At 49.1% G+C, this 57,671-nt stretch carries 51 protein-coding genes, 4 tRNA genes and 1 riboswitch (1 of these 56 running past the window's edge); of the genes, 27 read left to right on the forward strand and 28 right to left on the reverse strand.

The annotated features are described in order from the left end of the window. Positions 1-334 precede the first annotated feature (334 nt). Positions 335-1,171 (reverse strand): CDP-diacylglycerol--serine O-phosphatidyltransferase, encoded by an 837-nt coding sequence (gene pssA, locus KDN34_RS13090; RefSeq protein WP_212594169.1) that lies wholly within the window; start codon positions 1,169-1,171, stop codon positions 335-337. A 91-nt stretch (positions 1,172-1,262) separates the two neighbouring features. Here pssA and KDN34_RS13095 point away from each other — a divergent pair, with 91 nt between their 5' ends. Beyond that, positions 1,263-1,706, forward strand: a complete 444-nt coding sequence (locus KDN34_RS13095; protein WP_212594170.1) for a DUF4124 domain-containing protein — start codon at positions 1,263-1,265, stop codon at positions 1,704-1,706. Positions 1,707-1,763: 57 nt separating this feature from the next. Here KDN34_RS13095 and clpB read toward each other — a convergent pair whose 3' ends face one another. The 3 genes from clpB to rluD all read right to left on the reverse strand — a co-directional run bounded on the left by clpB (position 1,764) and on the right by rluD (position 6,127). Further along, positions 1,764-4,337, reverse strand: a complete 2,574-nt coding sequence (gene clpB, locus KDN34_RS13100; protein ID WP_212594171.1) for an ATP-dependent chaperone ClpB — start codon at positions 4,335-4,337, stop codon at positions 1,764-1,766. A 99-nt stretch (positions 4,338-4,436) separates the two neighbouring features. After that, positions 4,437-5,153 carry a peptidoglycan editing factor PgeF gene (pgeF, locus tag KDN34_RS13105; protein ID WP_212596657.1) on the reverse strand — a complete coding sequence of 239 codons (717 nt, stop codon included), beginning with the start codon at positions 5,151-5,153 and terminating at the stop codon, positions 4,437-4,439. Next, entirely contained in the window at positions 5,153-6,127 is a 975-nt protein-coding gene (gene rluD, locus KDN34_RS13110; RefSeq protein ID WP_212594172.1) for a 23S rRNA pseudouridine(1911/1915/1917) synthase RluD, read from the reverse strand. The genes pgeF and rluD overlap by 1 nt, the downstream gene beginning before the upstream one ends. A 123-nt stretch (positions 6,128-6,250) precedes the next feature. On the opposite strand from rluD, the gene KDN34_RS13115 reads away from it, so the two are divergent. The 8 genes from KDN34_RS13115 (at position 6,251) to KDN34_RS13150 (ending at position 10,573) form a co-directional block, all read left to right on the forward strand. Then, positions 6,251-7,015 carry an outer membrane protein assembly factor BamD gene (locus KDN34_RS13115; protein ID WP_212594173.1) on the forward strand — a complete coding sequence of 255 codons (765 nt, stop codon included), beginning with the start codon at positions 6,251-6,253 and terminating at the stop codon, positions 7,013-7,015. A 287-nt stretch (positions 7,016-7,302) separates the two neighbouring features. Beyond that, a tRNA-Phe gene (locus KDN34_RS13120) sits at positions 7,303-7,378 on the forward strand. A gap of 48 nt (positions 7,379-7,426) precedes the next feature. Continuing rightward, positions 7,427-7,513: transfer RNA gene (locus KDN34_RS13125), tRNA-Leu, on the forward strand. A 42-nt stretch (positions 7,514-7,555) separates the two neighbouring features. Beyond that, a tRNA-Leu gene (locus KDN34_RS13130) sits at positions 7,556-7,642 on the forward strand. 26 nt (positions 7,643-7,668) lie between these two features. Beyond that, positions 7,669-7,755, forward strand: a tRNA-Leu gene (locus KDN34_RS13135). 846 nt (positions 7,756-8,601) lie between these two features. Then, complete coding sequence (locus KDN34_RS13140; protein ID WP_212596658.1) at positions 8,602-9,108, forward strand: RNA polymerase sigma factor; 507 nt, start codon at positions 8,602-8,604, stop codon at positions 9,106-9,108. Next, on the forward strand, positions 9,105-9,629 hold the full coding sequence (locus KDN34_RS13145; RefSeq protein WP_212594174.1) for a hypothetical protein: 525 nt from the start codon (positions 9,105-9,107) through the stop codon (positions 9,627-9,629). Before KDN34_RS13140 ends, KDN34_RS13145 begins: the two co-directional genes overlap by 4 nt. Continuing rightward, complete coding sequence (locus tag KDN34_RS13150) at positions 9,626-10,573, forward strand: DUF4097 family beta strand repeat-containing protein (RefSeq protein WP_212594175.1); 948 nt, start codon at positions 9,626-9,628, stop codon at positions 10,571-10,573. Before KDN34_RS13145 ends, KDN34_RS13150 begins: the two co-directional genes overlap by 4 nt. Before the next feature lie 3 nt (positions 10,574-10,576). On the opposite strand, the gene rsuA is transcribed toward KDN34_RS13150, so the two are convergent. Further along, complete coding sequence (gene rsuA, locus KDN34_RS13155; protein ID WP_212594176.1) at positions 10,577-11,272, reverse strand: 16S rRNA pseudouridine(516) synthase RsuA; 696 nt, start codon at positions 11,270-11,272, stop codon at positions 10,577-10,579. 296 nt (positions 11,273-11,568) lie between these two features. On the opposite strand from rsuA, the gene KDN34_RS13160 reads away from it, so the two are divergent. The 5 genes from KDN34_RS13160 to KDN34_RS13180 all read left to right on the forward strand — a co-directional run bounded on the left by KDN34_RS13160 (position 11,569) and on the right by KDN34_RS13180 (position 19,514). Continuing rightward, a complete protein-coding gene (locus KDN34_RS13160) occupies positions 11,569-13,668 on the forward strand; it encodes a M13 family metallopeptidase (RefSeq protein ID WP_212594177.1) in 2,100 nt (699 codons plus the stop codon). 129 nt (positions 13,669-13,797) lie between these two features. Then, positions 13,798-14,202, forward strand: a complete 405-nt coding sequence (locus KDN34_RS13165; RefSeq protein ID WP_212594178.1) for an SMI1/KNR4 family protein — start codon at positions 13,798-13,800, stop codon at positions 14,200-14,202. A 46-nt stretch (positions 14,203-14,248) separates the two neighbouring features. Next, positions 14,249-14,749, forward strand: coding sequence for a DUF4447 family protein (locus KDN34_RS13170; RefSeq protein WP_212594179.1), 501 nt, complete (start codon positions 14,249-14,251; stop codon positions 14,747-14,749). Between the two features lie 241 nt (positions 14,750-14,990). Next, complete coding sequence (locus tag KDN34_RS13175; RefSeq protein ID WP_212594180.1) at positions 14,991-16,679, forward strand: NAD-dependent malic enzyme; 1,689 nt, start codon at positions 14,991-14,993, stop codon at positions 16,677-16,679. Positions 16,680-17,090: 411 nt separating this feature from the next. Further along, positions 17,091-19,514 carry an ExeM/NucH family extracellular endonuclease gene (locus KDN34_RS13180; RefSeq protein ID WP_212594181.1) on the forward strand — a complete coding sequence of 808 codons (2,424 nt, stop codon included), beginning with the start codon at positions 17,091-17,093 and terminating at the stop codon, positions 19,512-19,514. A gap of 71 nt (positions 19,515-19,585) precedes the next feature. On the opposite strand, the gene KDN34_RS13185 is transcribed toward KDN34_RS13180, so the two are convergent. Further along, on the reverse strand, positions 19,586-20,023 hold the full coding sequence (locus KDN34_RS13185; RefSeq protein WP_212594182.1) for a DUF3069 domain-containing protein: 438 nt from the start codon (positions 20,021-20,023) through the stop codon (positions 19,586-19,588). A 125-nt stretch (positions 20,024-20,148) separates the two neighbouring features. On the opposite strand from KDN34_RS13185, the gene queG reads away from it, so the two are divergent. After that, positions 20,149-21,321, forward strand: coding sequence for a tRNA epoxyqueuosine(34) reductase QueG (gene queG, locus KDN34_RS13190; protein WP_212594183.1), 1,173 nt, complete (start codon positions 20,149-20,151; stop codon positions 21,319-21,321). Positions 21,322-21,332: 11 nt separating this feature from the next. Here queG and KDN34_RS13195 read toward each other — a convergent pair whose 3' ends face one another. Beyond that, complete coding sequence (locus KDN34_RS13195) at positions 21,333-21,545, reverse strand: dodecin (RefSeq protein WP_212594184.1); 213 nt, start codon at positions 21,543-21,545, stop codon at positions 21,333-21,335. A 127-nt stretch (positions 21,546-21,672) separates the two neighbouring features. On the opposite strand from KDN34_RS13195, the gene KDN34_RS13200 reads away from it, so the two are divergent. Then, on the forward strand, positions 21,673-21,999 hold the full coding sequence (locus KDN34_RS13200; RefSeq protein ID WP_212594185.1) for a hypothetical protein: 327 nt from the start codon (positions 21,673-21,675) through the stop codon (positions 21,997-21,999). 25 nt (positions 22,000-22,024) lie between these two features. On the opposite strand, the gene metE is transcribed toward KDN34_RS13200, so the two are convergent. Continuing rightward, positions 22,025-24,292 (reverse strand): 5-methyltetrahydropteroyltriglutamate--homocysteine S-methyltransferase, encoded by a 2,268-nt coding sequence (gene metE / locus KDN34_RS13205; RefSeq protein WP_212594186.1) that lies wholly within the window; start codon positions 24,290-24,292, stop codon positions 22,025-22,027. A 153-nt stretch (positions 24,293-24,445) separates the two neighbouring features. Here metE and KDN34_RS13210 point away from each other — a divergent pair, with 153 nt between their 5' ends. Further along, entirely contained in the window at positions 24,446-25,348 is a 903-nt protein-coding gene (locus KDN34_RS13210; protein ID WP_212596659.1) for a LysR family transcriptional regulator, read from the forward strand. Positions 25,349-25,364: 16 nt separating this feature from the next. Here KDN34_RS13210 and KDN34_RS13215 read toward each other — a convergent pair whose 3' ends face one another. The 11 genes from KDN34_RS13215 to KDN34_RS13265 all read right to left on the reverse strand — a co-directional run bounded on the left by KDN34_RS13215 (position 25,365) and on the right by KDN34_RS13265 (position 38,377). After that, the gene (locus KDN34_RS13215) at positions 25,365-26,087 is read right to left on the reverse strand and encodes an HDOD domain-containing protein (protein WP_212594187.1); all 723 of its coding nucleotides are present in this window, start codon (positions 26,085-26,087) and stop codon (positions 25,365-25,367) included. Positions 26,088-26,204: 117 nt separating this feature from the next. After that, complete coding sequence (locus KDN34_RS13220) at positions 26,205-26,807, reverse strand: GDSL-type esterase/lipase family protein (RefSeq protein ID WP_212594188.1); 603 nt, start codon at positions 26,805-26,807, stop codon at positions 26,205-26,207. A 101-nt stretch (positions 26,808-26,908) separates the two neighbouring features. Further along, positions 26,909-28,855: a TonB-dependent receptor gene (locus KDN34_RS13225; protein WP_212594189.1), complete on the reverse strand. Its 1,947-nt coding sequence runs from the start codon at positions 28,853-28,855 to the stop codon at positions 26,909-26,911. 86 nt (positions 28,856-28,941) lie between these two features. After that, positions 28,942-29,142: riboswitch (cobalamin riboswitch) on the reverse strand. 121 nt (positions 29,143-29,263) lie between these two features. Then, on the reverse strand, positions 29,264-29,623 hold the full coding sequence (locus tag KDN34_RS13230; protein WP_212594190.1) for a DUF805 domain-containing protein: 360 nt from the start codon (positions 29,621-29,623) through the stop codon (positions 29,264-29,266). A gap of 214 nt (positions 29,624-29,837) precedes the next feature. Then, a complete protein-coding gene (locus KDN34_RS13235) occupies positions 29,838-30,350 on the reverse strand; it encodes a DUF2059 domain-containing protein (protein ID WP_212594191.1) in 513 nt (170 codons plus the stop codon). A 78-nt stretch (positions 30,351-30,428) separates the two neighbouring features. Continuing rightward, positions 30,429-32,408, reverse strand: coding sequence for an amylosucrase (locus tag KDN34_RS13240; RefSeq protein ID WP_212594192.1), 1,980 nt, complete (start codon positions 32,406-32,408; stop codon positions 30,429-30,431). A gap of 21 nt (positions 32,409-32,429) precedes the next feature. Beyond that, positions 32,430-33,341 (reverse strand): PfkB family carbohydrate kinase, encoded by a 912-nt coding sequence (locus tag KDN34_RS13245; protein WP_212594193.1) that lies wholly within the window; start codon positions 33,339-33,341, stop codon positions 32,430-32,432. Beyond that, a complete protein-coding gene (locus KDN34_RS13250; protein WP_212594194.1) occupies positions 33,334-34,185 on the reverse strand; it encodes an HAD-IIB family hydrolase in 852 nt (283 codons plus the stop codon). The genes KDN34_RS13245 and KDN34_RS13250 overlap by 8 nt, the downstream gene beginning before the upstream one ends. Continuing rightward, positions 34,186-36,381, reverse strand: coding sequence for an HAD family hydrolase (locus tag KDN34_RS13255; protein WP_212594195.1), 2,196 nt, complete (start codon positions 36,379-36,381; stop codon positions 34,186-34,188). A gap of 447 nt (positions 36,382-36,828) precedes the next feature. After that, positions 36,829-37,353 carry a DUF4405 domain-containing protein gene (locus tag KDN34_RS13260; RefSeq protein WP_212594196.1) on the reverse strand — a complete coding sequence of 175 codons (525 nt, stop codon included), beginning with the start codon at positions 37,351-37,353 and terminating at the stop codon, positions 36,829-36,831. A gap of 145 nt (positions 37,354-37,498) precedes the next feature. Continuing rightward, the gene (locus KDN34_RS13265) at positions 37,499-38,377 is read right to left on the reverse strand and encodes a prohibitin family protein (RefSeq protein ID WP_212594197.1); all 879 of its coding nucleotides are present in this window, start codon (positions 38,375-38,377) and stop codon (positions 37,499-37,501) included. A gap of 275 nt (positions 38,378-38,652) precedes the next feature. On the opposite strand from KDN34_RS13265, the gene KDN34_RS13270 reads away from it, so the two are divergent. Continuing rightward, a complete protein-coding gene (locus tag KDN34_RS13270) occupies positions 38,653-39,519 on the forward strand; it encodes an AraC family transcriptional regulator (RefSeq protein ID WP_212594198.1) in 867 nt (288 codons plus the stop codon). Positions 39,520-39,589: 70 nt separating this feature from the next. On the opposite strand, the gene KDN34_RS13275 is transcribed toward KDN34_RS13270, so the two are convergent. After that, entirely contained in the window at positions 39,590-39,829 is a 240-nt protein-coding gene (locus KDN34_RS13275) for a DUF3624 domain-containing protein (protein ID WP_212594199.1), read from the reverse strand. 326 nt (positions 39,830-40,155) lie between these two features. Here KDN34_RS13275 and KDN34_RS13280 point away from each other — a divergent pair, with 326 nt between their 5' ends. Then, positions 40,156-41,082, forward strand: a complete 927-nt coding sequence (locus KDN34_RS13280) for a ketopantoate reductase family protein (protein ID WP_212594200.1) — start codon at positions 40,156-40,158, stop codon at positions 41,080-41,082. A gap of 53 nt (positions 41,083-41,135) precedes the next feature. Here the strand turns inward: KDN34_RS13280 and KDN34_RS13285 are convergent, their stop codons facing one another. Both KDN34_RS13285 and KDN34_RS13290 read right to left on the reverse strand, forming a co-directional pair. Then, a complete protein-coding gene (locus KDN34_RS13285) occupies positions 41,136-41,888 on the reverse strand; it encodes an acyl-CoA dehydratase activase (RefSeq protein WP_212594201.1) in 753 nt (250 codons plus the stop codon). A gap of 11 nt (positions 41,889-41,899) precedes the next feature. Continuing rightward, positions 41,900-43,177, reverse strand: a complete 1,278-nt coding sequence (locus KDN34_RS13290; RefSeq protein WP_212594202.1) for a double-cubane-cluster-containing anaerobic reductase — start codon at positions 43,175-43,177, stop codon at positions 41,900-41,902. 693 nt (positions 43,178-43,870) lie between these two features. On the opposite strand from KDN34_RS13290, the gene KDN34_RS13295 reads away from it, so the two are divergent. Then, on the forward strand, positions 43,871-45,169 hold the full coding sequence (locus tag KDN34_RS13295; protein WP_212594203.1) for an L-cysteine desulfidase family protein: 1,299 nt from the start codon (positions 43,871-43,873) through the stop codon (positions 45,167-45,169). Positions 45,170-45,172: 3 nt separating this feature from the next. Here KDN34_RS13295 and KDN34_RS13300 read toward each other — a convergent pair whose 3' ends face one another. Continuing rightward, the gene (locus KDN34_RS13300; protein WP_212594204.1) at positions 45,173-45,631 is read right to left on the reverse strand and encodes an Lrp/AsnC family transcriptional regulator; all 459 of its coding nucleotides are present in this window, start codon (positions 45,629-45,631) and stop codon (positions 45,173-45,175) included. A 233-nt stretch (positions 45,632-45,864) separates the two neighbouring features. On the opposite strand from KDN34_RS13300, the gene trxC reads away from it, so the two are divergent. Further along, on the forward strand, positions 45,865-46,305 hold the full coding sequence (gene trxC / locus KDN34_RS13305; protein ID WP_212594205.1) for a thioredoxin TrxC: 441 nt from the start codon (positions 45,865-45,867) through the stop codon (positions 46,303-46,305). A 60-nt stretch (positions 46,306-46,365) separates the two neighbouring features. Further along, entirely contained in the window at positions 46,366-46,866 is a 501-nt protein-coding gene (locus KDN34_RS13310; RefSeq protein WP_212594206.1) for a YbaK/EbsC family protein, read from the forward strand. A gap of 20 nt (positions 46,867-46,886) precedes the next feature. Here the strand turns inward: KDN34_RS13310 and KDN34_RS13315 are convergent, their stop codons facing one another. Further along, a complete protein-coding gene (locus KDN34_RS13315; protein WP_212594207.1) occupies positions 46,887-47,792 on the reverse strand; it encodes a LysR family transcriptional regulator in 906 nt (301 codons plus the stop codon). A 106-nt stretch (positions 47,793-47,898) separates the two neighbouring features. Between KDN34_RS13315 and KDN34_RS13320 the strand changes: the two genes are divergently transcribed. Together KDN34_RS13320 and KDN34_RS13325 are read left to right on the forward strand one after the other, a co-directional pair. Continuing rightward, positions 47,899-48,297 carry a (R)-mandelonitrile lyase gene (locus KDN34_RS13320; protein WP_212594208.1) on the forward strand — a complete coding sequence of 133 codons (399 nt, stop codon included), beginning with the start codon at positions 47,899-47,901 and terminating at the stop codon, positions 48,295-48,297. A 65-nt stretch (positions 48,298-48,362) separates the two neighbouring features. Continuing rightward, positions 48,363-49,118, forward strand: coding sequence for a carboxymuconolactone decarboxylase family protein (locus tag KDN34_RS13325; RefSeq protein WP_212594209.1), 756 nt, complete (start codon positions 48,363-48,365; stop codon positions 49,116-49,118). Between the two features lie 19 nt (positions 49,119-49,137). Here KDN34_RS13325 and KDN34_RS13330 read toward each other — a convergent pair whose 3' ends face one another. Both KDN34_RS13330 and KDN34_RS13335 read right to left on the reverse strand, forming a co-directional pair. Next, positions 49,138-50,325, reverse strand: coding sequence for a pyridoxal phosphate-dependent aminotransferase (locus tag KDN34_RS13330; RefSeq protein ID WP_212594210.1), 1,188 nt, complete (start codon positions 50,323-50,325; stop codon positions 49,138-49,140). 255 nt (positions 50,326-50,580) lie between these two features. Continuing rightward, positions 50,581-52,689, reverse strand: a complete 2,109-nt coding sequence (locus KDN34_RS13335; protein WP_212594211.1) for a TonB-dependent siderophore receptor — start codon at positions 52,687-52,689, stop codon at positions 50,581-50,583. 374 nt (positions 52,690-53,063) lie between these two features. Here KDN34_RS13335 and KDN34_RS13340 point away from each other — a divergent pair, with 374 nt between their 5' ends. Beyond that, the gene (locus KDN34_RS13340) at positions 53,064-54,020 is read left to right on the forward strand and encodes a diguanylate cyclase domain-containing protein (RefSeq protein ID WP_212594212.1); all 957 of its coding nucleotides are present in this window, start codon (positions 53,064-53,066) and stop codon (positions 54,018-54,020) included. A gap of 45 nt (positions 54,021-54,065) precedes the next feature. Here the strand turns inward: KDN34_RS13340 and KDN34_RS13345 are convergent, their stop codons facing one another. Continuing rightward, positions 54,066-54,755 carry a VIT1/CCC1 transporter family protein gene (locus KDN34_RS13345; RefSeq protein WP_212594213.1) on the reverse strand — a complete coding sequence of 230 codons (690 nt, stop codon included), beginning with the start codon at positions 54,753-54,755 and terminating at the stop codon, positions 54,066-54,068. Positions 54,756-54,953: 198 nt separating this feature from the next. On the opposite strand from KDN34_RS13345, the gene KDN34_RS13350 reads away from it, so the two are divergent. Both KDN34_RS13350 and KDN34_RS13355 read left to right on the forward strand, forming a co-directional pair. Beyond that, positions 54,954-55,148, forward strand: a complete 195-nt coding sequence (locus tag KDN34_RS13350) for a hypothetical protein (protein WP_212594214.1) — start codon at positions 54,954-54,956, stop codon at positions 55,146-55,148. Between the two features lie 343 nt (positions 55,149-55,491). Then, the gene (locus tag KDN34_RS13355; protein WP_212594215.1) at positions 55,492-57,306 is read left to right on the forward strand and encodes a sensor domain-containing diguanylate cyclase; all 1,815 of its coding nucleotides are present in this window, start codon (positions 55,492-55,494) and stop codon (positions 57,304-57,306) included. 91 nt (positions 57,307-57,397) lie between these two features. Here the strand turns inward: KDN34_RS13355 and KDN34_RS13360 are convergent, their stop codons facing one another. Beyond that, a protein-coding gene (locus tag KDN34_RS13360; protein ID WP_212594216.1) for a zinc ribbon domain-containing protein YjdM crosses the window boundary here: on the reverse strand, positions 57,398-57,671 show its 3' portion. Its footprint extends 65 nt past the window's final position; only the last 274 of its 339 coding nucleotides appear in the window; its start codon lies off the right edge, out of view; its stop codon occupies positions 57,398-57,400.

Here is a 57,671-nt window from a genome sequence, read left to right on the forward strand (position 1 = left end):
GCGTTGTTCGGGCTTATCTCCGAACAGGGACGTGCATTCTACACCACCCCGTTTTGGCGTCAAGTGGCTTTCGCCAATCTTTTTTCGCCAGGACAATTCAGCCTTGCCGCCTTGTCCTCAACACCGCCAGCGTGTCGCTGTTGCCGTGTCAGTGGGTGCGCATTATAGGACGCAGAATCTTTTGTGCAAGAGGGAATTTCTATTTATTTTCTCAATAGTTGGTTTTACGAGCAAATCCCCATATATAGCAACGGTTAATATACAGATTGATTACATTTGATGGCAAAAAGGCCAATTAATCGACCTGTTTACCGAAAACGCCAAATTTTTTGAGTTAATTGTGCGGCGTTTTTTCGTCGATAACGGACGGCTTTTCTTCTAGCTCTGTTTGGCGGGTACCATCTTGAAAGAGTTCGACTTCCTTATCGCCTAAAACATCAGAGACTTTTAGCCGCTTTATATTGCGCATGGTCATCACCGGTCCGGAACAGGCATAGAGATAAAATAGACAGCATAAGATCAAAGCAGGATCCACTGACACCACAACAAATACCGCTACGACTAATAGCATGACCAGAAAATTGACCTTGCCGCTCCAGTCTACCTGTTTGAAGGAGTGGTAGCGGAAGTTACTGACCATCAACAATCCTGTACCCGCAGTAATCAGTGCAAACAGCCAGGAGACACTATTACCATCAACCCCATAATCCTGACCGAGCCAAACACTGCCAGCGATAATGGCGGCTGCTGCAGGGCTCGCCAGCCCCTGAAAATATCGTTTATCAGCCACGCCAACTTGCGTATTGAAGCGCGCCAAACGCAGCGCGGCACCAGCGCAATAGATAAAGGCTGCCAACCAGCCCAATTTACCGATATCGGCTAGCCCCCAGTTATAGGCGATTAATGCCGGAGCCATACCAAATGACACCATATCGGCCATAGAATCATATTCAGCACCAAAACTGCTTTGGGTATTGGTGAGTCTTGCTAACCGACCATCCAATCCATCAAAGATCATTGCGACAAACACAGCGATAGCCGAGGCTTCAAAGCGACCATTCATCGACGCAATCACGGCATAAAAGCCGGCAAATAATCCGGCAGTTGTCAGCAGATTAGGTAAAAGATAGATACCTTTCGATTTGACTGTTGGCTTAGTGATATTTTGCATACACTTAACGAATCCACATGTTTGCTTTATTGTGTTCAAAGATAACACAGTTGTGGTAACCCTGAACCTTTGGCGATGATGGAATTTGATTATGATAAGGATTGGCCTGATATCTGCGATATTAGCAGTGATTTTTAGCCCCATTTCGTCTGCGACGGACATCTATAAATGGGTCGACAAAAATGGTGTTACGCATTACAGCCAACAACCACCCGCAGATAAACCAGTAAATACATTAGACAGCTCAGCCATAGAACCTGGCAAAATTGGTACCGTAGCTCCCATAAAAAGAAACGATGAGCCCGTAAAAACCCAACAAGAATTGGATGCTGATGCCATCAATGCCAAAGACGCCGCCCAAGCGGAAAAATTGTGTGAAAGCGCACGATTTAATCTCGATGTGTTGCTGACTCACACGCGCTTGCAGCGCAGTGATGATAAAACTGGTGAGCCGGTTAAAATGACCGAAGAGGATAGACAAAAAGCTATTGCCGACCAGCAGGAACGCATCAGGTTGTTCTGTGTGAAAAAATAATCCCATAGAAAAGGAGCGCTTAAGCGCTCCTTTTCTCATCTAAGATGCACTCAACCGTTATTGGTGAAAAACCAGTGCATCGTTTTCCAGTTCAACATGAATTGGCTGACCTGGTAACAACTTACCTTGCAATAATTGCTGAGCCAGCGGATTTTCCACTTCCTGCTGTATGGTACGTTTCAAAGGACGTGCCCCATAAACCGGGTCAAAACCGGCTGTAGCAATATATTCCAAAGCTCCTTCACTCACCTGCAGGTCAAACTCTTTTTCAAGTAAGCGCTTACGCAACAGCTCAATCTGAATCCGAGCAATATTTTTAATATGTTCTGCGCCCAGCGGATGGAACACTACAGTCTCATCAATCCTGTTGAGGAACTCCGGCCGGAAGTGATGCTGTACCACGCCCAGAACCATGGCTTTCATCTCACTGTAGCTATGTTCAGCAAACCCTTCCTGAATAAGGTCTGATCCCAGGTTAGAGGTCATGATCACCACCGTATTGCGAAAATCCACAGTACGCCCCTGACCATCAGTCAGACGACCATCATCCAATACCTGCAACAGAATGTTGAACACATCCGGATGCGCCTTTTCCACTTCATCCAACAGGATGACTGAATAAGGTTTACGACGCACCGCTTCGGTCAGATAACCGCCTTCTTCATAGCCGACATATCCCGGAGGCGCACCAACCAAACGCGACACTGAGTGTTTCTCCATAAATTCTGACATATCGATACGCACCATCGCGCTCTCTGTGTCGAACAGGAATTTTGCCAGTGATTTACACAATTCGGTCTTACCAACCCCGGTTGGCCCCAGAAACAGGAAGGAACCTATTGGCCGGTTAGGGTCTGCCAGTCCGGCACGACTACGACGAATCGCATTGGCGACAGCATCGACGGCTTCATTCTGGCCAATGACCCGCGCATGCAGAGCTTGTTCCATATGCAGCAGTTTTTCACGTTCACCTTCCAGCATTTTAGAAACCGGAATCCCCGTTGCCTTAGATAACACTTCCGCGATTTCGACATCGGTGACTTTGTTACGCAGCAGTTTCATATCCTGCATTTCTGCCTGCGATGCCAGATCCAACTCTTTTTCCAGTTCGGGGATCCGTCCATATTGCAGTTCAGACATACGGGTCAAATCGCCGGCACGTCTGGCAACCTCCAGATCCATTCTGGCCTGTTCCAGATCTGCTTTTATGTGCTGAGTACCGGCTAATGCGGCTTTTTCGGTACGCCAAACTTCGTTAAGTTCCGCAGATTTTGCTTCCACTTCTTTCAGTTCAGCGCGCAGATGTTCCAACCGTTTACGACTGGCTTCATCGTTTTCTTTCGACAACGCCTGTTCTTCCAGCTTCAACTGGATGCCACGACGCTCCAGTTTATCCAGCGGCTCAGGTTTTGAGTCGATTTGCATACGAATGCTAGAAGCCGCTTCATCAATCAGATCGATGGCCTTATCAGGCAGTTTACGGTCGGAAATATAGCGATGCGACAAAGTCGCTGCCGCCACAATCGCCGGATCAGTAATTTCTACATGGTGATGTAATTCGTAACGCTCTTTCAAACCACGCAGAATAGCGATGGTGTCTTCAACGGTAGGTTCGTCCACCAGCACTTTCTGGAAACGCCGCTCCAATGCCGCATCTTTTTCAATGTACTGACGGTACTCATCCAGCGTAGTAGCCCCCACACAATGCAGCTCACCTCGCGCCAGCGCGGGTTTGAGCATGTTGCCAGCATCCATTGAACCTTCTGACTTACCGGCACCTACCATAGTATGCAGTTCATCGATGAACAGGATCACCTGCCCTTCTTCCTGTGCTAACTCATTAAGTACTGCTTTCAGACGTTCTTCGAATTCACCACGGTATTTTGCACCGGCAACCAGAGACCCCATATCCAGCGATAATACCCGTTTGTTTTTAATGCCTTCGGGAACTTCACCATTAACGATACGTTGTGCAAGACCTTCAACGATAGCGGTTTTACCAACACCTGGTTCACCAATTAACACCGGGTTGTTTTTACTGCGACGCTGCAATACCTGAATCGTACGACGGATTTCATCATCACGACCAATTACCGGATCGAGCTTGCCCTGCTCGGCACGTTCCGTCAGATCGACGGTGTATTTCTTCAACGCCTGACGCTGATCCTCAGCATTAGGGTCATCAACATTCTGACCACCGCGCATTTGCTCGATGGTACGTTCCATTAACTCTTTGGTTGCACCGGCTTGTTTCAGACAATTAGCGAGCGTGTCATTACCATCGAGCGCCGCCAAAATAAACAGCTCGCTGGAGATATATTTGTCTTTACGCTTTTGCGCCAGTTTGTCACACAGATTTAGCAAACGGACCAAAGCCTGAGATAACTGTACGTCACCACCGGTTCCTTCCACCTGTGGCAAACGTTCCAACTCTTTGGTCAGCAGTGAACGCAAATTACTGACCTGAATGCCAGCTTGGGTCAATAAGGGATGAATCGATCCCGAATCCTGATTCAACAAAGCCATCATCAGATGGATAGGTTCAATGAACTGATGATCACGTCCGAGCGCCAGTGATTGAGCATCTGAGATAGCAAGCTGAAATTTATTAGTCATACGATCAAGTCGCATACAGCCTCCTGAACATCTCAAAATAAAGGGGAATAACTTTGTTACCTTAAAGATGGGGATAGCTGGCGGCAATTCAAGTAAAAACCACAGAAAATGTGGTTAATTTTCGAGCCAGATCAGTGAAGCCATACGTCCAGTGTCGCGATCACGACGATAAGAGAAAAATTCCTTATCACGGGTATAAGTGCATGCTGAAGCCGCATAAATTTGCATGACACCCGCCGCCTTGAGACGCAGCCCAGCAAGCGCCTCTAGATTGGCCAGGTATTTGTCACCACTGACGGTGAAGCACTTTGCGGCGCCGGGGGTAGAATCGAGAAATGCACCTCGCACTTCCGCCCCCACTTCAAAAGCGCTCGGGCCAATGGCTGGCCCCAGGTATGCGAACAGTTCAGACCCGGGACGGAAATGGGCGATCCCCGCTTCCAGCACCCCGGCATTTAATCCACGCCACCCGGCATGCAAAGCCGCCACCTGGGTGCCAGCACTATCGCACAGCAATACCGGCAAACAGTCGGCAGTCATCACCACCGCTACTTGACCTTGGCGGTCGGCATAGCTGCCATCAGCAGTACGATTTTCATCCCGGCCCAGATGAATAACATCCGTACCGTGCACCTGTTCCAACCAGGCGGGCTCGGCAGGTAATTGCAACTGTTGTCGCAGTAACGCACGATTTTGCATTACCGCATTAACATCATCACCGACATGAGTTCCCAGATTTAAACTGTCAAAGGGCGGCAGACTAACACCGCCGTTGCGGTCAGTCATCGCGATTCTGACATTGCCAGGAACTGGCCAGTGATGATGCAATATCAAAGCATGTCCTCGGGATGTTCTTCGGTATCTTTACGTAATGCCTTAGTGAGTTGCACCATATCATCCGGTACCGGTGCCAGCCAACTCATTACTTCGCAAGTATAAGGGTGCGCAAGTTCCAAACGTACCGCGTGCAGTGCTTGCCGTTTGAAATTTTTGAGCGTTTCGATAAAGGCTTCACTGGCAGCTTTCGGCGGTTTTGGCCGACCACCATAAACGGGGTCGCCCACTAACACATGGCCGATATATGCCATATGCACACGAATCTGATGAGTACGACCAGTTTCCAAGCGTAAACGTAACCGTGTATGCGCACGGAATTTCTCGGCAACGCGATAATGGGTCACTGCCGGACGCCCAGAATGAGTCACAGCCATATGAGTGCGCTTAGTGGCATGACGACCAATCGGTTCATCAACCGTACCGCCTGCGGTCATGGTGCCAATCACAATCGCTTCATATTCACGGGTAATTTCGCGAGCTTGCAGCGCTGCTACCAGATGGGTCTGGGCTTCCACAGTTTTCGCTACCACCATCAAGCCGGTAGTGTCTTTGTCAAGACGATGAACAATGCCGGCGCGTGGCACATGCTCAATTTCCGGACAATGATGCAGCAACGCATTCATCAAGGTCCCATCGCTGTTGCCAGCTCCAGGATGCACCACCAACCCCGCCTGCTTGTTGATGACGATAATATGGTCATCTTCATAGACAATATCTAAGTCTATCTGTTGGGCTTCGGCCTGGGTTTCTTCTTCAATAGTGGCATTCACTTCCACTATCTGAGATTCCAGCACTTTCTCTCGGGGGCGGGTGATTGCAATTCCATCGATAAAAACATTTCCTGCCAGAATCCACTCTTTAATACGGGTTCTGGAGTAATCGGGGAATAATTCTGCAACCGCCTGATCCAATCTCTGACCAGTTTGGGTTGCTGTAATCTCGCTTTTTAGATTAATCTCTTGCGTCATAGGAACCGTCCCCAATTATTGGGGTCATAGAACTGTGTTATCAGTTAAACACGGAAATTTGCCATTTTATCGTGAATTGACAAATTTCTTAACTACAACTTTCAAAAAGAACCTGATTCAAGTATGCATAAATTTGTCAAAGGCGCTGCCATAGCCTTTTTTTCGCTGGCTATCGTGGCCTGCAGCAGCAAACCCGACGAAGAAGAGTTACTCGCTGGTAAGGAATCACCAGAAGATCTCTATTCTCAGGCACGAACTTCTATGGAGCTGGGTAATTTTTCTAAAGCGACCAAAACTCTTGAGGCTCTGGATTCAAAATATCCTTTTGGTCCGTATAAGACTCAGGTGCAGCTCGATCTGATTTACGCATACTACAAACAGGACGACACAGCGAATGCCATCGCTAATATTGATCGTTTTCTGAAACTTAATCCGACCCATCCTGACGCAGATTACGTGATCTATATGCGGGGTTTGGTCAATATGCAGGCAGATAGTTACATGCTGCATGAAATGCTGAATATTGATCGTACCGACCGAGATCCGCAAAACGCGAAAGATGCCTTTAAAGATTTCGCACGGTTGATCAAAACCTATCCCAACAGCAAATATGCGCCTGATGCACAAAAACGCATGCAGTTTCTGAAAAATCGTCTGGCGAGTTATTCCATCAGAGTTGCCGAATATTATATGAAGATGGATGCCTGGGCCGCTGCAGCTGTGAGAGCTCAAACGGTATTAGAAACCTATCCGGACACCCCGTTTGTCGAACGGGCGCTGGAAATTATGGCTGACGCCTACGGTGAATTAGGTCAGAAAGAGTTGAAACAACACGCACTCTCGGTCATGAAAGCCAATTTTCCCAACAATGAGATGTTAAAAAACTAACACTCATCTTCAGGAAGCCCCATTTGGGGCTTCCGTGTTTTTACCTTTAACGCATTTTTATCGCAAAGTGATCCAAATCTGCCGAAAGTTGCACTGTCGTTGTGCCACCACAGCCCTATTTCACTGTGAGTTAATTTCTACAGAAGCCAGTAGTAGTGCGGTTTTCGAGCGATTTTTAACGATTAAATCATGTTGAGGATAAAACTTGCACAAACGCGCGATGTTTTGAAATATTTCGTAGAAAACTGTTGACTCAAAACAGCAAAAGCCGTTTAATGCACGCCGTTGCCCGAATAGCTCAGTCGGTAGAGCAGCGGATTGAAAATCCGCGTGTCCCTGGTTCGATTCCGGGTTCGGGCACCACCTTAATTCTAAGGTGTTCAGGTAACTTAAATTGCGTAATCGTACAGTGCAGGTGTGGTGGAATTGGTAGACACGCCAGCTTCAGGTGCTGGTGCCCTTACGGGCGTGGAAGTTCAAGTCTTCTCACCTGTACCAACTACGCAAACTAAGTTATTCTGTTATTTCACTCTGTGATGTGCAGGTGTGGTGGAATTGGTAGACACGCCAGCTTCAGGTGCTGGTGCCCTTACGGGCGTGGAAGTTCAAGTCTTCTCACCTGTACCAATTCAGAGTGAAACAAAATATGTCGTGCAGGTGTGGTGGAATTGGTAGACACGCCAGCTTCAGGTGCTGGTGCCCTTACGGGCGTGGAAGTTCAAGTCTTCTCACCTGTACCAATATTTTATAAAGCCTCGTTTTTCGAGGTTTTTTTGTGCCTAAAATTCACCTTCTGCAAACATCGACTGCGATTGGCAGCGTAACACGCTGAAATTTCCCTCCAATTACTCACTGGCTTACTTTTCCAGACTATCGCGTTGGCACTTACCAACTAAATCATAGGGCGTGCCAAAGCGCGCAAGTAAGTGCAATAGGCAACACATTGGCATCGCCGTCTCCCAAATAGATGACATGCTCCCATAGGATCAAAGTGAAAATTTGAGACCCATTCATGCTGGTGAATTGCTTTTTTCCTGAGAAAGCCTTTCGCTACTCTGGATCCTATCTACTGCCAGAAGATGTTCCATAGCAATTTTTATCACCAACCGTCTGAAACCGCCCGTTTATGAGTGATACATTATCCCTCACAAACCAGACAATGACAGCATTTATCAGTTACCCAATAAGCCAATATTTCATGTCACAAACAAATACGGCTTGGTTATGAAGCGGATACCGCACAACACACACGTCCTTTTAGGTGTTAAGTCCGTTGGCCTTAAACGCCACGTTTACCAGCATCAGGTCGCGCCTTTCTTCACTCGCAAGTAATTCCACAACAATGATGTGGCTAATAGAAGGCAAATAATCTGCTTGGATAGCGATGTTTATTTAAAATTGACTACACTTTTGTTGTTTTGACTGTTTTTGATCTTTTACTCGAAAAATTCACACCAACATTCAAACCTTTTGCTCAGCTATCGCTGTCATATAGGTAACTTTTAACAATAACTCACCAAGGAAGTGCCGTGGAGGCGATAGGCGACGAGGAGCAGACACCAGTTTCCGGCACGGATGTGACAGAAATGCAGTTGATCCAGCGGGCCAGGCGAGGTGACAAAAACGCCTTTGCTGAGATCTACCGCCTGCATCACAAACGCGTTTATGCCCTGTGTCTGCGATTAGCGGGACAGACTTCGCTCGCTGAAGAAATGACTCAGGACTGCTTTATACGGGTATGGGAAAAACTTGACCAATTTCGCGGTGACAGCAAATTCAGCACTTGGCTTCATAGTCTGAGCGTCAATCAAGCGTTAACCAGCCTTAAGAAGCACCGCCGGTTCTGGGCCAGATTTCTACCGTTATCAGACCATGACGTAGACACCATTGGCAGTGTTTCAGATATTCAGGATTCGTCTTTATTGGATAAAAAAATCATGCAGTTACCTGAACGGGCTAGAATCGTCTTTGTATTGTTTGCTATCGAAGGGTACAGCCACACCGAAATTGCCTCAATGATGCATACCACCGAAGGCACCAGTAAGGCGCAGTACCATAGAGCGAAAACCTTACTTAAGGAGATGTTGTCATGAGCCAGCAGTCATTTGATGAACTGATTGAACAGCTCCCCAGAGAACTCACGCCAAAGAAAGATTTGTGGCCAGAGATAGCGCACCAACTAGAGCAAGCGCCTTCTCATCACGCCATGAGCACCAGCGCCTGGAAGCAATTTGCAATCGCTTGTGGCTTGCTGCTACTTGGTGGCTTTGGTTATCGGCTGTGGTTGCCGCAGCAGGAAAACCCTAATGATGCCCAAATGCTGGCGATGATGGCGCAGTTACGCCAGCAACATGAACAACAAGTCACGTTCATTGAACAGCACAGTCATTTCAACCAATGGCAACATGCCAGTCTCACGGCTCCATTGAGCCGGGGTGTCGACGAACTACGGGCAGCATCTGCGCAGATTTATTTGGCATTACAAAAAGACCCTAAAGATCAACAGTTATGGCAGCTATGGATCTGGTCTCAACAGCGGGAGATTGACCTGCTGACGCAAGGACAACAACTGCCTGAAAGAATTTATGCTGAGAAAAAAGGAACTCGTATATGAAACAGTCTTACTTAGCCATGACACTGCTCACTTGGGAAGTTCTGACCAGCCCTTGGTCAATTGCCGCTGAGCAAGTCGATAAAAGTGCGCAACTAGCCGCTGGCAGCAAACTGGATATTCGTGTGCAGCGCGGTGAAGTCAAAATCCATGGCTGGGACAAGGCCGAAGTTGCGGTTAAGGGAACATTAGATGAATTAAGCCAGGGACTGACATTTTCCCAGGAGGGTGGCAGCTTTGTGATAGAAGATAAACTACCGCATAACTACTCCAGCCATGAAGAAAAAGGCTCAGATCTTGATATCTACCTGCCAACAAAGGTCGTGGTTAAAGTCAAAGGCGTTTCCGCTAATTATGAGCTGGATGCCATTAACGGCGAAATTACTACAGGTAACATTAGTGGTGATATTAACAGCAAGGCGGTTCAAGGCGAGCTCACCATCAAAACTGTTTCGGGCAACATTACCGCCCGCAATACCAGTGGCAACATTCGACTGGAGACAGTTTCCGGCGATATCGACGATCAAGGTAGCAGCGGTAACATCAGTTATCGTTTAGTTAGCGGCGATCTGACAGCCGACACTTCAGCAACCAAAATTGCGGCTGATATGGTTTCCGGCTCGGCCAAACTGCAGCTCAAACACGTAGATAATCTTAACCTACGCAGTGTTAGCGGGGATATGGACGTTAACTTGGCATCACTGGATACCAAAGCACAATTAGACAGTGTAAATGCCAATATTAATTTGATATTCAGTGGTTTGCCAGATGCTGAATTCAACATCAATGGTGGCCCTGGTGGCAAAATCTATAATGAACTTACCGATGCCAAGCCGATAACCTCAAAATATATGCACAGTGAAGTACTGAAATTTCAGACAGGTTCAGGCAAAGCTGACGTCAATATCACCACCATTAGCGGCGACATCAACGTCAAGAAACTCTGATAGTTAGCGACTGACAGAGGCTATTTCCGCCTCTGTCAGTGCCCGCCATTCACCGAGTGCCAGTGTCGGATCCAGTTCAATATCCCCAATGGCTTCACGATGTAACGCGGTAACTTTATTGCCAACCGCAGCAAACATGCGTTTTACCTGATGATATTTACCTTCACTAATCGTCAGCAGTACTGATGTTGGTGACAGTAACTCAAGTTGCGCCGGTCGAGTCAGCTCTCGCTCACCATGCAACTGTATGCCATTAGCAAATTGCGTCACCATCTCGGCAGTGACCGGCTCTGCCAATTCTACCCGATAACGCTTACCACAGGATTTCTTCGGTGATGTCACACAATGCGACCACTGACCATCGTCGGTGAGCAATACCAACCCGGTAGTATCGGCGTCTAATCGTCCGGCAATGTGCAAAATATCGGCCCGAGGAATAGCTAACAGGCTCAACACCGATGGATAATATTCATCAATGGTTGAGCACAGGGTGTCCTGCGGCTTATTCAACATAAAATAACGTGTACCCGGCAACATAATTGTTACGCCATCCAGAGCCACCGTCATATTATCCGCCACTTTACAGCTTGGGTCTTTCACCACTTCCGCATCGACGGTGACATCACCACGATGTAACGCCTTTTTGGCCAGAGACCGGGTCAGACCGGTGGCATCACAAATGTATTTATCGAGCCGCACTTCGACAATCCTTTACGCTGCAAATAACCTATCGACAGCTATTATCGGCGATCAACTGCATTCCACCAAGAGATATCAAGACAGAGCCGTTAGCCTTATCAACACCGCGACTGTAAATTTTGCTTACACATCATCAAGGCTTAACCTCACGCTCAAACTTGAGTGAAGATGTAAACACGCTTTAACATAATCCGTTAAGCTGCCACCGATACTTATAGGTTGGTCGCAGTCATCATAGTGTCGGCATACCGGCACGGCATAAAGCACTCCATTGAGTGAACGCGAAAGGAACCTGTATGAAAAAAGTAATCATTGGCGGTCTGTGTGCCACCATGCTCGCCGGGCTGACCGCTTGTAATAACAAGGATGCAGAAACAAAAGCCGCAGAACCCGCCACCCCCAAAGCCACTCAGACGGCGACAGCAACCGCAGTAGCAAACGCACTGGGCTCCGGAATTGATTTTGCCAATTTCGATAAATCAGTGCGGCCGCAGGATGATTTCTACAGTTACATTAACGGGACCTGGATTAAGAACACCCAAATTCCGGCTGACCGCACCGCGACGGGGGCCTTCTACGATCTGCGTGAAAAATCCCGTGATGATATCAAAGCCATTATTGAAGAAGTGGCGGCTCAGAAAGATCTGAAAGCTGGCAGCGATGAACAAAAAGTGGCAGATCTGTACCGTTCATTTATGGATACGCAAACCCTGGATAAATTGGGCATCGACCCGCTGAAACCAGAGTTGGCGAAAATTGATGCGATCAGCAACAAAGATCAGCTGATGACCTATTTTGGTAGCAGCCAGATTATTGGTGGTGGCACCCCAATGGCCTTTTATGTGGATATTGATGCGAAAGACTCCAGCCATTACGCCACGCACATCTGGCAATATGGCCTGAGCCTCCCCGAAAAAGATTACTACTTCAACGATGCCGAACGCTTTGTCAAAATCCGCGAAGCCTTCGTTGAACACATGCGCAAGATGTTCAAACTGGCGGGCTTTGATAAACCACGAAAAAGTGCCGAAGCCATTATGAAACTGGAAACCGCGATTGCGAAAGATCACTGGGATGTGGTGGCCAGTCGTGACAGCACTAAAACCTATAACAAATATGCCCTAAAGGATCTGCCACAATTGGCTCCTGGTGTTGACTGGAATGCCTATCTGACTGCTCTTGGTGCCGATAAACAGGCAGACATCATTATCAACCAGCCCAGCTATGTCACCGGACTGGCGAAACTCATCACCGACACGGATCTTGCCACCTGGAAAACCTACCTGCGCTGGCATCTGCTGACAAGTTACGCCGGCGATCTGGGAGAGTCCTTCGATAACGAAAACTTTGATTTCTACTCCCACATTCTCAACGGCCAGGAAGAACAGCAGCCGCGTTGGAAGCGTGGCGTGAGCAAGGTGAACAGCTTGCTGGGCGAAGTGGTGGGCAAAGTCTACGTCAAACGCCACTTTACTCCGGAAGCCAAAGCCAGAATGGAGCAACTGGTTGAGAATCTGCGTCAAGCATATTCAGACAGCATTGATGACCTGGACTGGATGAGCCCAGAAACCAAAACAGCGGCCAAAGCCAAACTGGCGAAATTCAATCCGAAAATTGGTTATCCGAATAAATGGGAAGACTATAGCCAGCTGACTATCAGCGCCAACGATCTGGTCGGTAACGAAATGCGCGCCGGCGAAGTTGAACATCAAAAAGACCTGAAGAAACTCAGCAGTCCGATTGATCGTGATGAATGGCACATGACGCCTCAAACCGTTAACGCCTATTACAATCCGACCATGAATGAAATCGTATTCCCAGCAGCGATTCTGCAACCACCGTTCTTCAATATGCAGGCTGACGATGCGGTGAACTATGGTGGTATCGGTGCGGTAATTGGTCATGAAATGGGCCATGGTTTTGATGATCAGGGTGCTAAGTTTGACGGTGATGGCAATTTGCGCGACTGGTGGACACAGAAAGATCTGGATGCCTTCCATGCTAAAACCAAAGCCTTGGTTGACCAGTACAATGGTTACTATGTCTTCCCAGATCTGCACGTCAATGGCGAGCTGACGCTCGGGGAAAATATCGGCGATCTGTCCGGCGTGACCATTGCTTACAAGGCATACCAAAAATCACTGCATGGAAACGCCGCACCGGTCATTGACGGTTTGAGCGGCGACCAGCGTTTCTTTATGGGATTTGCCCAGATCTGGCGTGCCAAAGTAAAAGAGGAAGCCCTGCGTAACCGGGTTGCCACTGACCCTCACTCACCCGCTAAATTCCGTGCCATCGGCTCATTGGAAAACATGCCGCAGTTCTACGCCACCTTTGACGTAAAACCTGGCGATGGTATGTACCTTGAACCTGCAAAACGCGTAAAAATCTGGTAACACCAGAAATGTCTACCTCAAAAGGGCACCGTGGGTGCCCTTTTTGTTGACGACACCTTGTGCCGGTCATTGGAGCGGCTATACTCTCGCAGCATTGCGACACCGTCTACGCCGCATCGGAGAATGCTCATGCATGATGTTATTGAACAGCTGCAACAAATGAATCAACCCGTGCCGGTCCCGCTGGACCTGCCTGAGTTTGACGATATCGTCGATGTCGAAGAACAGCTGTTACTCCCCTTACCTTCCGATTTAAAAGAATATCTGTTGGAAGCCAGTAACGTGGTGGTAGGAAGTCTGGAACCGGTGACCGCTGCGGACCCCAATTCTCATACTTACCTGCCTGAAGTCGCAGCATATGCCTGGTCTATTGGTTTACCTCGTTATATGGTACCAATCTGCCAGGTGGGTGACAGTTTTTACTGTATGGATCAGGAAGGGCTGGTGTATTTCTGGGAAGATGGACACCTGGATCAGGACGATTACTGGGAAACCTTCTGGCAATGGACCGAAGAAATATGGTTGCAAAGCTAAACGTCATTTTCCTCTAACCCGTTAACCCAAAACTACGGAAACAGTTATGTCTGATTATGCACTTAACCCTACTGAATTTAAGGCGTTACGTTGGTCATTGGGGCTAAATGAAGACCTCACAGCACAGCTATTGAAAGTCTCGACTAATGAACTTAATGCCTGGGAAACAGGAAGTCAGCCAATTCCGCCACTGGCGCAAAAGCAGTTACTGGATATTGACGATATTATTGAGATGCAGGTTCTTAACACCTGTGACGGCATTGAAGCGATGTTTAAAAAAGAGCCCAAACGTCGGTTGGCGTTTGTGGTCTATCCTTCGCAAGCCCTATATACCCAGTACAATCCAGAATTTATCAACCTGTTACCACTGGCAGAACTTTATACCACTGCCGCCTGGCGCATTAAGAAAGAGTGTAAGCTGGTGCTTGAGGTCGATATCTCATTGGTACCTTTAGATGTCGAAGCCTATAAAGCCTATCGTGAGCAAAGCGGTATGGGCGAAAGCCGTGAAAACCGGGCTAAGTGGGCGGCAAGCCAACTAGCTTAAGTCAAGTCACGGTCTTAAAAGATCGGCCGCATTGTGCGGCCTTTTTTATTTCTGCGGTTCCATGCACGCATATTTTTGCCAGCCGTTGTTATCCAACAATAGACAACACCTTAGTTTTGAAACTAAAAATCACACATCGAATGCAGCAAAACCTAACAAAGATCACATTTCGTGCTACCCTATATCGACTTGGATCACATAATTCCAGTTAATCAAACAAGACGCCAATCGAAGGTTCGCTATGGATGATAAAAAACGCCCGCTGTATATGCCATTTGCTGGCCCTGCACTTCTTGAAGCTCCACTCATTAACAAAGGCAGTGCCTTCACCGAAGAAGAACGTATGTTCTTCAATCTGGATGGACTGCTACCCTATTACATCGAAACCATTGAGGAACAGGCCTCTCGCGCCTACGATCAGTTCCGCAGTTTCAATAACGATCTAGATAAGCACATTTATCTGCGCAACATCCAAGATACCAACGAAACCCTGTTCTACCGTCTGGTAAAAAATCACATCAGTGAAATGATGCCGATTATCTACACCCCGACGGTTGGTCTGGCTTGCGAGCGCTTTTCAAAAAACTGGCGCCGTAACCGGGGACTATTTTTATCTTACCCCTACAAAGACCGCATCGATGACATCCTCAACAACTCCACTCGCCATAAAGTTAAAGTGATCGTGATGACTGACGGTGAACGGATCCTGGGTCTTGGGGACCAGGGGATTGGAGGTATGGGGATACCCATCGGTAAATTGTCTCTGTATACCAGTTGTGGTGGTATTAGTCCTGCCTATACGCTGCCAATTACGTTGGACGTTGGAACGGATAACCCACATCTGCTGGAAGATCCCATGTATATGGGCTGGCGCCATAAACGTATCGGCGGCGATGAATACTACGAATTTATCGAAGCCGTTATGCAGGCAATCCACCGACGCTGGCCTGAAGCCCTTATTCAGTTTGAGGATTTTGCCCAGAAAAACGCAATGCCAATTCTGGAACGTTATAAAGACAAATATTGCTGTTTTAATGACGACATTCAGGGCACTGCCGCGGTTACTGTTGGCTCACTGTTGGCAGCCTGCAAAGCAGCACACAGCAAGCTGAGTGAACAGCGCGTAGCATTCCTTGGCGCTGGTAGCGCTGGCTGTGGCATTGCTGAGGCGATTGTGGCGCAGATGGTGGCTGAAGGCATCAGCGATGAACAGGCTCGTCGCCAAGTATTTATGGTCGACCGTTGGGGTCTGCTGCAAGACAATATGCCGAACTTACTGTCATTCCAGCAGAAACTGGCACAGAAACGTAACGATATTGAGCACTGGCAAAACTTCTGCGACAACATTTCATTGTTGGATGTGGTTAACAATGCCAAACCGACCGTGCTGGTTGGTGTTTCCGGTGCGCCGGGACTGTTTACTGAAGAGATTATCCGCGCCATGCATAGCCATTGTCCGCGCCCAATTGTCTTCCCGCTGTCCAACCCCACCAGTCGCGTTGAAGCCACACCGAAAGATATTCTGCATTGGACATCAGGACAGGCGCTGGTTGCCACTGGCAGTCCGTTTGAACCCGTAGTGATTGAAGGGCAAACTTATGAGATTGCGCAGTGTAACAACAGTTATATCTTCCCAGGTATCGGCTTAGGGGTATTAGCCACAGGGGCAAATCGTGTCACTGATGAAATGCTGATGGTATCCAGCCAGGCACTGGCCGAATGTTCACCACTGGCGATTAATGGGGAAGGATCGCTCTTGCCTAAATTGGAAGAAATCCATAACGTCAGTCGCCATATTGCCTTTGCGGTTGGCAAGGTTGCCATTGAACAAGGGCACGCCTTACCGACGACGGATGAATTGTTACTCCAGTCGATTGATAACAATTTCTGGTATCCGGAATATCGTCGTTATCGCCGCACATCGTTCTAATATTGCCGACACAGTTACGGCAGAAAATTATCGCCATCTGGCGCTGGTTTTCTGCCGTTTTTTATTGTTAACGCCTTGCTTTTTAAATATTCCTAGATTCATCTAACTTATTTTTCATCTCCCCTAATGATTGTAATTGTTAAAAAATAGTCATTTCATGGTGTTATAAATCTCTCTTCTTCTCCCGACTTTCATTAATTGTTTGCCATAAAGAAAAACAAATATATTTTTTATGTAAATTATTGTTTTTAAATAACTTTAAAGAAAACGATATAGTTATAAATTGCGTTTTAAATGTTAATAGTTAGATAAATAATTTTGCAATATTTTTACAATATATCCTTGTTAGAGTTAGCGTTCGTCAATAACATGATGAATTGCTTAAGTAAGCAAACAGAATAAGGAACAAGGATGAAACTCAACTCGTCAATTTCGACCATCGCCATGTCTTTGGCAGGCCTTTGCACGGTCGCGGCACACGCGGAAGTACCCACGCTGTTTATCTCAGAATATCTTGAAGGTGCCAGTAACAATAAAGCACTGGAACTCTATAACAACACCAGCAGCGGTATATTGCTGGATAATTACCGCATCGAAATTTATTTCAATGGCAGCACCTCAGCAGGCACCACCCTAAAATTGAGTGGTACGCTGGCCGCTGGAAAAACTTATGTTATCGCCAACTCATCCGCATCTTTTGCTGATACCGCAGATAAAACTTCTGGGGCACTGAGCTTTAACGGTAACGATGCGGTCGTCCTGAAAAATGGTGACACCATTCTTGATAGTCTTGGCCAAATTGGCAGTAGTGCTTACTGGTCGAATGCCAGTGGTACGGTAGTGACTCAAGATATGGACCTGCGCCGTTCGTCCACGGTTACCGATATTGACCCAACTGATGTATTCGATCCCGGTGCACAATGGACTGCCTATGGAAAAAATGATTTTTCTGATCTCGGTATTTATGGTGCGGATGATGGCAGTAATGGTGGCGATGATGGCAGCACGCCGATAGCAGCAGTCAGCTGTGATGACCCGACAGTGACCATCGGCAGTGTTCAAGGTTCGGGCCAGACAACTCCACTAGAAGGCCAACAGGTTGAAGTGGCTGGCGTGGTTACTGCGGTATTCCCCGGTTTGAGCGGATTCTACATGCAGGATAGCGGTGATGCGGATGATACAACCTCAGATGGGATCTTTATCTACGCCGGTTCGGCGTCAGTAGACAGTGTTGTCGTTGGTGATGTTTACGTAGTCAAAGGTTACGCTGCTGAATATTACGATAATTCACAGTTGAAGAGCCCACAATGGCAGCAATGTCACACTGGCACCATGCCAACGGCCGTTAACGTCACGCTGCCTGTCAGTGACCTGTCAACGTTAGAAGCGCTTGAAGGCATGTTAGTGCATTTCGACACCTTGACTATCAATGACGTCAATGACCTGGTCAACTATGGTGAAATGACACTGAGTAATGGTCGTAGGATGACGCCCACTCAAGTTGCAAAATCCGGCGCCGCAGCAGCTGCGGTTTATGATGAAAATAACCGTAACGCCGTGGTGTTAGATGAAGGCGCAACCGGCAAGATCAGTGGCACTACCCCGCCGTATCCCTATCCAGGTTTCTCATCCAGTAATTACCTGCGCGTTGGCGATACAGTCAGCAACATCACCGGGCCACTGTATTATTCATTCAATCAGTACCATGTATCGCCCATTAGCCCGGTGACATTTAATGCCAGTGAGAACCTGCGTAGTGATTACCCAACCTTGGCTGCTGAAGGGAACTTACGTGTGGCTTCCTTCAACGTACTCAACTTTTTCAATGGTGATGGCGATGGTGCGGGCTTTCCCACTGCTCGCGGCGCTTATACCTACGATGCATTCGTCAAACAAAAGGCGAAAATCGTTGCCGCATTAACCAATATGCAGGCTGATGTTATCGGCTTGCTGGAAATTGAAAATGATGGTTATGCGGAAAAATCCGCCATTGCCGAACTTACCGAAGCCTTATCAGAAGCCAGCGGCCAAACCTGGGCATACGTCAATCCAGGTGTAGACCAATTGGGATCCGATGTAATCACCAGCGCCTTTATCTATCGTCCAGATGTGGTCACGCCTGTAGGTACTGCCAAATATTTGGATAAAACCAACTCTATTGTAGATGAAGACGGCGTACCAATGTTTAACAGTGACAAGATGCGCCCGTCACTGGCGCAAACCTTTACAGTTAATGACAACAAAGCCGTGCTAACAACCGTCATTAACCATCTGCGTTCCAAAGGTGGCAGCTGTGGCACAGGTGACGATGACAATAGCCTCGGAGGTTCAGGAGCCTGTAACGGTACACGTACCAGAGCCACCACAGCATTGGCGCAATGGCTTAGCGATAACTTTGCCGAACAGCCAATTCTGCTGATGGGTGACTTCAACGCCTACGCCAAAGAAGATCCGATCCTGACACTGGAAGATGCCGGCTATAGTCGCGTCGACGATATTGTTGGTAATAGCGATAGCTACAGCTATGTGTACGATGGACAAAGCGGCCAACTCGACCATGCGCTAGTGAATGAAGATTTAGCTTGTGCGGTGGTAGCAGCAACGGAATGGCACATCAATGCAGATGAAACTTCATCGTTGGAGTATGACAGCAGCTATGCCGATGACAGTCTGTTCCGCTCTTCAGATCATGATCCGGTAGTTATGGCGCTGGATCTGCACAAGCCGCAAGGGGTGGGTCACTATCTGCGTGGTAATGAACACGGATATGGCTACGGTTATGGTCACCTGAAAGCAAAAGGTGAAGGTCACCACAAACACAACTGTGACTATTAAGCGTCTGATCGCGACAACTGAGTCATAACTTTTTGATGTAAAAGCCCGTCAGTGACGGGCTTTTTCAACACTTAAGCCAACCCAATTACGTGTCGCATACTGTTCAACAGGCGTCGGTCTGTACGAGCCTTTTTAATTTTGCGTACACTTTCACGCAACGCGTCTTTAGCGATCCGCGCGTAAATGCCGTTATACTGCTGTTCATCAATCGCCTTGTCACTATCGGCTTGCTCCGCTATCTGCTGACCAATCAAGCTCAGTTGCAACCAGGCGGATGCGATATAAAACCCATGAAAACTGGATTGTGGCAGTAGCTTGCTGGCACTGGCTGGCAGATTGGCCCAAGCTTCGGCAAACTGGGCATCACTGTCGGCCAACAGTTCTTCAAACAAACTGTCATAAGCTTCCTTTAAACCAGCAGGCAATTTAGCCATTGGCAATACAGTGGCGCAGATATTTACCGCTGCGGTGTGGGCCTGCTCCCGATAAAGCGCGTCAACTTGGCTCATAAAAACTCCAAAATGCAGAAAATGGGCGGCAGTATAGCACCCACAGCGAGACAAGGCAGCGTCTGACATTAGTCAGTCGCGCTGACTATTGTTATGATCGGACTTTCGGTTCACTCACTTGCGTTATGACGACAGTAAACCCGCCACCAAATGCTCAATGGTTAAGCCAACTCGCTCGGGATATTAAAGCCTGGGGCCAGGCACTGGGATTTGCCCAAGTGGGTATCAGCGATATTGATCTGACTGATGAAGAACCACGGCTGCAACAGTGGTTGGCACAAGGTTGTCATGGCGAAATGCAGTATATGGCACAGCATGGAATGATGCGTGCCAGACCTCAAGAATTGCACCCTGGCACTTTACGGGTGATCTCGGTGCGGATGGATTATCTACCGCCGAACGCTGGCTTTGCCAGCAATCTCAGTGATCCCAATCTGGCTTATATCTCCCGCTATGCAGGGGGCCGCGACTATCATAAGGTGCTACGCAATCGCTTGAAAAAACTCGGCGAACAAATTGATGAAGCATTAAAACAGGCCGGATTAAGTGACAGTGGTTTTCGCCCTTTTGTTGATTCAGCACCGCTACTGGAACGCCCATTGGCAGATAACGCTGGAATTGGCTGGACCGGCAAGCATTCACTGCTGTTAAACCATGATGCGGGCAGCTGGTTTTTCCTTGGCGAGCTATTGATTAATTTGCCATTACCGGTGGATATTCCGCTGACAGACAACTGCGGGAATTGTGTTGCCTGCATCACCAGTTGTCCGACCGGGGCCATTGTTGCCCCCTATACTGTAGATGCTCGTCGTTGTATCTCATATCTGACCATTGAACTGTCAGGCGCCATTCCGACAGAACTCCGGCCATTAATCGGCAATCGCATTTACGGTTGCGATGACTGCCAGCTGGTGTGTCCAGTAAATCGTGAGGCCCCGCTGACTCAGGAAGCTGATTTCCACACCCGAGCAGCGCTGCAACAACCAACGTTACTAGCGTTATTTAATTGGGACGAGGAGACATTTCTGAAAAATACTGAAGGCAGTGCTATCCGCCGGATTGGTTATGAACGTTGGCAACGCAATATTGCTGTTGCGTTAGGTAATGCCCCCGCCAGTGCCGAGATTCTACAAGCATTGCAGCAAAGGCTAGGCTCTGCCAACGAGCTGCTGGCTGAGCATATACAGTGGGCGCTTGAGCAACAGCAGTTAAAACTCACAGAAAGTGATACCACCACCCAACGAAAAACCGCACGACTGATACGGGTGATCCATAAAGGTCTACCACGGGATGCGTGAATCCGGCATGCTTAATTGTCAGCATCCAGCGTAAATCCCACTTTTATCGTCACCTGCCAATGTGCGATCAGTCCCGCTTCCAAATGCCCTCGGGTTTCCGTCACTTCAAACCAACGCAGATTGTGTAATGACTCGGCAGCTGCAGCGATGGCATTTTTGACAGCTTCATCGGAGCTGATGGGTGACGAGCCGGTGAGTTCAATAATCTTATAAACATGACTCATAACATCCTCCTGAGCAGAACAACCTGACCAACTTCTGACTTGAGTATAGTCACAAATAAACCGTGACAGCAGTTGTTAACCTTTTGTATATTTCTCAATAGGATAAATCTGTATGCAGGGAATATGCATGACACAGCAACACTCAGGACTCGGCATTAGTTCGTTTATTGTCAGTCTGGCAGCCGCCATCTTTATCTTCGCAACACTGATCATTGCCGGGAATCTCGCAAACTCCACCCCTGGCGGACTGTCCGAGGACAGCAATGAAGCGATGTTCATTGGCTTTGCCATTATCGGCTTAGTGTTGTTGTCGTTGATCGCTTTAGGACTCGGCATTGCTGGCCTGTTTCAGAAGGACCGGCTTAAAGTATTTCCCATTCTCGGCACCATATTTTCCAGTCTGACAATTTTGGGCACCGTAGCACTTATTTTACTGGGATTGTCGATGACCTAAACAAGGTCACCGACCGCCATTGCCATCAGCCGAGACGCCACCGAAGTTCCCGCGCCGCACTCACCATATTGCGTAACGCCGGTTCCACTTCGTCCCAACTCCGGGTTTTTAGGCCACAGTCCGGGTTGACCCAGAGTTGCCGCAGCGGGATGCGCTTCGCCGCTTGCGCCATCAATGCCACTATCTCTTCAACCCCGGGAATATTTGGTGAATGAATATCGTACACACCGGGACCAATTTCGTTCGGATATTCATATACTTCAAACACATCCAGTAACGCCATATGGGAACGTGAGGTTTCGATAGTGATGACATCAGCGTCCAGCACCGCAATCGCTGCAATGGTATCGTTGAATTCGCTGTAGCACATGTGAGTGTGGATCTGCGTGTCATCACGCGCCACTGAGGCACTGAGCCGGAATGCTGCGACGGCCCAACGCAGGTATTCCGTCCAATCACTTTGTTTAAGTGGCAACCCTTCGCGAAATGCAGGCTCATCAATCTGGATAATACTGATCCCGGCTTGCTGCAGATCAGCGACTTCATCACGAATGGCGAGCCCCAGCTGATAGGCGATAGTTTCCCGAGGTAAATCCTCCCGGACAAACGACCAATGTAGCAGCGTAACCGGGCCGGTCAGCATCCCTTTAACGGGCTTATCCGTAAGACTCTGGGCGTATTCAGCCCACGCCAGTGTCATCGGTGCAGGTCGACTCACATCGCCATAAATCAGTGGTGGTTTGACACAGCGGGAACCATAACTTTGTACCCAACCGTAACGTGTAAAACCAATGCCCTGAAGCTGTTCACCAAAATATTCCACCATGTCATTGCGTTCAGCTTCACCATGAACCAGCACATCCAGTCCCAATTTCAGTTGGCGCTCAATCGTGTCTTTGGTGATCTGTTGCAACAACCGGGTATAGTCTGCAGCAGGAAGCTCGCCGGAGCGCCAGCGATTGCGCAGCTGACGAATTGCCGCCGTTTGCGGGAAAGAACCAATCGTAGTTGTGGGCAATAAAGGCAAACGTAATCGTGCCTGTTGCAGTGGCTGGCGCTGACTAAAATCACGGTGACGATTGAAATCCTGTGCACCCAACGCTGCTAACCTTGCGGCAACGGCGGTATCGGCATCAGCCGCCTGCCTTGTCCGCCGCGCGCGACAGCGCTGAGTAATGACAGCGGCCACTTCGCTGTCTGGCTGCTGCAATAGCAGTTGTAATTCCCGCAGTTCGGTCAATTTCTGCCGGGCAAAGGCTAAGCGGGCTTTCAACGCAGCTGTCAGCTCAGTTTCTACCTCCAGATCTACCGGCGTGTGCAGCAACGAACAGGATGGTGCCAGCCACAAGCGCTCACCCAATTGCTGCGCGTATGGTGCCAGTGTTTGCGCTAACAGATCCAGATCGGCGGCCCAGACATTGCGACCATTGATGACGCCGGCAGACAGTATCTGCTCGCTGCGCAAAGCCGCAGCAAATGGTGCTAGCTGCTCCGGAGCACTCACCAGATCCAGATGCAATCCCGCCACGGGTAATGCCGAAATTAACTGCTGATGATGGGCAACGCTACCATAGTAACTGGCCAGCAACAGTTTTACCGGCGCCGTTTGCAACACCGCATACGCTTGCGCATATGCCTGTTGCCATAGAGGTGATAACTCCAGTGCCAGCGCAGGTTCATCCAATTGCACCCAACTGACACCCTGCTCGGCAAACTGTGTCAACAACTGCTGATAGGCCAGCAGCAACCGGGGCAGCAGTTGCAGCTTATCAAACGGCTCCCCCACAGTTTTGGCAAGATGCAGAAATGTTATCGGCCCGAGCAACACCGGTTTGACCTGATACCCCTGAGCCTGCGCTTCTTTCACTTCATCGAACCACTGTGACCAACAGAGACTAAACTGCTGCTCTGCCGTTAGTTCCGGCACCAGATAGTGGTAATTGGTGTTGAAATACTTGGTCATTTCTGCCGCGGCTGCCGCAGTCCCCGTTGGCGCCCGCCCTCTTGCCACCCGGAACAACGTGTCCAGATCGACCTCACCCTGACGGTGACGCGGCGGGATCACACCTAACGTTGCACTCAATGTCAGTACCTGATCGTAGTAAGCGAAATCACCTACGGGCAATAAATCAAGACCTGCCTCGGACTGCCACTGCCAGTGCGTACGTCGCAGCTCAGCGGCCTGCGCCAACAGCTGTGATTGGCTCAGTTCGCCACGCCAGTACTGTTCCAGGGCAAATTTCAATTCGCGGCGACGGCCGATACGGGGAAACCCCAGATTATGTAATGTCATGCTCACACCTCACTCCGTTGGCTGGATAAATAACGCCTCGTTCAGCAATTCAATATAGGCGTCTAGACGTCTGGAAGTTTATTGTGATAGTCTCTGCCCAATCAAACGAAATGGCTTCAACACCAACATGAGCAGGATTCATCCGGGATGAGCATGATAGAACTCAGGCACTTGTGGACATTATTAGCCCTGAAAGAATGCGGTAGTTTAGCGGCGGCGGCCAAAAAGCGATTTGTCACCCAGTCGGCACTGTCACACCAAATTAAAGAATTGGAAACGCGGATCAACTCATCGGTGTTTATTCGCAAGAGCAAACCGCTGGCATTTACTGAAGAAGGCACACGGCTGTTATTGCTGGCTGAGGAAATCTTGCCAAAAGTACAGGAAACCGAAAACCTGCTGAAACAAGGTAGCAACCTGATACAAGGACCTCTGCGTGTCGGTATTGAATGTCACTCATGTTTCCGTTGGTTAATGCCAGCCATGGAAGCGTTCAAACACAAATATCCGGAAGCCAGACTCGATCTCTCCAGCCGTTACCTGTTTGATTCGCTAAGTGCGCTGGAAAATGATGATTTGGACTTAGTCCTGACCTCGGATCCAGTTGCCAGCCATACCATTGCTTACCAACATCTCTTTGAATTTGAAGTTGACTTGGTCGTTAGCAAGGAGCACCCGTTAGCAAAATTTGATTATGTTTTGCCTCAGCAGTTAGCCAAGCAGCCGATCATCAGCTATCCGGTGCCCCTCGAACGACTAGACTTGTTTCGTTATTTTCTGGAACCCGCCGGCGTGGCACCCGGCCCTCAAAAAACCAGTGACCTCACTAACGTGTTATTACAACGGTTGGCCTGTAACGAAGGCGTCGCCGCCCTGCCCAACTGGTCAATGCGCGAAGCTCACGGCCTGAGTCTGAAAGCGTTAAAACTGGGAAAGGATGGCCTCAAACGGCCACTATTCGGCGCATATCGACGTAATGCTGCCAATAGTAACATGATTGAGCATTGGTTGACGCTGGTCGCTACAGAAGCTGTCGCCCAACAGGCCCCCCATTGATATTAACATCAATGGGTTACAGTGGATTTAACAGCAAGCCTCGCTGAGCTAAAATGCGTCGCAACACCAATCCTGGAGAGTTAGCATCACGGGTCTGCCGCAGATTATGCGCAATCATGAATTCATGTTGCAGCTCATCATCCAGCCCCAACGCCTCAAATGCGCCCAATGTCAGCGATTTTTGCTGAGTGTCGATCAAACTTTTGATGATACTCAGCGGGAAACACTGTTCCTGCTCGACATTAAGATAGGCAAATGCGGTTAACGCAATGATCTGCCCAAACACACTGAACAGCGCCAACGTCTGAACTTCATCGGCATCAATACTGACCCCCTGCATCTGGTGCAGACTATCTACAGCTTCTGTGGCAATAGATTCGGTCAACCGCCAGTATCCCTGTACCAACTTCCGATAAGGTTGTGGCAGCTCGTCCAACCGCTCTTTCAGATAAAAGGTGAAAGCATACCGATAGATATTGACTTGTCCTAACCGGACCAGAGCATCTTTCAGGCTACGATTGGGGTGCAGTGAAGGTGCTAGCGCGCAATTACTGCGCCACAGCAGGTGGGCGGCCAGAGCGGGATCAGTAGATACGATATCAATGACATTGCGGATATCACCGTCAGCAATAATGGCTTTCTTCAGCGGAACCAAGGTTGCTCGCCGACCGATAACCTGTTCCTCATTGGCGATAATTGCACGGACCTCTGAGAAAACTTGCTGCTCAAGATCTGTCATATATTAATTAACCTGTTCTTATTAGGACTTGCGCCCATTTTTTTTACAAAGGATTTACCCACAAATGCCACCTGAGGGTCAAGCGTAATCGAACGATTTTAGACATGACGCGACAGTTCAGAAAGCACCAGCATGTTTAAGCTTGTTATAGATCTCAGTCGCCAGGCGATGATATCCGGCGGCATTAAGATGTACTGCGTCTGATTTGAGCGATGGCGATGACAGCAACTCACTCAATGCATCATCCATTAACAGGCTATCATGCCGTTTTGCTAACGCCTTGTATAGCGGTGCTGACTGCAACAATACGCTTTTTTGCGGCACGGAAATCAGTAATACAGGAACCGCCATACTTTGTGCATCCAGCATCATCTGTTCCAGATTATCTTCTATCTGCTGCGGTGGCACGCCGCGTAAAATATCGTTACCGCCTTCAAGCAAAATCAGCAAATCCGGCTGCATCTCATTGAGCAATGATGGCAATCTCTTACGCCCTGTGGCCGTCACTTCCCCTGCGATACCAGCATTCACCACTTCGCACCCACACAGTGTAGCCAATTGTGCAGGATAATCCTCATTTGCGGGAGCACCGTTGCCGGCGGTCAAACTATCCCCAAAAGCAAGAATTCGAGCATCCGGTCCCAGATAGGACAACGTAGGGTCTGAGCAGGCACTCAGTCCCAGCAATAACGCTAAAGGAAATAATACTCGTGGTAGCATCAGCCTCTCCGTTGCAATCATCGCCTGCCCCGTAACGCCATCATGCGCATAAAAAACCGGGCAATCAAGCCCGGTTCGTATTATCAATGTTAATGCGGTGGTCAGAAATGATAACTGACACTGGCATTAATGTTGCGGCCGTCACCGACGTAATAGCCATTACCCCAACTGCTGTAATAACCCGAGCTGACGTAATCTCGATCAAACAGGTTATCTACCCGTAAACTCGCTTGCCAAGCATTCAGCCGATAATTCAATGCCAGATTCGTCAACCAGTAACTGTCGATACGTTCTCCGTCGTTGGCATCGTCCCCTTCCATGTAACGTTTACCGAGATATTGCCCCTCTAGGTAAACCTGCCAGTTGTTGGTGATATCGACACTGCTAAATACACGCCCGGAATGCTTCGCGACCCAGGATAATTCCTTACCCTCATTAGCCCCTGCGGTAAATTCTGCATCGACATAGTGATACTCAGCCCCCAACTGCCATAGAGTAGCAGGTTGCCAGTTCCAGCTGACGTCTGCACCATAACGGCGCGACTTATCCGCATTGACGTTTGCGCCGATAAACAAGCCACCAGCAGGCTTTTCAGCACTCATGTCGTAAACAATTTCGTCTTCCAGTTTTAACCGATAAAGATTTAGCGCCACTTTCTGTGCGGTATTGTGCCAATCCCACCCGGCTTCAATAGAGGTGCCTTTTTGAGGTTTCAGACCATTCACGCCTGGCGAGGTGTACGCCTGTTCATCCACTTTGGCAAAACGGAAATTCTGATCGGCACGGACAAATACACGTTGCGCTGCGGTTGGCCGATAATTGACACCGAACTCTAAGGCATGAGCATGCGCATCCAGCACTGTGCCAGCCGGATAAACCGTGGCATCCTGCAGTTCATCCTTCACTTTGGCATAGCGGCCGCCAACTACATAGTCTAACGTTGAGGTCAATGGCACGGTTGCCTGAGCATAAGCACTGGTCATAGTTTGGGTATTACTACGGTTGGTGCCACTGAGATTAAAATCGGCATCTCCGCGATGTAAATCAGCCCCCAGCACCCATTTAAGCGCGCCTTTTTCAGAAGCGTAATTGGCTAAAAATTTAGGATTAAACTCCAGTAATGAACGGCTATTTTGTCCATAACTGCCGTAGCTAACACTGCTCACCTGAGAATCGCTGTAATTGAGATCGGCCACCATTTGCCAATGTTGATCCAACTTCTGTTGCAACTGGGCACGCCATGCGTCGGTCATTTCATGGATGTAGTCATTTAACTGATACGCAGACGCCTGTCGTGGATTGGTTTGCAATTCAGCGTCGGACAGTGCACCTGGATTCTGCCGTTTGTTGTCGTAGTAACTCCCTTCCACAAAGAATTCACGAACATCGGTACGGTACTGCAACCGACCAAGTACCGAACCGGTGTTATTGGCATTGTGGTCACGATAGTTATCGCTGCGGTTGTAGTCACCGGACAGGTAATAACGCCAACTGTCACTGAGATTACCCGCGATATCGCCACGACCTTCAGCAGTGTTAAAACTCCCCGCCGCCAAGGATAAATTACCCCCGGCGGCATTTGGCGCCTTAGTGATGATGTTAATCACCCCACCGACCGCCTGATCGCCATACAGCACACCAGCACTGCCAGAAAGGATTTCTACTCGCTCAATCTGACTCAATGGAATGGCGCTGAGACTGGCGGCAGCAATATCCATATTGTTTAAGCGACGACCATCCAACAAGATCAAGGTATTGTTAGCCGCCTGACTGCCACTGAAGCCACGCATTGCGATGGTCGGCCCGGTGTTACTGTCAGATATTTGAATACCGCTGCGACCACGCAGCAGTTCAGTTAATGTGGTAACACCACTTTGCTCAATTTCCGCCGCGTCAATCACCGTCACACTGGCAGCAATATCCATTGGTGTTTCAGCTTGTCGCCCAATCACGACAATGGTGTCATCAATTTTTTGGGGTTCGGCGTATGCCACGCCATAGACAGCCATGCTGCAAAGCACGGCCAAGGAAGAACGTTTAAATCCCATTTCCTTAGGCTCCTTAAGGGAACGGGGCAAAATGCCACGGCCAGGCTTTAAGCCATAGCCGCACTTCGCGATATGCCCACCGAAATCAGCGAAATCCCTTCAGGGCCGGTCTCCGGACTTTGGCTATGCAGCTCGTGGCTGCTCAACAAGCGACTTTTATAACGCCTTATCTATAAAGACGCGCCCTTGTCTCACCATTTACCGTTGCGGGGGCAGTGCTGGAATTACACCAGCTTCCCGATTATCCCAGTGCATCAACACCAGGCACCACAGAAGGTTGACAAAAAATTATCCCCCTCGGGATGAGGGGGTGCGGCATTATAGACATCTAGACGTATCAATGTCTAACTCTTAACCGCGATTGAGCATATAAAAAGCAGATACCATGCGACATCTTTTGGCAGCAATTTACTCGATACCCGCAAAATCTGCTTTGGGATTACGTCCATATTCATTATCACCGGGCTCGCTGTCCTGGCAGAGAAACACGAGTAACACAATCCAGCCCACCACGGGAATAAACCACATTAACTGCCACCAGCCACTGCGTCCGGTATCATGTAATCTGCGGGCAGTGACCGCCAGCGATGGCAGCAATAACACCAGACCATAAAGCCCGCCGAGCCATTTTGAATCGTTGCTGATTTCAATTGCAGAAATGATCAGTGAAATCACATTGTAGATCAGCACATACATCCAGAAATCGCGACGACGCGTCCGATCAGTGAAGTCGGCATAGCGACGGATCGGTTCCAAAAAATAATCCATGGTAACTCCTTGTAGTTATGAATACTGGCGGCAAAAAAAATCGCTACATCATCAATAAATATAAGAATATTCAAATAGATGAGTAGTCAAATTTTGTCTCACTTTACCATACTGTAAAATCTTTTAAATGTGTTCATTGGATTTTCACGCACAGTGCTCACTCGTAAAAAAGGCCGCTAACTAGCGACCTTCTGATGACACTGCGTGCTACCGGTTAATGTTCAGCCCTTTTTGCCTTGAGCTTTTCAGCAAACTCTTTTTGCAGGGCCTCGACTTTGGGGAGCAAGGTACCCAAAAAAGATTGTGATACCTGCATACTTTCCTGCATCACCTGCGGCATCTTGGCCACCATTGACCGGCCGCTTTCACTGGCATAAAAGGCCGACATATCGGCGATTTCTTTATCGGTATAGTGTTTGACGTAGATATCGATCAGCGGTTGTTTCAATTTATCCCAACTGAGTTCATCACGCATGATTTTACTGTAGTTATGCGCAAACGCTTCAAACAGTGGCTTCTCATCGTCCTTAAGATCCAACCCATTTTGCATGTTAACCAACAGCTGCTCCATCTGGTCATACATGGCGTTCATGGTGGTATCCATGTGCATTTCCAACAGTAGCTGTTCTACCTGAGCCCGGCGAGCCGATGCATCCGCGTGCACCAACGGCGCCAACAAAAAAGAGGTGCCCAGTAATGCGAATGCTATACACCTTGTCAATTTCATCAATTGTCTCCATGGCCTATTCAAAACTTCCGGCAATCTAGCACAGATTCCATTGGGAGCAGACAAATTCACACAAAATCAGCGTCCCGCAATGCCACGGTACGGACTCAGGACTAACCAGTAAAAGCGAAAACCGCTGAGCACCAGTTGATTTGAAAAAATCGAAGGAGGCCGTTCACTCCACAAATCTTCCAACATAGTGGGGTCGACATAAGCTTCCTGTCGCAGGATCTCCAAGTCGACTCGTTGCGGTTCTGCTGAAAGGTTAGCGATCACCACCACTTTATCTGATGGATTTGTATAGTTGTAACGGACATAAGCAAATACCGCATCATTACCTAAATCTAACAGGTCGCGATTATTGAAGTCGGAAAACGCATCGGTTTGCTGACGCAGACGAATTAATCGCTGCATATCCGCGAAGATGCGATTTTCGATAGTGCCCTGCTGATGACGCAGTTCCATGGTATCCCAGTCAAGAGAAGGACGGTGTAACCAGCGACTGTCGCTGGATTTATCAGTATCACGCTCATAGTTGTAATCATTAAGCGTGCCCACCTCATCACCGTAGTACAGCAACGGGATGCCGCCGAAGGACATGATCAGGCTGTGCAGCATAGTGATATGTTTGTGACTGTTACGCACCAGTTGCATGTCACCGGATTCAATTCCCGCCTGCAAGCCCACCAAAGATGCCAACGATCCGGAAATACGCGCATCACCGGTTTTTTCATTTTTGCCAAACGGGCGGCCACGCGCGGAGCTGTGGTCAAATTCACCGGTAAAATAATCCACCAAGAATTTTCGGTGCATGACCGGATTGTAGCCAACGCTGGCTATATCACGATCATCAAAACCGAAGCCAATATCGTCGTGACAACGCAGATAATTCAGCCAGGTCGCACGTTCCAATTTCATTGGCAGGCTCTTAAGACCCTGATTCAGCAATTTGGCATTTTTGGTGGCAACAGTTTCCCATAACAACGCCATAAAGGTGGCGTTGTAGGCGATATCGCACTCCTTGGCGACTACCGCATCTTCGCCAAAGTATTTGATAATTTCTGACGGTGCGACTATCGCTTCGGCGATAAAAATCAGTCCAGGAGCAACCACCTGACAGCAGTCTTTAAACAGTTGCAGCACCTTATGGGCTTCGGCCTCATTCTGGCAGGCCGTGCCGATTTTCTTCCATAAAAAGGCTACCGCATCCAGCCGCAAAATATCGACACCATGGTTGGCCCAATAGAGGATCACGTCCAGCATCTCCATAAATACTTCCGGATTGCTGTAATTGAGATCCCATTGGTACTTGTGAAAGACCGTCATCACCCATTTCTGCGCCTGTTCATTCCAGGTGAAATTGCCCGGATCGGTCTCCGGAAAGATCTCCGGCATCGTTTGCTCAAACATATCAGGGATGGTGCGATCATCAAACATGTAGAAATAGTTCTGGTACTGAGGATCACCCGCAACCGCTTGCTTCACCCACGCATGCTGATCGGAGGTATGGTTAACCACAATATCGAGTGCGATTAGCGATTCCTGCGCATGTAATTTTTCAATAATTTTCTGCAATTGCGCGTTAGTCCCCATGCGCGAATCGACCTTGCGGAAATTACTGACCGCATAGCCGCCATCACTTTTCCCTAAGGGACATTCACAGATAGGTAAGATATGTACCAGGTTGATGCCCAACTCGGCAAAGTAATCCACTTTGTCAGATAAATCGCTGAGATTTTTGGCAAAACCATTGGCATATAACGCCATACCGACCCAGCGTTGATGCAAAAACCAGTTGTGGTCAGCTTCGCGCTGGCGGTCAACCTGTTTTAAGGCGGTGCTACGCTCGATGTAGTTACGCACCATCACTTCCACCAGCTTTCCCAACTGCAGCTCAAAGTCGCGGCGGTTGCCGTACAAACGCAGAAATAACGAATAAATACCGTAAAAGTTGGCTCCGAGACGACTATAGAAAAACCGCAGATCTTTGGGTTCAATGGCCGGTTTGAGCTCGTCCAATATCCGGTTCAGCAGGGTATGAGAGACCTCTTCATACATAATCTTCCCCTCGTTGCTGGGTTAAATCAGGCCCCAAAGGCATTTGAAATCACGGTAAATAGCGGGATTATCGGAGAGAGCGCCCTGCTGTCCTACGATAAAACCGGCAAATTGTTGTGCCCGTTCCAGCGTGGTACGCCAATCCCACTGATGCAGCATGCCCACCAGCACCACCGCGGCAAAAGCATCGCCAGCGCCCACCGTGTCCACAACGGTGGTTAGCTGTGGCGTCATTTCCGGGGTCACGACTGAGCCCATCTCATCCACCAGAAACGCACCATCGGCACCCAAGGTCACAATCAGGTGCGTAATATTGTTGGTCAAGCGGAAGTTAACTGCCGTTTCGACCAACGCATCGCGGTCTGTCGGCGGCGCAGGCAATTCCGCCAGCAATGCTAACTCATGCTGATTGAGTTTCACGCAATACACGCCATGAACCATGGATTTCAGGCACGCTGGCTCCCACCATGGCTCACGTAAATTCACATCGATAAAGGTCCGTTGCCCGGGGCGGCCGTGCAAACTCTCCAACGCTTCACGACTCGCGCTACAACGAGCCGCCAAGGAGCCGTGATAAAAAAAGTGTTCGCCGGTAATCGTGGGCAATTTTTGTTGGTTGATATGGTCATAGGCGGCATTGAGCACAATATCGTAACTCGGCTCACCATCGACAATCGCCACATTGACGATCCCGGTATCATGATGTGGGTCGACCTGTATTTGCTGGGTAGTCATGCCCCATTGCTGCATTTTTTGGCAAATATTCTGGCCCAAAGCATCGTCACCAACCGCACTGATCATCACCGGTGCGACGTCAAAGGCTTGCAGATGCCAAGCAACATTAAATGGGGCGCCGCCCAACATGGGGTCATTTTCGGGGAAGCAGTCATAAAGCACTTCGCCAAAGACATAAACAGGTAATAACTCATTCATCGCTTTGCCTCTTCGCAACCAACCAGGCCTTCAGCCCAGGGAAAAAGTGAAACAGTCCTTCAACTATGCCAGCACTGTAGTTGCCGTTAAGCCCCAATTCCGGCAATCCCTGCGCCAGATAAAGGCTGCTGGCGTTACCCTGCGCCTCACCGCCACTTATGGCGCTGGCGACCACTTCTTCGGTGGCATTTTTCACTAATACCGTCCGATAGGGGCTTATCAATACATCTAAATCATTACCGCTATCACCGCTAAAAAACACTTGAGGGGGCGTTAACACCAGCATCTTCGCAAGAAAATCAATCGCTTGCCGCTTTCCAGCTCTGGCAGGCAGAATATCAACTAGCCCCATGTCACTGGTTTCATCAACGCTGCTAATCATCTGTGCGCGTATTGCCAGTTTTTGCAGTTGCTGTTCCAGCAGCACCAGATCCTCAGCCATCGCGGCGGCAGGCACGATTTGATAGCTCAATTTATATTGTTGCTGCTGTTGTTTGGGCTGTAACTGTAAGTTTGGCAACTCACCAATCGCCTGCGCTAAGGTGTGACTATTATGCGTTCCCCAATCTTCGCCGATATAACTTTGCCAGCTCGGCATTGGCCGATAACGTTGACCTTCTCGCTGATAAATCATGCTGCCGACATCAGTGATGGCAACATCCGGCAACGGTAAGTTGTATTCAACAATCGCCTGTTGCATCAATCCCAAATCGCGACCACTGACATAAGCCAGCATCACGCCGGGATACTTTACCGCATCAGCAAACCATCGCCGCGCTTGCGGGGATTCTGGCTGCAAACCATTAGGCAACAAGGTGCGGTCAAGGTCAGTACACAACAGCATTCAGGCATCATCCTCAACAACCGTCACTCCCGGCTGTTCGTCGAAGAAATGATAATGGTCAGTCGCTTCAAGAATGCCCAGCGCATTGGGTTGGGTGGCAAAAAATACGTTTTGTCCGGTGACCGGAGATTCCAGCGCTTCATGGCGACGATTATGCACAACCACTGACAAAGTTTTACCGGTGATCATGTCTTCATCGGTGCCCGCACCGGCAGCCACCAGCACTCGCTCCAGTGGGATGCCCCAGATTTGGGCGACATACCGCAGCGCTAATCCTTTGGAAACCCTGGCCGGCGTGATATCCAGGTTTTGCCCTGCTGACACAAAGACATTGACGCTCTGCTCTTCTTGTCTGAGCAATGACACGATTTTTTCTTTAGTGATCCCCCCTTGTTGCGATGGATCGATATGAAAAGAGATCTTGAATTTGCTCTGCTCAGCATCATCCTGTAACTCCAGCCCTGGCACTTTACGCAAAATGCGGCGAATTGCCCGCGGATTCCAATCATGATCGACATGGTCTTCCCAGTCGGTACTCACTTCTAATTCACGGCCATAGTGAATTTGCGAGCCCAAACTGGAGATCAGAATATCGGGTTTAGGAATCCGGTATTTCTTCAGTAACTTAAGTACCGCATCTAAACGTCTGGCGGTGGCAATACCAAAGGCGACCTGCTTACGTTTTTCACGCAGCATCTGACAGAAGTCGCGTAATCCAGTTGGATTACTTAGCAAGGTTTTATCCAGATCTGACACAATCAGCCTGTCGGCAAAGCGTGAAGCATTCATGATTGCTGGGGAGTATTGCTGTGGTTTAAACGCTGCTACTAGCGGTTTAATCTGCTTCAGATAGCTACGGGCATGGGCATCCCAGGAATATTTCAACGCGACATTCTTAATGCCGTTGGCGGAAAACTTGCGCCATAAATCGCCATCAAGCAGCAACTGCTTCATGGCCTTGCCCAGATCATGGGCACTGAGGGGATCTACCAGTAACCCCGCTTCGCAGTTATCGACGATATCCTGTGGGCCGCCATTCTCAGTGGCAATAAAGGGTAAACCGGTGGCGGCGGATTCCAGCAATGTAAGCCCGAACGGCTCGGTCAGCGCCGGGTTGATAAAAATCCCACAAGAGCGCGCCGCCATCCGGTAAATTGCCGGGACTTCACTGGGCAAGTGCTTTTTCGGCAACGCCAGTTTGCCGTACAGATCATAATAATCGAGCAATACCAAGAGTTCGGTAAGTACCTCTTCGGCACCGTCATTCATTTCGCGGATATCGTCGCGGTTCCCCGCAACGATCACCAGATTGGCCATGGTGCGCAGTTCCGGCGATTCCCCGTAAGCCTGCACTAAGGTGGCAATATTTTTGCGGGGATCAGGTCTTGATAACGCCAGGATTATCGGTTTCTCCGGTTCATCAAGAAACCGCCGAATAGCACTGGCGATCTGCGTTTGGGGCTCACCCAATTCTGGCGGATGGAATTTGCTGAGGTCGGTCCCCGGCGCGATCACCCGCATACTTTCCGGACAGTAATAATCATAGAGCTCATATTGAGCTTCGATTTCCTGACGGGTACTGGTGATCACCAGATTGGCATTGGCCAGCACTTGTTCTTCGGCCTCAATGCGGCGACGCATATTGTACTTTTGTTCCACTTCAGACGATGTCATGCCGGAAGCCATCAGCCGCTTGCGTTTATCACGTCCCAAAGAGTGACCAGTGTGAACCAACGGAATACCAGAGAGATGGCTGATTTGCGTTGCTACATAACCCGCATCCGCATAATGACTGTGAATGACGTCAGGCAACCGTTGTTGTTGCTGGAAAAACTGCAGCAGATTGTCTGCAAAGGTATCGAGGTATTCCCAGAGCTTTTCTTTGGCGATGTAGTGATTGGGGCCACATTCAATCCGCACGATCTGAGCACCAGGTTCTTCCAAAGGCTCAGTTTTGTTGCTATAACCGCTATCGAGCCGCTCGTCATCCACCAGCCGAGTGATCAGATCTACGCGGCCAACACCGGGTTGTCTGGCAAGCGCATTAGCGAGGTCCACCACATACTTGGTCTGGCCGCCGGTATCGGCATCACGCCCTAATTCCAGATCGTGGGCACGGATCAGTCCATGAATACTTACCAGCGCAATATATAAGCCACTGACAGGAGCCTGATCACTACTCGGATTTAGCTGCATAGACGTCTTCTCCGTAAGATGAGTCGATTGCGGTAGCAATCCGGCATGTTAACCGCTAATGCGGCAACATTTTCTCGACTATCCGCTATCGGCATTTATTCCAAAAAAGTGCTGACGGCGTAGAAAATACTGGCGAACATCAATCACATGGACATGGGGATTTCTATGTAATGCAACGATAGAAAAATGCGTTACCAGCAGTCCCGTTGACAACAGCTCACAAAATAATCATTTTGAGACGTTTTTTTCACCGTACCATAATCCGAATTGATTACCAAATCTGAAAAAGCCTTTTCAACCGTTCTAAAACACAGCCAATTTAATAGCTCGCGCTCATGATAAATCATCAAAAGCATTAAAAATTTTCACAATAACTCACTGTTTTTAAGCAATAAAAAAGCGCCCTTATGGTTGAGCGCTCTTTATTCACCAACCCGACCACAGTAATCAGTCTTGATGGTTATCCGTGCTAATTGTGTTGTTATTAACGATATCCAATAGTGCAAAAGGATGCATATTGTTGCTTTTAGCCAACTGTTCCAGATTTTGTGAGGGACTGTCGACTTTGACACCTTTGGCAGTGAGTTTGGCAATCAGCTGTTCTACGGGTTGCTGCTCCAGCATTGCCACAGCCGTGAGAGGTGCTTGTTGCACCACAGCCAGCATCCGTTTTGCTGGATTTCCTTTTGCACCAGCTGTACCGGCTGACACAATAAAACTGAAAGCAATAACCACCACGGCGGCCACAATCGCATTAGAAAGTTTCTGATTGAAATAGCGTTTAAACGGTGACCAGTGGTTCATTACATGCAATAACATAGCCATGACGAACAGCAGCCCTAGCCATTCGTGCATAGATTTGATCAGCCCTTCCGATAAATGAAAGAACAACAAGATGCCACTTGATCCCACCACCAAAGACACGCCAATGACCAGTGGTGTCGACCAGTGACGAATGCCCATTTTGAACATGTTAGTCTTCCCCTGAAAATTATTGCTGAGATTATTCTGCCACGCCAACTGTAAAGATTGGCTTAATTGGCACGTAAAGAAGGGTAAAACAAAGCGGTGCTTATCATGATGGTTAAGCACCGGCCGTTAACTGGTTCAGATAGGCTTACTTGTTTGTTTCAAAAAATGGCAGCGTGCTGTTCGGCAGCATGGTTGCGGGCAATTTACCATCCCACCTTTCGGCTTTGGTCAGTTCAATCAGGTCTTTATTTTTTGCCAGCGCATCAGCACGACTTTTGATTGCAGCCGCTTCTGCGTCACCTTTTATGCGGATCGCCTCTGCCTCTGCTTTGGCTTTAGCCAATTGTGAATCGGCTTCAGCTTGGGCTTTGGTGACGGCAATCTGCGCACTCACGCGTTCTTTTTCCAGATTTTGTTTTTGCGTCTGTACTTCCACTTCTGCACGCATGCGATCTTCTACCGATTTTTCATAAGCCGAAGAAAAATCGATATTTTCGACCTGCACAGAGGTGATTTCAATCGGCCCATGAACGGAGTCTTTCAATGCCTGATTCACATCCATGACGAATTTAACGCGCTCCTGAACGGCTGAAATGGCAGTGTACTGACCAAAGATATTCTCTATCTGGGTCGGCACCTGACGATCGACCAGGCGGTCCACCATCGCATCGATACTCTTAAACTCGGCATAGACCTCAGCGGCTTTGTCCTCTGGGACACGGAAAGTGACCGAAGCACGAATGGTCGCAGGCTGCTGATCCCGGCTATACGCCTGCAATTTGGGATAGCTAACCGTATGAGTCTGCGTGGAAATTTTCACTATCTTGTCAAACAACGGTAATTTGAAACCCATACCAGGTTCCGCAGTACCAATCACCCTACCGTTACGCAGATGAACGCCACGCTCCCCCTGATCCACGGTGAACCAGCTACCATAAGCAATCACCACCAGAACGATAATCACCAACAACGGTACCAGTTTTATGACACTGGTATTCGATGGAGCATTGTATTGAATTGCCATTACTGCTTTCCTTAAGTTCAATCCCTGGGCTTAATTCTTGATGTGGTGGCTGAACAACGACGGGAACCGCCACAAAAACTGGAGTAAATAACATTAACTTTATGAATTACGATGAGTATTTAGCATATCAACATCGATAACGCGCCGAAAGTTTTACATTTTTCACATCGATGACACAAGCACATTGCAGTAAAACCGATAACTGCGCAATCTCAATCAAGTAAGCAATTCTGCCTTATGACAAACTTGCCGCAGTTTCTGACAAGGGGAGAACAATGAAAGGTGTTAGTGAACGTCATCAGCAAAGTATCCAGCGTGTTTGCGAATATATTCAACAGCATCTGGATGAGGAGCTATCAGCGGAACAGCTGAGTGAAGTTGCCGCCTGTTCCAGATTTCACTTTCATCGGATATTTATGGCGTTTATGGGGTTGAGCACTACACGCTACATCCAACGAGTAAAACTGCGACGGGCATCTTTTCAACTGGCATTTGAACAGCAAAAGATTATCGATATCGCCATCGAAGCAGGTTTTGGAAGCAGTGAAGCATTCACCCGCGCGTTCAAAAGTAGTTTCCTGCAGACGCCCTCTCAGTTCAGAACACAACCTGACTGGCAACACTGGCATAGCGTGTTGCAGTTACCAATGATTGCCAAAGAGGATTACATCATGGATGTAAAAATTGTGGATTTTCCACCGCGTAATATTGCCTACCTCAGTCATCGCGGTTCACCGCAACGAGTGCTCGACAGCGCTGCGAAATTCATTGCCTGGCGTAAGCAGACTGGTTTGTCACCGGTTGCCTCCAGTGAAACGTATGCCGTGCCCTACAGTGACCCTAACACTGTGGCACCGGAAGATTTTCGCCTGGATATCTGTGGCACAATTCAACAGTCGCAGATACCTTATAACGAATTTGGCGTTATCGCTGGCACGCTGCCGGGCGGTCGCTGCGCAGTCGCACGCCATTACGGTAGTCACGACCACATCGGCGACACGGTATATCGACTGTATCGGGAATGGTTGCCGCAAAGTGGTGAGGAACTCCGGGATTTTCCCTGTTACTTCCACTGGCTCAATTTCGTGCATGAGGTAGATGAAAGCGAGCTAATGACCGATGTTTATCTGCCGCTTAAATAAGTGACTAAAGGGACCACATCCGGTCTCTTTTTATCCAAATCATGATGCTATATAGCGAAGACAAATAAGATTAATGTCTTCCCGTCAGTTTACGATAACTCAGCGCTAGTAAGTGCAGCATCAACAGCCCCGTAAAAGTACAACAGAAAAACAGCAGAGCAATCGAGTTAACGGTGCGAGGTGTCTCGTGGTACAACGAATACCACAACGGCCAACAGGTTACCGATAAAATGGTCAACTGCCAGATGCAGGTTTTACAACGGCCAAGTTTGCGGCGAAATACCGTACTGAAACACGCTTCACAGGCCATATCCTTGATACCTATGTTTACCCTTTACCGATGATATTACTCATCTCTAAACCGTAAATCTGTGTTTTGCGTCCTTATTCGTCATTCGTTGGTGCACCCCAAATCTAGCGCATAAATTGGCTGGATTACTCAACATTTCCTAGACGGCTATACGGACGTTCAACCTGGATACGGATATCAAGTGAGTCAACATGCGCAGCAAATCTCTACGCTATATCAGCAACTGAGCCAACAACTGGAAAGTTTTAAAGTTTGATATAGAGATCCGAGCCATATACTGCCAGAGTGTGTAACATTGTTGTACGAATCAATAGACAAGGATCCCCATGAAAATCACAGTGATAGGTGCTGGCGGTGTTGGAGGCTACTTTGGTGGCAAATTGGCTGCAGCAGGTGTGGATGTCAGCTTTGTCGCCCGCGGTGCTCACCTGCAAGCAATGCAGCAACATGGCCTGAAAATTAACAGTCCATTGGGCAATATCTGGCTTCCAGAAGTCAAAGCTGTGGCGCATCCCGCAGAGGCAGCCGATGCAGACCTGTTCATTGTGGCGGTCAAGTTATGGGATACAGAAGCTGTCGCCGCCCAATTACAACCGTTGCTCAGCGGCGATGCAGCGGTGTTATCGTTGCAAAATGGCGTGCAGAAGGATGAAATTCTGCAACGCTATATTCCGATGCAAAACATTATCGGCGGCGTCAGTTATATCGCCGCCTCCATTGCCGAACCCGGTGTCATTCATCACGGAGGCAAACTGCAAAAATTGGCTTTTGGTGAATATGGCCAAGAAACATCGGCTCGCTGCGAAGCTTTCCAGCACTGTTGTCAGTTAGCGGGCATCGAAACCGAACTCAGCGATGATATTGCACAGCGGATCTGGGAAAAATTTGTCTTTTTAGTCGGACTCTCCGGCACCACTTCACTATTTCGAAATACGATAGGTCCGATTCGCCAGAATAAAGAAAAACGTGATTTTCTGCTGCAAACAATGCAGGAAGTTATCACTGTTGCCAACGCTAAAGGCGTTCCGCTGCACGAAGGCTTTGCCGAGCACCGACTAAAATTCACCGACACCTTGCCCGATGACATGCCGTCATCAATGAAGATAGACCTCGATCGAGGCAAACGCCTGGAACTGCCCTGGCTCAGTGGTGCCGTAGTCGAGATGGCAAACAGTTTGAATATTGCGGTTCCAGCTAATCAGCACATTGTCGATGAGCTGACCCCTTGGGTGATGGGGGCGGCCAACCACTGAACTTAGGCGGTCTTTATCATAAGACCGCCTCAAACTTATTTAGCGCGAATCACCTACAACCCTGCCGCCAGTAACGCCGCCCCATAAGCGCCGATAAACTGCGGCTGTGGCGGCACCAATATCTGACGCTGTAGCGTTTCTGCCAGAAACTGCACCATGCAGGCATTGTTGGCAACGCCACCAGTGAACACAATATCGCCTTCGGTTGATACTCGGTTAAGCATGGTTTTAACCCGCCGCACCACACTCTGATGCAGACCTCGGGCAATCGCCTGACGGCTCTGTCCGCGCCCAATCAGCGATGTCACCTCAGACTCAGCAAACACAGTACACATGCTGGAGATATTGATATCACTGGTAGCCGCCAGCGCCTGCTCGCTGAACTCGGACAAACTAAAACCCAGCGCTTTCGCCATTATCTCCAGGAACTTTCCGGTGCCAGCGGCACAGCGATCATTCATCTCAAACTTTTTCACCTTGCCATTGGGAAACAGAGCTATCGCTTTACTGTCCTGGCCACCGATATCCAGCACGGTTTCAGCCGTTGGGAAACAAGCTCTGGCACCGCAGGCATGCGCCTTGATCTCAGTTACAGTAGTCGCATCGAAAGAGATCTCAAACAGATTACGCCCATAACCTGTCGCCATAATCTGCTGATACTCGACCTCTGCCAGCATCCGTTTCGCCTCAGCCATAGGGTCAAAGCCAGTATCAGCCTGCATCTGCTGCAATATCTGACCTGCGGCGTCTACCAGCACCAGTTCTATCGACCGCGAACCGATATCAACTCCAGCAAAACTGCTCACCGCAGCCTCCATTATTTCAGCTGTTCAATAAAGGCTTCTACGCGGGTTTTCAGCTGGCCCATGTCTTCCATACTGTAGTCCGTTTCAATACGCAGACAGGGGATATTCTTCTGCTCCAGCGCTTTCTGTACTGGCATGGACTCCATCAGATACGGGGTACAGAACTGCAAGCCATAATGAATGACCCCGTCTGCGTGATAGGCTTTTGCCATCTGTTCGATATGTTGCAAACGATCACAGTTAGGGGTGAAGATGGCACAGTCCACTTGAAAATAACGTTCCACGATAGCGTCCAGCATTTCATCGACGCTATCGCCCGATCCATCCACCAGATTGCGTACCCCGCGCTCGCCCACGCAAGATTCTTCACCCACAATTACCGCACCGGACGTTTCGATGATGGCAGGTAGTTTCCAGTTTGGCATGGCTTGCGGACAACCGGATACCAGAATACGCGGCAGCTTAGCCGGGAAAGCCCCGGTGTTCTCCTTGATACGTTGTTCCAGTTCATCACAGATCTTGTTCACCGAGGCGGTAAAGCGTTCTGGGTTATCGTAGAAGAACACTTGATTTGCCAGCAGCGCATCAAGGCCAGAGATCGGCGCTGGATCTGCCGCACGTAGCTGATACAAGCGCAGCATGGCGGCACGTTTAGCATTCACCAGTTTGATGGCTGCTTTTAATGATTCCACGGTAACTTTAACGCCGGTCAGCTGTTCTACCGCTTCTTTAAAACGCACATATTCGGCTTTAAGTAAGGCCTTGCCATTGGCCGACTTCACCTGAGGCAAATCCATCACATACAGATTGTTGATAATCTCTTTGAACGACTCGTAAGCTTTCTTTTTGCCATCACAAGTGTTTTCCCCAACCACCATGTCAGTGGTTTCCAGATAAGGGCACACTCGGCCGAGCTTAAAGCCAAAAGCTGATTTAATTAATGCACAGGTATTACGCGGCAGGTATTTCTCCACTTCCTCAGTGGCAAAGTCGGCACCGGTACACAGGCCGATCAAAGTGGCATTGGCGGCCAGCGCGATCTCTTCCGGCACGAAGACACAATAGGAGCCGATGATCTTGCGTCCGGCAGCCTTCTCATCCAACAGTTCCTTTATACGCAGACCGTGGACTTCGCTCATCACAAAGTCAAAATAGCTCATAGCTTGCGGGCGATTATCCTGTGCCATAAAGATCTTCTGATACGCCTCAGACAATACGCCCAGCAAGGCATCATGTGCCTTGAGATCGAGCCCCAGTTCCGTCCACATTTTTTGATATTGTTCGCTCATGGCACACTCCAATTTGGTGCTAATTGATTGATGTCTGCGATGCCATGCCAGAAAGCAATGTGGCGAAGGCACCAAAATAAAATGCCATCTCCGCATGAATTAAGCGCAAACAGCAGAATCCTGGGTAACCGGCGTTAACGAGATTAAGGGGGGGGAGATTGATACTAAGCAAACACTGAGGCGCTAACTTCAGGCGCAGCCGACCAATACCCCCGCCCCCATGTTGTTAAACATCGGTTCGCAATCGGGCTGGTCCGGCATGCTCTGCAGTTGCTGACGAATGCTGCCACCAGCGCAGGCGGGGCAGATGTGACGAGTCACCACCAATTGAGGTAGTAACCGCTGCCAAAACAAAAGAAGAACGGGTTCTTACGGACACAAAGCTTCCGTCCTACAGAAGCCATATTAGTTTACGTAGCTCTGCCAGCCGGGTTGTTGATGTAGATAAAATTTTTGCCGAATACTTGCTGAATTATCGCCCGTTGTATTGCAGGTGGCGGGGGTGGTGACATCATGCCCTGATACAGAAAATGAGCCCACACAGCTCAATAAATGAAAATTTATTTTTCAAATTACCCAACTTGAATAGAAATATTTTCTCCTCACTTTCATTTATTACTTAAAAATAGCAAGGTTATTCTCTGCCGTTCACGTTATCTTGATTTCAGCTTAATTACTGGAATCTGCAATAACATGCGTAACGATCTGTGGGACCTGTTTATCAATACTGTAAAGGCCGAAGTAATCCCGGCACTAGGTTGTACTGAGCCTGTTTCTGTGGGCCTGGCGGCAGCAATTGCCCGCGGTAAATTGCAGCAATCACCAGAATCTATCCAGGTTGAAGTCTCGCCCAATCTGATGAAAAACGGCATGGGAGTAAAAGTCCCAGGTACCGGCATGACAGGTCTGGCCATTGCGGCTGCGGCGGGAGCCATGGGCGGCGATGCTGCTGCCGGGCTTGAAGTGTTTCATAGCCTGAGCAGTGACACTCTCGCAAGCGCCAAACAGTTGTTGGCTCAGGGAAATGTAACTGTGGCAGTCGCTAACACCAGCCGGGTATTGTTGGCAAAAGTCACCCTGTTCGCACAAGGAAAGTGGGTCACGGTCACTATCGCTGATGAACACACCAAAGTGGTGGCAATCGAAGAAAGCGGCATTACCACCTTTATTCGTCAAGTAGATCCAGAAGCAGAACAGACAACTTCCGAAATGCCACGGTTACCCTCACAAACCTCAGTTCAGGATATCTATGAATTTGTTACTCAGGTACCACTGGAACGACTGGCATTTATCGAACAAGCTAAACAACTGAATGAAGCGCTATCGCAGGAAGGGCTTAATGCCAATTACGGTTTGCAAGTTGGGGCCACGTTAAAACGCCATGTGGCACGAGGTCTGATCAGTGGTGGGCTGCTCACCGATGTGATCAGCCGTTCGGCCGCCGCATCGGATGCACGCATGGGGGGTGCCATGTTACCTGCAATGAGCAATTCCGGCTCCGGCAACCAGGGCATTGCCGCGACGATGCCCGTAGTGGTTGCCGCTGAATATCTGAAATCGTCTCATGAACAGTTGTTGCGGGCACTGATGTTGTCGCATCTGCTGGCAATTTATATCAAGCACCACCAACACAAATTGTCCGCCTTATGTGCCGTGACCACCGCAGCCATGGGCTCTGCTGCCGGGATCACCTATCTGCTGGGCGGTGATTATCAGCAGATCAGCTATGCTGTCAGCAGTATGATTGGTGATGTGGCTGGAGTGATTTGCGACGGTGCGAAAAATGCCTGTGCCATGAAGGTTTCTTCCTCGGCAGGTGCCGCAGTAAAGTCCAGCTTAATGGCCATTGATAACATTCATGTGACCGGTCAGGAAGGGATTGTGGCTGACGATGTTGAGAGTTCCATTCGCAATCTGTCAGCACTGGCTAACGGCGCCATGAGCCATACCGATCAACAGATCCTCGACATCATGGTGCAAAAAGCACTGTAATCTTCACAACGGCAATGCCGTGGTGTACTTCAGTGGCTCCATGGCAAAAGTCGATGTGACTTTAGAGATACCGGCAACACAGTTGACGAGTTTTTTATAAAACTCGTCAAAGCTTTTCATATCAGCCACCAGCACTTTCATCATGTAATCGTATTCACCTGCCATGCGATAGAATTCCATCACTTCAGCAAACTCACTAACGGCATTTACAAAATGCACATACCACTCATGGGAATGATCATTGATCTTCACCATCACAAACGCCGTCAGTTCCAGCCCGACTTTTTCCGGATCTAACAACACGACACGCTTGTTAATCACGCCAGCATCTTCTAGGCGCTTCAGGCGTTTCCAGCACGGCGTGGTGGTTAGATTCACCGCCTCAGCCAGCGCATTCAACGACAGCGTTGCATCCTGTTGTAGCAGTTGCAGCAGCGTTTTATCAGTTTTATCCAGTTCCATCGTGTTATTCCAAAATGGCCGAAGACCTTGTGATGAAAATTTCATTCGTGTGACACAATATAAGAAATAATTTTCTGTTTATCATCATTTAAAGACAAATTTTTGCTTCAACATCAACCATGACGACGCTACGGAAAAATAATCACCGATTCTGTTACTCGACCCCTTGAAAATACATGCAAAAAATCTCATATAACTGATAGTATTTATTGCTAGCGTGTTATGGAGCTCTCATGACTCAAACAACTGCCGTTCAACTGGTATGCCCACACTGTGGGGTAATCAACCGGATCCCTGCCGACAAACTTAGCGCACAGCCGCTGTGTGGCAAATGCAAAAATGCCCTTATCAGTGCTCATCCAGTGATGGCTACTGACCAAAATTTCCAGCGCTTTATTGACAAAAATGATCTGCCTGTAGTGGTGGATTTCTGGGCGCCGTGGTGTGGTCCTTGTCGTCAGTTTGCGCCGGTATTTACTGATGTTGCTGCCGAAATGGCGACGCAAGCGACCTTTGTCAAACTCGATACACAAGACAATCAGATGACCGCTTCGCGCCTGCAGATCCGTTCTATTCCGACATTGGCGATATACCATCATGGTCGGGAAGTCGCACGCATCTCGGGTGCATTGCCCAAAGGCCAGTTTAAACAATGGTTGCAGCAATATGTGTAAGCTGACTCATGTCAGCGGGTATACTGGACTGCTACAGCATAATTCAGTCCCTTAGTATTTATGACTTTGGCAACACAGGATATTTTTCAGCAGCTGCAGCAAACACTGTTGCAGGCAAATGCCCGCTTTCGCGTGGTCGAACACCCTACCGCAGGTAAGTGTGAACAGGTCGCAGCAATTCGCGGCACCGCGTTGGGACAAGGCGCCAAAGCACTGCTGTGCCATCTCAAAGGTAATGGGGTAAAACAGCATGTATTGGCCGTACTACCTGCTGACTGTCAGGCGGAATTGGCAATACTGGCAACGGCATTCGGGGCACGCAAAGCATCACTGGCAAGTCCGGTGGAGATGCAGCAGTTTACCGGTTGTGTGGCGGGCGCCATTCCGCCCTTTAGTTTTCATCCAGCGCTGATACTTATCGCCGATCCATACTTGTTTCAACGCTATGAGGAAATCGCCTTTAACGCCGGGACGTTGGAACGCTCGATTATCCTTAACGTCGAGGATTACCTGCGTATTGCCGCCCCGCGCCAGCTCAGTTTTATCCGGCGGTCCAGTTAAGTCTGTTGTCGCGCAACTTGTCAGACCGTATTTATCGGCGGATATTTTAACGCATCAATCAGCAACCGAAAGGCCGCCGAATGTTGTTGCCGACTGGGGAAATAAAGATGATATCCGGGTTGCAACGGACACCAGTCTTCCAGTACCGCTAGCAATTTACCTTGTTTGATTGCATCGGCTAACGCATCTTCCGGCTGAAAACACAGTCCTGCCCCCGCAAGGGCCGCCTTGGTCACCAGATCGGGCTCATTACAGACGAGCTGTCCCGCCACTCTCACATTCAGTTCGCGGCCGGCTTTTTTAAATTCCCAAGTATATAGGCCGCCTGCTGTCGGCAGCCGTAAATTGATACAGTTATGCTCGGTGAGTTGCTGAGGCGTCAGCGGTCGAGGATGTTCGGCGAAATAGGCAGGCGAACCTGCCACCAGAAAGCGCAGATCCGGGCTGATACGCACCGCCACCATATCTTTCGCCACCTGCTCACCGAGCCGCACCCCGGCATCAAAACCTTCCGCAGCCAAATCCAGCAAGCGCTGTTCGACCGAGATTTCAATCTGCAACTGGGGATGCTGCGATAACAGGCGATTGACCGCGGGTAACAAGATACTTTCTGCGACAAACTTGGTGGCCGTCAGGCGGATGTGCCCGACAATCCGCTCCCGAAACTGGTTAAGGTTATCTAACTGAGTGGCGATCTGCCCAAAGGCTGGCTGCAAAGTACGAATCAGCTGTAATCCAGCCTCTGTCGGTGCAACGCTACGAGTGGTACGGGTGAGCAGTTGCAGGTTTAGTCGCTGCTCTAAACGCCTCACCGTATGACTAATGGAGGACTGCGACGTTCCTAATCTTGCCGCCGCCTTAGTAAAGCTACGCTCTTCTACCACGGCCAGAAACACCCATAAATCGCCCAGTTCTTCACGCTGCATATATGAATCTCAAATATAAAACCAATATGAATACATCATTTAATTTAAATAATCGGTTTGTCTATGATCGATTGCAAGTGATAACTCGGACGAATAGGAATTGAGTATGAAGATCATCAAAAGCGCAGCGTCACCATCCGTTTCCGGGCCAGAGAGCGTGTTCACCGGTCGGGTACGGATTGACAACCATATCACACCGGAGGCTCCGTCCCGACTCAGCTCAGCAATTGTCACCTTTGAACCGGGAGCCCGCACTGCCTGGCATGCTCATGGCACCGGACAGCTGTTATTTGTCACGCAGGGGCTAGGCTGGATCCAAAAAGCCGGAGAGGTGAAACAGGTGATACAGGCCGGAGACACAGTATGGATTGGCGCCAATGAAAAGCACTGGCATGGCGCCAGCGACACTAAGGCAATGACCCATGTTGCGGTTGCGGAAGCCTCAGACACTGAGCCTGCCGCAATCTGGATGGAACTGGTCGCCGATCGAGATTATCTGGGCTAAGTCATGACGTTAAAACCACAATATCGGCAGAGGTCACATTAATGCATGTATTAAAGGGCGTCACGATGGCTACAGGTCTGACGGTAACTGCGGGAGTAACAGCCACAACTACCATCAAGCCGCTTGACTATGACAACACTGTGCTCAGCAAAACCACGCCGAATCTGGCGCATTACACTAATACCCTGGTGAATCAAACACTGTGGAACCGCAACGACCTTTCACGTCGGGATCGGTCGTTAGTGACGGTAGCGGCCTTGGTTGCTATGGGGAAAAGCGAACAGATTTCCGCGCCGGTAACCTATGGATTGCAACACGGACTAACGCCCACAGAACTCAATGAAACATTACTGCAGTTAGCGTTTTATTGTGGCTGGCCCAATGTGTTACCGGCAGTGCGTGTGTTGGAGCGCATTTACCAGCAACGTCAGATAATACCTGCCGCAGACGGTGATGAGAAAAGCCTGATACTGGACGCGACCGCGGAAGCTGCACGCCTGAAAGTAGTAAATGACACGGTTCGTCCATATGTCCCAGGCTTAGCCGATGACACTGACCAGATCCTGTTTGGCGAATTATGGCGACGGCCGCAACTGACTCCACGTGACCGCAGTTTGGTGACAATGGCGGCATTACTGGCAATGGGGCAAGCCCAACAGCTCGGTTACCATCTTAATCGGGCGATGGACAATGGTCTGACGGCCAAGGAGGCTGGCGGCGTAGTATCGCATCTGGCGTATTACATAGGTTGGCCCCGCGCATTTTCTGCCGTAACCGTCGTACGCGACGTGCAGCAAAAGCGCGCGACCCCCAGTAAGTAACTATCGGCTTTCTACCTTTTTAAACCGGCTTAATCTGCTTAAGCCGGCGAATCGCCTCTTGTAGATTTTCCATGGAATTAGCGGTAGAAAAACGTACAAACTTGGCGGTATCGGCACTCCCAAAATCTTTGCCCGGAGATACCGCAACCTGACACCGCTTCATCAGTTCAAAGGTGAAATCCCAACTGGAATCTAGCCCCCACGCCTGCATCCAGGCAGAACAATCTGCCCAAGCGTAAAACGCACCATCCGGCATCACGGGAACCGTGAGTCCCAAAGCGTTGAGCTCCGGGACAAACCAGTCGCGACGGCGTCTATATTCTGCGCGCCGCTGTTCATATTCCTCAAGACTCGCAGGTGCAAAGCATTGCAGCGCCGCATACTGGGCGATGGCATTGGGACAGATAAACAAATTCTGCGCAAGCCGTTCAATAATCGGTACCAGCACTTCCGGCACCACCATCCATCCCAGCCGCCAGCCAGTCATGGAAAAGTATTTGGAAAAACTATTGATACTGATGATGCTGTCATCCAGCGATAGCGCCGACATCCCAAACTCATCGTTATAACTGAGGCCAAGATACAGCTCGTCGACGATGGTTACACCATGCTGCGCTTTGACGTACTGATGGATCTGTCGTAATTCGTCCAACGCCACCGACGTCCCAGTCGGATTGGACGGCGACGCGACCAAAATTCCCTGCGTCTGCGCACGCCAGTAATCACGAACTTTTGCCAGACTCAATTGAAACCGTTCCGCCGCAGTCGTCGGGATCATCACCGGAGTGCCACCAGCAGCCATCACGAAATGACGGTTACACGGGTAACAAGGATCTGGCATCAGGATTTCGTCGCCCTCATCCACCAAGGCTGTGCAGGCCAGCTGCAATGCAGCAGAAGCCCCTGCTGTGATCACAATGCGAGAGGCTGGCACATTTAGCCCAAAGCGTTGTTGATACCAGTGACTGACCGCCTCACGTAGCGGGCTAATGCCCAATGCTGGGGTATATTGCGTTTGTGCCTGTTCAATCGCACGGCTGGCCGCTTGCTGCACTAAAGGCGGAGCGGTGAAATCGGGTTCTCCCAGCGTCAGATGGATCATCGGCGGATCATGCGGGCCCTGAGTGGACGCAATGCGGCTCGCCTCTTTGGCGACTTCCATTGCATAAAATGGCGCAATCAGACTGGCCCGGCCTGCGATTTTCATGACTCTACCTCGGTAACACCCTAATACCTCTGACAGTATTTCCACCGTCAGCAGCAACACTAATGAGGCGATATTGAACGGTTAACTGCCCCAATACCAGCCTTTAATCGCTGCGAAGCAGCGCGGTGACCAACCGGTTGTGAGATCTATAAAAATCGTGAATGCTTGTTGGCATTACTGCAACCAAGCAAAAAGCGTAATAGCGAGAGAGGCTAAAGAAGGTGCCAGCATTCACTGGCACCGGGGATAAAAAGCTTAGAAACTATAGCGCACGCTAACCTTGTAACTCCGAGGTTCCCCGGGCATGGTCCAGATTGCAGAGTAAGAGCTGGGGTAATAAGCCTCATCAAACAAGTTGGTCACGTTGAACTGCAGTGATAACGCGTCAGACGCGGCATAAGTGCCAAACAGATTAACCAGAGTATAAGCCGGTAGCACATAACTCGGATCAATCGTTTCTCCCAGCCGCGAACCGACGTATTGCACTGAAGCCCCAACCGCGGTGTCTTTACCAAACAGCTCGGTATCATGTTTTAAGGTCAGATTGCCACTGTGTTTCGGAATGTTGATCAGGCGACTGCCTTTCGGAATGGTGACCCCCCAGTCAGCGTTAATCACATCATTGGCCGTTTTGGCATCGGTGTAAGCGTAAGACAGCCACACGCGGGTGTGTTCCGTCAGATTACCTGCCAACTCAATCTCAATCCCCTGGCTTTCAGCCTCGCCCAGGGTTGCAGAAAATCCTGAGTTAACCGGATCTGCGGTTAGCACATTACTTTTTTCTGCACGGAACAAGGCAACAGAACCGGTGATGAAGGCAGTGTCGAATTTAGTCCCCATTTCATAGGATTTACTCTCTTCCGGTTTAAACGCTACACCGCGGTAATCGGTTCCGGTATTAGGACGAAAACCTTCAGAATAACTACCATAAAAGCTTAGCCAGGGTTGCCACTCATAGACCAAACCGGCGCGGGGACTGAACATATTCTGACTCTGTTCGGTTTCAGTCTGGGTATTATGCTTAACAATAGTCTGTTCAAAACTGTCATAGCGACCACCGACAAGCACTTTCCATTGAGCGGTTAGATCCAATTGATCTTGTAGGTAAAGGCCGTAACTGTCCTGAGTTTCGGTCTGATCGTACAGCACTGTACCTGCCGGGGCGATTTGACCATAAACTGGGTCGTAGATGTTGATGCTGTAGGTGGCATCTCCGGCAGTTGGGCGAAAACGCTCCCAATACTTATCGAAATGAAAATGGTAACCATCGATACCCATCAACAGATGATGCGTAAAACTGGCAGTATCGACGCTGCCACTCAGTTCCAGACGGCCTGACACATCGGTCGATGAAAAATCCCGGTAGTTATGTTGCCGACTCAGCGTTTCCCCATCGGTGTATAGCAACTGCCGGCTACTGACCAGTTCCGGATCACTGGCATAGCCTTTAAACCCGGTATCCCGATAACTCAGCCCTCCCAACACCTGCCATTTACCCATATCATGCTCAAGTGACAGTTGATGTGCTAAAACATCAATCTGCATCGCACCATCGCTTGCTTCACCCAAAAATCGCGTCACCGGCAACACTTCCGGATCGCCATCAACCGCAACAATACCGCGATCAAACGGCACTTTTTGGTCGACATACTCCAGCTCATAATTAAGACGGGTGTCATCATTGATCAACCACAACACTGACGGGGTTAACACCCGTTTTTCTGAATCGACCGGGTCCCGAAAACTCCCTTTATCTTCATAAGCACCGTTGATTCTGAACGCTAGCGTGTCTGTAATTGCATTGGTGTAATCACCTTCCAGACGATAATTATCCCAACGTCCGGCAGAAGCTTGCAGATACCCTTCCTGCTCAAATTTCGGCTTTTTGGTAATGATATTAATCGTACCACCAGGCTCTGAACGCCCATATAAGGCAGAGCCCGGACCTTTCATAATTTCAATACTTTCGATATTGGAAGTATCACGGGTGCCACCGAAACCTCGACCAGCGTTATAGCCGTTGACCAGGTAACCTGATGGCACGTTTTCATCACCAATAAAACCACGGACGGCAAAACTGTCCCAGACGCCACCAAAATTGTTCTGCCGACTCACAGAAGCAGATAGATCGAGAGCGTCCATAAAGCTCGTAACGCCGGCATCACTTAGCTGCTCAAAAGATAAGGTTTCAATGCTTTGGGGTTGAGATTTCAGTGGTACATCGCCACGAAAAGGTTGGCGCAGGCTGGTAACTTCCAGGTGTTCAATATCGGCTGACGCATCATCCGCTATGGCCTGCTGGGTCAACCCTAACATAATTGCCAATGGCAGCGCTGCAACATGAAAAATGCCCTTATTAGACATCCAAAGACTCTCCATTTGCGTCCATCCTCAGCAAAGTCATTCCAATCCTGAGAAGACTTTTTAGATGACGCTTAAATGCGTTGATGATGAGCATCTCAATGCCAACAATGCCTTCTGTTGACGGTTGAGCATGCAATTGCGGCGAATAATAACGATAACAATTATCATTTGTAAATAATAAAGATACATTTATCTAACATAAATCACGTAGATAAGCGTCAATCGCGTTAATTTTGCACAACGATATGACGTCAAATACTTTCGTGACGGGCTATGAACAGCACAAGGCAGCTATACAGCTCACTGTCTTCGCTGGTGTTGCTAAGGTATAGTCTTAGGCGTTCAATCCACCTGTAGCCACAAACCTCTCATTTATGAATGACTATCTACAAAAGCTTGAGCAGCTGACACAGGAAAACCGCCGGCTAAAACAGGAAAATAAGCGTCTTGAAGAAAGGCTTAATGCCGCGCTGGATGGCACGGGTTTGTGTTTGTGGGAGCAACATGTGCCGACCGGCAAACTCACCATATTCAACATGGAATGGGGGCAGATGTTAGGCTTCAGCCCTCAGGAGCTGGAAGCCACCGTTGATATCTGGAAAAGCAAATTGCATCCGGATGACTACCCGCAAGTAGTCGCCGCCCTGGATGACCATCTGGCAGGGAAAACCAGTTCCTATCAGGTTGTACACCGCATGTTGCATAAAAATGGCAGTCACAGTTGGGTGTCAGACCGCGGCCGTGTTGTTGAATTTGACGCACAAGGTCAGCCACTGCGGATGATGGGGACTCACATCGATATCACCCAAGAAAAGCGCTATGAACTGGAACTGGCAAAACTTGCCAGCAGTGACCCGCTCACCGGAGTGCTCAACCGTGCCAAACTGGAACAGGAATTCAACCAACTGAATCTGACGCAGCCACAACAGGCAGCCGCAGTGATTTTTATCGATCTGGATGACTTCAAGGCGGTCAACGATCAGTTTGGTCATCGTGCCGGTGATGCGTTGCTGATCAAAGTCGCCCATTGGTTAGCGAGCATGGCACCGCCAAATACCCTGGTCGCACGCATGGGTGGCGATGAGTTCGTGCTGTTGTCTGTTAATGTCTCCCGCGCGGCCATCGAACAGTTTGTCGACGCCTTACTGATACGAGGGCAACAACCGGTCACACTCGAAAACGGCGTGGCACACATCGGTTTTAGTGTGGGTGTGTGCGAATTCATCACGCCTTATGTTGGTTTTAATGCCCTGTATACGCTTGCCGACCAGGCGATGTATCAGATTAAGAAAAACGGCAAGCATGGTGTCACCTTCGTCCACGCCAATTAATAGTGAATGTGAATTCACGTCCCACTCAATTTTTATCCCCTATAACTACACCGACACACCGAACAAATGCCCCACGGCGGCGGTGATCAACATGGCGATAGCTCCCCAAAATGTCACCCTGACACAAGCTCTGAATATTGGAGCGCCACCGGTAACCGCGGCAATACCGCCAAGCACAGCCAAAAAAAACAGCGACGAGATAGCCACCAGATTGATTAGCTGTGACGGTGCTACAAACCAGGCCACTAACAGCGGTAATAGTGCCCCCACGGTAAAAGTCGCTGCCGAGGAAAGTGCCGCCTGAAGCGGTTGTGCTTTACCGTCTTCGGTAATGCCGATTTCATCGCGGGCATGAGCTGCTAGCGCATCATGCGCCATCATCTGCTCGGCGACCAGATAGGCCAACTTCGGCGTCACGCCCCGGTGCTCATATATTTTCGCCAGTTCTTCTTTTTCAGAGTCAATGTCATCCGCTAATGATTGCCGTTCAAGCTCTAGGTCCGCATTTTCGGTATCCGCTTGCGAACTGACGGAGACATATTCCCCCGCAGCCATTGACATAGCACCGGCGACTAAGCCGGCTAATCCGGCAAGAATGATATCGCTCTGTGTCGTATGAGCGGCCGCGACACCGATGATCAGACTGCTGGTTGAGACAATGCCATCGTTTGCTCCCAATACAGATGCACGTAGCCAGCCGATACGATGGGAGCGATGTTGTTCATGGTGAGTCACACCTATACCTCATGCGTTGTTTGCCTATCTTGGCGATTTAGCCAAATGCCACTTAACTGTAGCACTCAACTATAAAAAAAAGTCTATAGCCAACAGCATATCGCTATGGATCATCGCCGATTTGGCAATCATTACGCTTCCAAGACCAGACTTGACTATGCTTAATATGGCAGCCAGTGAGGAGACGAGGAGGATGTTATGATAGCCGCAGAAATACAGCATAAAATTGACTCAAATAGCGCCCAGATTAAAAGCATTGCCCACCGCATTCATGCGCTGGAAGAGGAACATCTGGCAGAGCCCAGTAATTCAGACTACATAGAGCTGCTGACTCAGCACAAAAAACTTGTCGATGAAAATCGTAGACTGATGGATGAGTTGGCTAACAAGTAATCTGATTTGAGCCGTTTTTAGCGCCGAAATGTCAACTGTTCGAGCCTCGAAGTTCGAACCCGTAAAGCTATTGCGCCGATAAACTTGGCGGGACGTCCGTTCAGCATATTTGGAATGTCCCGTTAATGGCCGGTCTATCTCACTAAGCGTCGACTCGCGAAATCGCGACATTCAAATCTGAGTGACATTCAACTAAACGCAACAAAATTGATAAGCAACTTTCCATCAATTGCAACAATTGGACAGAGTGTTTATGCTTCCTTGGCTAAAGCACTGAGATGCTAACATCAGGGTGTACGGAAACACTTAATCTTCCAACAATTATTATAAATGGTGATGACTTATGTTGTTTACGCGCACCTACCCTCTGCGCTTAGTCATAATACTGCCGTTCTCTTTTTTATTTTTTATTGGTGCGGCGGCATTTTCCGTTATCTCTTATCAGAATAGCCAAACACTGGCGCGTTCCATGGGGCAGAATTTTGCCCGTGAGTTGTCACAGCGTATAGAGCAATATGTGAGCCATCTGACTAAGGTGATGCCAGAAATCACTGACGCCAATGCCACGCAGGTACTCAATGGCAATCTTTCTATCGCGCAGCCCCAACAGAACACCCCCTGGTTACTGAGTCAGCTACGCCAGAGTGAACAGCTAAGTTTTGTCAGTATGGCGTTTCCCGACGGACGCTACATTGCAGCCGCTCGGCCCCCTAACAGTCCTGAACATATCGAAATCGCCAGTAATATCTTCAATCCAGAGCATCACCTTATCGGCTATATGCTTGACAGCAGCGATCATCTGGGCCAAGCCATTGAGCAGGTTAAAGTCAGCTATGATCCACGGCAGCGTCCCTTTATGCAGTGGGCTTTGGCTAATCCGCAACTGCCTTGTTGGGGCGAAATCTATCGCTATGTACAAAGTGAGGTGTATGGCATCAGTCTGTCAAAAGCGGTGCTTGATGCACAGGGGAATGTCATTGCCGTGGTGGCGGCAGATATTGCCTTAAACCGGCTTAACCAGTTTATGGAAAAGCTCAACATTGGCTACGGTGGTCTGGCGTTTTTACTGGAGCAGCAGAGCGGCAAGCTGATCGCGTCTTCGAATATTCAGCGCATTCCGGTAAAAGCTGCCGATGGCAACCGCTTCTTGTTGAAACAGCATCCAATCCCATTACTGCGTAATCTGTCGATTTCACAACAAGATAATCTGGTAGATTCACACGTGATTGCCGACGGGAAGCACTACTTATTAGAAGTTAAGCAGATAAAGCTCGGTGAGCAACAAAGCTGGCAATTGGTGGTATTGCTACCCGTCGATCAAATCGCAGCCCCCATCATGCAACAAGTCAAAGTTACACTGTTTATCACGTTGCTGTTATTGCTGTTACTGATCTTTATCGGCGCTCAGCTTGCCCGAAAGATTGCCCGCCCGATTGAAAATATCGCGCAGATCGCTAGTAACAACGAACTGCAGAAACTGACGGAAAATCCCAGTAAACACCACCAGTATGTGGAAGTCAGCCACCTTGCAACCAGTCTGGCTACGCTGGCAAAAGCGCAACTGGATTCAATCCATACACTTGAACAACAAGTATCGAAACGCACCCTTGAATTGCAAAAAGCCAACCAACGGCTGACCACCTTATCTGAGCAAGATGCTTTAACCGGTATTGCCAATCGCCGCGTTTTCGATCGATGCCTTGTCAGTGAATGGCAACAAGCGATTGCTGAAAACAGCCCGTTGAGTGTGATTGTGTGCGATATCGATCATTTTAAATCATTTAACGATTATTACGGCCATCAGGCTGGCGATAAAGCGCTGCAAGCCGTAGCGCAACATCTGCAGGCTCATGTACGACATAGCAGTGACTTACTTGCCAGATATGGCGGTGAAGAATTTGCTTTGATTTTGCCAAATACTGATGCTGCACAGGCAGCGAAAATCGCCGAGAATTTGCGCCAAAGCCTGTTTGCTGCCGCGATTCCGCGAGCAGATCTGGCCCCCTGGGTGATCTCATTGAGTCTGGGTTACGCCAGTACCTATCCGCAAGAGAGTCAGAAAGTCGAAGAACTGGTACGGCGAGCAGATAAACAGTTGTATGTCGCTAAAGCCAACGGGAGAAATCAGGTCCAACCGGCAAGTACCACCATTGTCTAGCTCGTGGCACGTTGCCTTGAGGCACGAGTACACGCGGCACGTTGGCAATGAATGGATATCGACCGGTTAAGCCAGCCGATATCCAGAGTTATCAGGCCTTTTTCACAAACTCGGATTTGAGCTGCATTGCGCCGATACCATCGATCTTGCAATCAATATTATGATCGCCCTCAACCAGCCGGATATTTTTCACTTTCGTGCCCACTTTGACCACCAGTGAGCTGCCTTTCACTTTTAAATCTTTAATCACAGTGACAGTATCACCATCGCTTAACTGCGCACCATTGGCATCCTTGACCACCAGCCCGTCGTCCTGTTCAACCACTTCTCCCGCTATCCATTCATGACCACACTCGGGACACACC

It is taken from the genome of Shewanella yunxiaonensis, from assembly GCF_018223345.1.
Lineage (GTDB): Bacteria > Pseudomonadota > Gammaproteobacteria > Enterobacterales > Shewanellaceae > Shewanella > Shewanella yunxiaonensis.

Coding starts and splice junctions, on each gene's coding strand:
- KDN34_RS13140 (WP_212596658.1), top strand. CDS start 8,602: ATGCAGTTGATCCAGCGGGCCAGGCGAGGTGACAAAAACGCCTTTGCT.
- KDN34_RS13315 (WP_212594207.1), bottom strand. CDS start 47,792: ATGCAGCGTGAAGAACTGGGCGATTTATGGGTGTTTCTGGCCGTGGTA.
- KDN34_RS13280 (WP_212594200.1), top strand. CDS start 40,156: ATGAAAATCACAGTGATAGGTGCTGGCGGTGTTGGAGGCTACTTTGGT.
- queG (WP_212594183.1), top strand. CDS start 20,149: ATGACGACAGTAAACCCGCCACCAAATGCTCAATGGTTAAGCCAACTC.
- KDN34_RS13330 (WP_212594210.1), bottom strand. CDS start 50,325: ATGAAAATCGCAGGCCGGGCCAGTCTGATTGCGCCATTTTATGCAATG.
- KDN34_RS13225 (WP_212594189.1), bottom strand. CDS start 28,855: ATGGGATTTAAACGTTCTTCCTTGGCCGTGCTTTGCAGCATGGCTGTC.
- clpB (WP_212594171.1), bottom strand. CDS start 4,337: ATGCGACTTGATCGTATGACTAATAAATTTCAGCTTGCTATCTCAGAT.
- trxC (WP_212594205.1), top strand. CDS start 45,865: ATGACTCAAACAACTGCCGTTCAACTGGTATGCCCACACTGTGGGGTA.
- pssA (WP_212594169.1), bottom strand. CDS start 1,171: ATGCAAAATATCACTAAGCCAACAGTCAAATCGAAAGGTATCTATCTT.
- KDN34_RS13320 (WP_212594208.1), top strand. CDS start 47,899: ATGAAGATCATCAAAAGCGCAGCGTCACCATCCGTTTCCGGGCCAGAG.
- KDN34_RS13170 (WP_212594179.1), top strand. CDS start 14,249: ATGTCTGATTATGCACTTAACCCTACTGAATTTAAGGCGTTACGTTGG.
- KDN34_RS13200 (WP_212594185.1), top strand. CDS start 21,673: ATGACACAGCAACACTCAGGACTCGGCATTAGTTCGTTTATTGTCAGT.
- metE (WP_212594186.1), bottom strand. CDS start 24,292: ATGACATTACATAATCTGGGGTTTCCCCGTATCGGCCGTCGCCGCGAA.
- KDN34_RS13275 (WP_212594199.1), bottom strand. CDS start 39,829: ATGGCCTGTGAAGCGTGTTTCAGTACGGTATTTCGCCGCAAACTTGGC.
- KDN34_RS13270 (WP_212594198.1), top strand. CDS start 38,653: ATGAAAGGTGTTAGTGAACGTCATCAGCAAAGTATCCAGCGTGTTTGC.
- KDN34_RS13265 (WP_212594197.1), bottom strand. CDS start 38,377: ATGGCAATTCAATACAATGCTCCATCGAATACCAGTGTCATAAAACTG.
- KDN34_RS13250 (WP_212594194.1), bottom strand. CDS start 34,185: ATGCTGTTGTGTACTGACCTTGACCGCACCTTGTTGCCTAATGGTTTG.
- KDN34_RS13150 (WP_212594175.1), top strand. CDS start 9,626: ATGAAACAGTCTTACTTAGCCATGACACTGCTCACTTGGGAAGTTCTG.
- KDN34_RS13240 (WP_212594192.1), bottom strand. CDS start 32,408: ATGTATGAAGAGGTCTCTCATACCCTGCTGAACCGGATATTGGACGAG.
- KDN34_RS13165 (WP_212594178.1), top strand. CDS start 13,798: ATGCATGATGTTATTGAACAGCTGCAACAAATGAATCAACCCGTGCCG.
- KDN34_RS13310 (WP_212594206.1), top strand. CDS start 46,366: ATGACTTTGGCAACACAGGATATTTTTCAGCAGCTGCAGCAAACACTG.
- KDN34_RS13215 (WP_212594187.1), bottom strand. CDS start 26,087: ATGACAGATCTTGAGCAGCAAGTTTTCTCAGAGGTCCGTGCAATTATC.
- KDN34_RS13220 (WP_212594188.1), bottom strand. CDS start 26,807: ATGCTACCACGAGTATTATTTCCTTTAGCGTTATTGCTGGGACTGAGT.
- KDN34_RS13290 (WP_212594202.1), bottom strand. CDS start 43,177: ATGAGCGAACAATATCAAAAAATGTGGACGGAACTGGGGCTCGATCTC.
- KDN34_RS13095 (WP_212594170.1), top strand. CDS start 1,263: ATGATAAGGATTGGCCTGATATCTGCGATATTAGCAGTGATTTTTAGC.
- KDN34_RS13185 (WP_212594182.1), bottom strand. CDS start 20,023: ATGAGCCAAGTTGACGCGCTTTATCGGGAGCAGGCCCACACCGCAGCG.
- KDN34_RS13230 (WP_212594190.1), bottom strand. CDS start 29,623: ATGGATTATTTTTTGGAACCGATCCGTCGCTATGCCGACTTCACTGAT.
- KDN34_RS13245 (WP_212594193.1), bottom strand. CDS start 33,341: ATGAATGAGTTATTACCTGTTTATGTCTTTGGCGAAGTGCTTTATGAC.
- KDN34_RS13260 (WP_212594196.1), bottom strand. CDS start 37,353: ATGTTCAAAATGGGCATTCGTCACTGGTCGACACCACTGGTCATTGGC.
- KDN34_RS13175 (WP_212594180.1), top strand. CDS start 14,991: ATGGATGATAAAAAACGCCCGCTGTATATGCCATTTGCTGGCCCTGCA.
- rluD (WP_212594172.1), bottom strand. CDS start 6,127: ATGACGCAAGAGATTAATCTAAAAAGCGAGATTACAGCAACCCAAACT.
- KDN34_RS13210 (WP_212596659.1), top strand. CDS start 24,446: ATGATAGAACTCAGGCACTTGTGGACATTATTAGCCCTGAAAGAATGC.
- KDN34_RS13255 (WP_212594195.1), bottom strand. CDS start 36,381: ATGCAGCTAAATCCGAGTAGTGATCAGGCTCCTGTCAGTGGCTTATAT.
- KDN34_RS13340 (WP_212594212.1), top strand. CDS start 53,064: ATGAATGACTATCTACAAAAGCTTGAGCAGCTGACACAGGAAAACCGC.
- KDN34_RS13325 (WP_212594209.1), top strand. CDS start 48,363: ATGGCTACAGGTCTGACGGTAACTGCGGGAGTAACAGCCACAACTACC.
- KDN34_RS13115 (WP_212594173.1), top strand. CDS start 6,251: ATGCATAAATTTGTCAAAGGCGCTGCCATAGCCTTTTTTTCGCTGGCT.
- KDN34_RS13235 (WP_212594191.1), bottom strand. CDS start 30,350: ATGAAATTGACAAGGTGTATAGCATTCGCATTACTGGGCACCTCTTTT.
- KDN34_RS13295 (WP_212594203.1), top strand. CDS start 43,871: ATGCGTAACGATCTGTGGGACCTGTTTATCAATACTGTAAAGGCCGAA.
- KDN34_RS13180 (WP_212594181.1), top strand. CDS start 17,091: ATGAAACTCAACTCGTCAATTTCGACCATCGCCATGTCTTTGGCAGGC.
- KDN34_RS13355 (WP_212594215.1), top strand. CDS start 55,492: ATGTTGTTTACGCGCACCTACCCTCTGCGCTTAGTCATAATACTGCCG.
- KDN34_RS13145 (WP_212594174.1), top strand. CDS start 9,105: ATGAGCCAGCAGTCATTTGATGAACTGATTGAACAGCTCCCCAGAGAA.
- KDN34_RS13160 (WP_212594177.1), top strand. CDS start 11,569: ATGAAAAAAGTAATCATTGGCGGTCTGTGTGCCACCATGCTCGCCGGG.
- KDN34_RS13335 (WP_212594211.1), bottom strand. CDS start 52,689: ATGTCTAATAAGGGCATTTTTCATGTTGCAGCGCTGCCATTGGCAATT.
- KDN34_RS13195 (WP_212594184.1), bottom strand. CDS start 21,545: ATGAGTCATGTTTATAAGATTATTGAACTCACCGGCTCGTCACCCATC.
- KDN34_RS13350 (WP_212594214.1), top strand. CDS start 54,954: ATGATAGCCGCAGAAATACAGCATAAAATTGACTCAAATAGCGCCCAG.
- KDN34_RS13300 (WP_212594204.1), bottom strand. CDS start 45,631: ATGGAACTGGATAAAACTGATAAAACGCTGCTGCAACTGCTACAACAG.